This is a genomic window from Arthrobacter sp. 05T423 (genome assembly GCF_056396245.1).
Map to the genome: position 1 here is coordinate 57,672 of NZ_JBFTLC010000010.1, position 57,671 is coordinate 115,342.

Consider the following 57,671-nt stretch of genomic DNA (forward strand, 5'->3'; position numbering starts at 1 on the left):
GCACTTGGGCGCCAGCGGGGGCGAACCAAGGCAGGATATCGACCCTTACCGCCAGATTGAGGACTACAGAGCGGCCATCAGCTACGTGCGTACACGCCAGGAAGTTGATGGTGAACGCATCGGCGTCTGGGGCAGCAGCTACAGCGGAGGCCATGCTCTCGTTACTGCTGCCATTGACCGACGCGTCCGATGCGTTGTGGCCCAGGTTCCAACTATCAGCGGCTGGCGTGCGGCACAGCAGAGGGTGTCCGCAGGAGACCTTGCATCGCAACAAGAATGGTTCATCAGGGACAGGGAGGCCCGGTTCGCTGGAGCCAACGGGCAGACACTCACCATGATTAGTGCCGATCCGTCTGAGAAAGTCGCATACCCTGGCGAGGAGTCATACGACTACATGTCAGCCCAAGGCAAGATCTGCCCGAACTGGCGCAACGAGGTTACAGTCCGTTCTCTCGAGCTTGCCAGGACATACGAACCCGGAGCTTATATTCAGCGGATTGCTCCCACTCCCCTGCTCATGATCATTGCCGACGCGGACACCACAACGCCCACGGCCTTGCAGCAGGATGCGTATCAGCGCGCCCATCACCCGAAGCGCCTTCTTATGGTCCCCGGGGGACACTACTCGGTGTACACGGAGCATTTTGAAGAGACCAGTAAGGCCGCCGCGGAGTGGTTCGGCCGTCATCTGGAAAAAGCTCCAAAGAAGCATTGGAGTGACGAAGAGGCATCGCTGGTTGCCGGCTAAAGCAACACCGGGTTGGGCACCTCTCCGTCAATTCCGACAGACCAACTGGGCCCCGACATCGCAGATTTACAGCAAGTAGCCAAATGGAGGAGAAATGAAGCGGCGAGATGCTCTCGCAAGAAACGCAGTCTGAGGAGAATACCCCGATGACTGGGCATTACTGCCCGGAAAATCAACGTGAGCTGGACGAGGACGGCGTCTCCGGACCTTGTCTGCTGGGCATGATCAGTTTGTCAGGGTTACTGTAGCGACCCAGCCGTGCCGGGAACACGAACTGTCTAGGTCGCACTGGATGAACTGAACCCGGTATCTCTCCACGACGGAACCGTCTACTGCAAGGGTGGACCCGAGGAGCGAATGACGAGTGGCAGTTATGGCCACTCCCTCCATCGCTCTTCAGCATTGCCACCGCCATCTCCGAGGTCCAGTGCAGAGGCGCAAACCTCCCCCCATCGTGGTCTCACGGCGGCCCTTTACGACCGAAGGGCGAGGGACTCCGTGACTAATAGCCTCGTCCGGACCGAGATGGGTTTGATTCGAACGGCCTTTCAGGCGGGAATCTGTCCTGCGTGAGAGCCACATTGACCACCAGATTGAAAGGCTTTCCCATGACGGAAAACGTACTTGAAGCAACGACCCAGGCCATTGGCCCCGACCGGATTCTTGATGGTAAATCCACCGCCGGCGTCATCAAGGCAGAACTGCGCCGTCGCGTTGCCAAGCTGAAGGCGAAAGGGGCCACTGTCGGGCTCGGGACGGTCCTCGTTGGCGATGATCCTGCAAGCCGCTCCTATGTGGCCGGGAAACACCGGGACTGTGCGGAGGTTGGAATTGAGTCAATCCGCCGGGATCTTCCAGCAACTGTTTCCCAAGCGGAATTAGAGGCTGTATTGGAAGAGCTCAATGAGGACCCGAAAACAACAGGCTACATAGTCCAGCTTCCGCTGCCTGCCCACATAGACCAGAACGCCGTTCTCGAAAAAATTTCTCCCAACAAGGACGCCGACGGGCTCCATCCGACGAACTTGGGGCGCTTGGTGTTGAACGTAGGGAGTGCTCTCTCCTCTCCCCTGCCCTGTACGCCCAATGGCATCGTGGAACTCCTGACTCGGCACGGCATCGGCCTCAACGGCCTCGAGGTGCTTGTTATAGGGCGCGGCGTAACGGTGGGTCGTCCGCTAGGGCTCCTCCTAACGCGACGGGCCATCAATGCAACCGTTACTCTGGCTCACACAGGTTCAACCGACCTTCCGAAGCTGATAGGACGGGCAGACGTTGTAGTGGCCGCTGTTGGCGTGCCAGGGATAGTCCAGGCAAGTCAGCTGAAGCCAGGAGCCATCGTCTTAGACGTAGGAGTCTCGCGGACCGTTGATGAAGTAACCGGCAAGGCTACACTCAAGGGGGACGTGGGCCCTGAAGCAGGGACCGTAGCCAGCTGGATTTCACCCAACCCCGGTGGTGTGGGGCCAATGACGCGGGCAATGCTCCTGGTCAACGTCGTTGAGACCGCAGAGCGCAAGTCAGGCCCAGAGGAGTGATCCAGGGCGAATAAAAGCGCCCTTCAACGGCCCCAACACGGGAGCGCCGACTTAGGCCTATTACCAAAGGTTGAATGCACAGGCAGCCAGAACATTGCGGACACAAGGCCCTCATCGCCAACCGTGATTTAGGAACTCCAGTCATGCCCACTGACACGCTTGTCGCAGAATTTCAAGCCAGCACTCCGAACGAGCGGGACCGTTTACTCGACAGCGCCTTAGCAGTAGTTGATTCCGTAACATCCATAGACCAATGACTCGGCGTCCTCGTAACCCGCCATGACTTTCGCCGATTTTCCGTATGGCTCACAGCCGACGTTACACACGGAACGATCGAGGAACGCGACTACGCACGTCGTCGCTAACTTTCCCGAAACTCGTTCACATTAGTCGGACCATCCCTGGGCAACTTCAACAGCTGAAGAAATGATGATCGATATAATCAGGGGCGTTCAGGTGTACCAACCCAACGGCTGTCGAGGGTTGCCCCGGCCTAGGGGAGAAACGTTAGATCCTGTGCCAGGGTAGAGAGGTGAACGTCCATAAGATCTGCCATCTGCCATTGACCTAGGACGGTCTCCGCCGGCCAACTCCACAGCACCCACAGCTGAGATGGGGATTCATGTAGGCACGCTGTCAACGGCGCTGTCAGACTGAACCACACCCCAACCTGACACTGCTGCCATGAGCCTTGCCGTGGCGGCGCATAGGTCTGGAGATCACCGGTCAGTACGTGAAGTCAGATGCGGAATGGGGTGATCCCTGCCCTGCCCGGGGCTGCTGACGCACGGGAAGAGCATCGATTTTGACCAAGGCGCGGTACACCGCGACGAGAATCATGATGTACCCGGCCACGGTGAGGAGTAAACCAACGGCAGCGATGATCAAGCCGATTACCAATCCCCCGCGATTTGCGTTCCCGGTATAGAGGACAGCGACGTTTGGGGCGGCCATGACTGCTCCAAGTGCAGCGAGGACTGGGCCACCAATGGCCATCAGAACCCCTGCCTTAAAGATCCCTGCCGAACGCTCGAACCGCATCATTCCCCCATTAGATATTCGTGACTAGGGATAGACAACAGTTGGCGTTCACTCGGTCTTGAAACGCTTGGTGTGAACAAGTCCCACTTCGTGCGAACTGACACGATGTACGCCGGGTGTGGATCCAAAACCACACAGGCTCACTTCAGCTGACGAAATCACCATTATCGGCGTTCCAAAACGGCCGGGGGAGTGCCGGCGAAAGGGGCTGTTTTCTGCCTGGATTTCGCGGCCTTTTCTCTCTCGAGGCTGTGGGAGTCAGAACTATTCAGGCAGCGTCCGGTTCACGGCGGGGATGTCCAGGGAGACAGGGTCAAAAGGCGCATCGGACCCGGTCATGCCGGCCACCCAAGCGGCATGGTCGGATGTGACGGGTCAGCCAACGCGTCCATAATCTCCTCGTAGCGGGGAGATCCTCCGGAATCTTCCAGTGGGCCACGCCTAGCCCACCAGGCGACCTGCGGCGAGGACGACATCAGTGGTCCCGTCGCGAATTCCCGACAAGGGTCCTCCCAAGTCGGGGCTCCAGCCTCATCTACTTCTCGTTTCGCGGCCTGTCCTGTTCCATCAAATCGCCCACCCACGGCAGGTAGCCTCGGTGGAAAGCCATTCCTGCAGGTAATCCTTGGATGGACACATCCGACCCGGAAATGTCGATGGTGATCGGACCAGCGCCCATCGGCGCGTTGGTGATGTGCAGGTCGCCATAGGAATCTGGAAGCACAGGATCAATCCATACTCCCCCTTGGGAAACGTCCGGGTCGTAGCGCATCAGAGTTGTCACCAGCATGATGGGTGTTGTTGCTGCCCAGGCCTGCGGCGAGCATGCTGTGGGGTACGGCACGGGGGTGGCAAACTGCTCCCGGCTGAAGCCACAGAACAGTTCGGGCAGCCGTCCCGCCGAAAACTCTGCGGCCTCCAACAAGGCGGTGGAGACTCGCTGCGCTTCCGCGACAAATCCATAGCGCATGAGGCCAACCTGGATGATCGCGTTGTCGTGAGGCCAAACAGAACCGTTGTGATAGCTGGCAGGATTGTAGGCGTCCATATCGGAAGCCAGTGTGCGTATGCCCCAACCGCTGAACATTTCCGGTGACATCAACCGCTCCACCACCACCGGTGCCTTGTCGGCGTCAATAATGCCGGTCGTCAGGCAATGGCCCATATTGGAAGCGCAGGCATCCACGGGCCGTTTGTCTTTGTCCAGTGCTACGGCATAGTAGCCTTTGTTCGGCAACCAGAACTGTTCGTTGAACTGCCGCTTCAGGCGGGCCGCCTGCTCCCGCAACTCGGCCGCCTTAGCCGAGTCGCCAGCTTCATGGGCCATCCACGCTGAGGCCAGAAGAGCGCCATATACGTATCCCTGTACCTCGCAGAGCGCAATGGGCGGCTCGGCAAGGGTTCCATTAGCGAAGTTAATCCCGTCCCAAGAGTCCTTCCAACCCTGATTGATCAGCCCTCGATCGTTCAGGCGTGCATACTCGACGAAGCCGTCTCCGTCTTTGTCGCCGTAGTCCTGAATCCAGGACCTGGCCCGCTCAGCATGAGGCTGGAGCGCGGCGATGCTCTCCTTGGCAAACCCCCAGCGGCTCACTTCGCCCAGCACCACGAGGAATAACGGCGTGGCATCCACGCTGCCGTAGTAAACCGATTTCCCGCCCAAGGCTAATCCGCTGGATACGTCTAGCCTGACCTCATGCAGGATCTTGCCCGGTTCCTCCTCGGTCATCGGGTCTACCACCGTACCCTGCCGCTGTGCCAAGGTTTGCAATGTGCCAAGGGCCAAGGAGGGATCTACCGGGAGTGCCATTGTCGATGCCCACAGCGAGTCCCGTCCGAACAGGGTCATGAACCAAGGCGCCCCGGCAGCCACCACCACCCGGTCAGGATGTTGCGGATCCTCGATCCGCAAAGCCCCGAGGTCGTCGTAGCTGCGTCGAAGAGTCCGCTCGATTGAGCGATTTCCCATTTGCAGCACTGGTATTTTGGCCACCCACTCCAGCCGACGGCGATCGCGCGGGGACAACTCGCCCTCGTCCCGATGCTCAAAGAGCGAGACACTGCCCGCACTGTCCGTTCCCGGGACCACGCTCACCTGCGTCGTCCAGTGGCCGTGCCGTGGGATGCTCACTCTAAAAGTTAAGGCTTCAGCCTCGACTATGGCTTCGTCAGCGTGAATGACTACAGCCTTAACGACGTCCTGCCACGCTGCATGGATAATCAACGAGTGCCCGTCCAATTCGCGGCTTTCAGCCCAGCGACGTTGCACCCTCGCCTCTTTGACTTCGAAGAGATCCGCAAAATCAGATTCGACGATCAGTGTGACCACGCACTCGGCGGATTGTCCCGAGTGGTTCCGAATGGTGATCTGCTCCAAGATGCCGGTGCCGACTTCCCGCAGTCGTTCTACGATCAGCGGGCTCTCCGCCTGCCCGTGAATGCGCGGGACGCGGCCCGCGAAAAGCGCCCGGTAGGGCTCCTTCGTTTCTGCCGCCAACGGCTCCAGCGACTGCCCGTTCACCTTAAGATTCCAGCGCGAGAGGATGCGCATGTCCTCATAGAAAACACCGTGCGGGTATTCGGGGAGGATGTCTCCGTTGGTTGAGGAAATGCAGAAGTTGGATCCTTCGACCAGCGTGACTGTCGCGCCTAGTGGCCCGGCTGCTGTATCAGCGTTCCATCCTGCCATCGCAGGCTCCTTCGTGTTTACACCGACGGTTCGCCCAGCAAATCTAAAGTTTCGAGCCGATCTCCATCGGTTGCAACGAAGCTACTCCTGTCAGTCCCCAGGTGCCAGACCGCGCATTGACTATCTGAAGAGAGGTCTTCCACTCCACGGCCACCGTGCCCTTCTAAGGCTTCAGCGGACGCTACTTACTCTCTCGTTCTGCATCCCCTGCATCGCCACCACCAATCGGACGAAAAAGATACAAAGCATGAGGCCGGGCCGGAGGTCGGAACTGCTGCCTTTTGCGGCAGCGGCTGAGCATTTCTGCATTTGAAAGTGCCAAGATTTGTCCGGCCTCGCCCTCGCGTCGGCGCCCGGGAGCCCGCTAGCCTCGGGCGCCGTCATCAACGCCGATTAGAATCAGTCGACTTTCTGTCGGCCAAGCCGCGCGTAGATGTCGGGGCGCTTGGAACGAAGGAAGAACGCGTAAACAATGCCGCCAAAGAACAATGCAAAAGTAAAAGTCATAAAGACTACGGTCATGACCGCTGAGCCGCCAATGAGTTCGGGGTAGTTGGTAATCGCCAAGTAGGTAATCGCACCCAGGAAGATCACGCTGATGAGAGGTGCAACGATTGTCTTCCAGACCGACTCCGGCGCGAAGCTGCGCCGCCGCAGGAAGTACACGAGCACCGCGAAGCTGGTAATGAACATCAGAAGCAGCACAGCGAAAGTCCCGCTTCCACTCGCGATGGGATAAAGAGTGTCCGGAGAAACACCCAGAACGGTAAAGATCACTGTTGCCACTGCCCAGATCAGGCCTACGGCAAGGGCAGACACGTAGGGGGACTTATGCCGTGGGTGTACGCTTCCCAGGATTGACGGAAGCGCATGGTCGGTGGCAAGCGAAAAACTGTACCGGGCCGCGATGTTCTGAACGGACAGCATGCACGCCAAGACGGAGGTAATAAGCAGGAGTACGGCCACATCGGCGAAGATTTTCCCGACCAGGGAGGCGACGGCGTCATTGAAAAGATTCACGGTATTGGCCTCTGCCGCCGCTTGCACCTTATCCGGGCCCAGAAACGCAATGAAAGCCCAGGCCGCAACAGCGTAGAAGAGACCAATTCCGACGACGGCCAGATACGTCGCACGCGAGATTGTCTTATCAGGATCTTTCACCTCGTCGCGAAAAATGACGGTGGCCTCGAACCCGAAAAAGTTACCGACAGCGAACAGCAGAGCCAGGCCCACGGTTGCATCCGACACCGACGGGAGGGCGAAACCCGCTTCCTGCACTGCATGCAGTCCGTTTGTTGAGAACGACACAACGTCAAAGACGACGATGACGGCCACTTCCAGAAGCATCACGACCGTCAGTAGTTTTGCCGAGAGATCGATGCGGTTGTAAGCAAGAAAGGTCGTGGCGGCGGTGATGGCAAGCGCGTACCAGTACCACGGGATGTCCGGACCGTTCAGGGTCTTGAGGACGAAGCCCTGCAGGGTCACGCCGAAAAACGAAGGTGCGAAGAATCCGATGAAGATGTAACCGAAGAGTGCAAGAAAAGCACCTCCTAGACCGGCCGGCTTACCCAAGCCGGCGGTGACAAATGAGTAGAAGCCGCCAGGACCCTGGACACTTCGGCTCATCTTCACGAAACCAACGGAAAAGATCAACAGCATCAGGGTGACCAGAACGTAGATGGCTGGAGCCGTCTGACCGCTGAACATGAGCAGCACGGGCAGGGTGCCGGCGACCGTCGCCAACGGCGATGAGAAAGCGAGGACGTTCATCACGAGCTCCACCACCCCCATGTTGCCGCTGAGGCGATCCGCTTCGGTAGGACGCGCCGTCTTCGGGGCGTCGATGATGATGTTAGTCATATGTTCCTCGTCACTAAATTGTGAGTGCTGAATCACATTAGCGACGGCCGGCACCATAGCGGTGTGCCAACTTGGGACAGCGGACGTAGGGAGCACGGTGCCCCTCGGGTCGGTGACAAACGGTCACATCCGATTGCTTGCCCGCCCCGTCACCGACGGGGCGGGCAAGCAAGCTGGAATGGCTTACGCCGCGGTATAGGCCCCGTCCACTACCAATTCGCTACTACTCATGTATGACGATTCGTCTGAGGCGAGGAACAGCATTGAGGAGGCAATCTCCTCCGGACGTGCCCACCTGCCGGAGGGGAAGCTCTCCGGCGGCAAGAACGTGCCGGGTTCGGTGCCGTTAAGGTGCGTCCGTGTGCTCATGCGCTCATAACTCATCGATGAGAGACAGACAGGTTCTATCAGGGACAGTTGTTGCTGGTGAACCGAAGATTGTTTTTCTCTCTTGAGCCCCACAGCGCCGTTCCCGACGTTCCCGACTTCGATCTGCTTGAGTATGGCGCTCAGGCCGGAGTAGGCAGCTCAGCTGTTGAGCACCTCGCCATCGCCGCTTCCAGGGCCAGTCGACTACGTCGCGCCCTTGTCATTGGTTAACGGAATCTCCATTATCGACGTTCGATCTGGGCGCTCACTAGGCTAGAGCATCCCGCATCTGGTTACCACTCCGCCGGTTCGGGCAAGCCGGCTCTTGGTGCCGGGAGGAGATCCTGACGACATCTGCCGTCTTCCCCTGACCCGTCGATGGCGTCACGCTAGCTTGACTTCATGGACGCGCCGGGTCGGTCGGGTAAGCCCTCAGTAGCGGTGATCTTCACGAGTTGCTCAAAGTGTGGGAAGACTTCAACCGCGGCAAGACTTGGCGCGAAGTCTCTGCCACTGGCAGTGACCAGGCGCCGGGCAGCGGCAGTACAGTTCCTTGCCGAGGTATCGGAAGTCGCAGCGCTGGAGGCGCTGGGTGCGAACGTGAAGGTCGTCGAACTCCTCACGGCCAGGCGCTGAGACGTCTTCAAATCCCTAGTGAGACCGGCGCAACGTGGGCCCAGGCCGACGAAGCACTGGGAAGCACGAACCAAGTCCCCATGACTTCTACCGCCGCAAGATCGAAGAACATGCGGCGAAAGCTCTTGACGTGTGAGGGCAATCACTGCATGATTTATCGGTATTCGCATTATACGAAGGGTGTTCGCATATGTCAAACAACACGTCGAGAACGTCCAGCACGGTGGCTACCGCACTCCGTGTACTCAGGATCCTCAGCGAGCACCCCGAAGGGATTGGCGTTAGCGAGATGTCACGCAAACTTGGCGTAGGACGAAGCACCGCGCACATGCTCCTGTCTACTCTTCTGCAGCAGGAATTCGCCTTTCAGGATGAGGACAGCTTGTATTTCCTTGGCCTAGGAGCCTTCGAAGTTGGCGCCGCGGTGCCTGATGCGGCTCGCTTTGGAGGGGCCCTCCTTGGACCCATGAGGTCGTTGGCAGATTTGAGCGGTGAAGCTGTCTCGCTGGCCATACCCCGCAACCGGGACGCAATCATCGTTCAGCGCTTCGAAACAAAGCATGTCTTGAGGATGGACATTCGCGTAGGCACCAGGATGCCCTTGATCAGCTGCGCGTCCGGAAAGGTGCTGCTGGCTTCGATGTCTGAGGTAGAGGTCGACAATCTCTACCCGGAAGAGGAGCTCCCGGCGGTGACCAGCCTCAGCGTCCGTTCAAAGACCGTTCTTAAGTCCAGGGTTCTACCGGAGGTTCGTCGGCAAGGTTTCGCGGTCACCGAAGGCGAATATGCCGAAGGTATCGATGGTGTTGCTGCCGGGATCGCTGACTCAAGTGGCGTTCTCGTTGCCGCACTCAGCGTCGCCGGACCCAGTAGCCGCTTCGTCATCGACCAGTGGGTAGAGCCTGTCCTCCAGGCCGCGGATGCTATGTCGCAACTGCTGTCCAGGGAGAGCGCATAACAAGCACGAGTTCAAACATAGTTAGGGAAGAACCACATGGAAGTCATCGCAGGAATCGACGTCGGCGGCACGTTCACAGATGTTGTGTTGCATGATGCTAAAGAGAACCGCCTACGCATTGCCAAGGTATTTTCGACTACGGGACAGCAGGCGGAAGGGCTTGTCGCAGGGCTGCACCAGCTTCCTGTACCTGTGGCTGAGATGGACGCGGTCGTGCACGGCACGACCGTGGCTACCAACGCCGTTCTTGAAAGGAAGGGAGATCGCTGCGCCCTGATTACGACAAGGGGATTCCGCGACGTTCTCGAACTGCGCCGACGGGACCGCCCAACTACCTACGGGCTGACCACAGGCTACACACCGATTATTCCCCGAAGCCGATCCATCGAGGTCGATGAGCGGATTGACTCCCACGGCCGCATCCTGACACCGCTGACCGATGCAGCAATCGGGGAAATCGCGGAGAAGCTCAGGGGCTTGGACGTTGAAAGTGTCGCCGTTTGTTTACTTAACAGCTATGCAAACCCGGCCCATGAGCGGCAACTCATCGACAGGCTCAGCACGCTGCTGCCCGGCGTCAGTTTCAGCGCCTCCCATGAGCTCTGCCCCGAAGCCGGAGAGTTCGAGCGGGCAAACACAACAGCAGTCAATGCCTTCGTCAGCGCCACCATGAGCCGGTACCTGCACAGCGTCCAGGACAGGCTCGAAACCGAAGGTTTCCGGCACGAAGTCCAGGTCATGCAGTCCAACGGCGGCCTCATCCCGGCCCGACGCGCCGGCCGTCTCGGCGCCCGGACGCTCTTGTCTGGGCCAGCTGCCGGAACAGTGGCTGCAGCTGACTTCGGCGCGGCGGCCGGCCTCACCGACGTCATTTCCTGCGATATGGGCGGCACCAGCTTTGACGTCGCTCTCATTCCCGGTGGCGATCCCTCCATCACCTCCGAGAAGAACATCGACTACGGCATGCCTATCAAACTGCCAATGATCGACATCACCACCATCGCCGCCGGGGGCGGCTCTCTGGCCTCCTTGGACCGGGCCGGAATTCTCCAAGTGGGGCCCGAAAGCGCCGGATCAACACCCGGTCCGGCCTGCTACGGCCGAGGCGGCACGAAACCCACCGTCACGGATGCCAACGCAGTGCTCGGCCGAATAGCTCCAGACCAGCAACTGGGAACCGAAGACGGGTTCACCATCGACCTGGCGGCGGCACGAACAGCCATCCAAACTGAAATTGCTGATCCCCTTGGCCTGAGCACCGAAGCTGCGGCGTTGGCGATCATCCGTATCGCCAACGAAAAGATGGCCAGCGCCATTCGAAGCGTCAGTGTCGACAAGGGCCACGATCCCCGGAAGTTTGCATTGGTTGGTTACGGCGGGGCGGGTCCCATGCACATTGTTGAACTTGCGAAAACCGTCGGAGCCACCACTGTGCTCATCCCACCCTACCCAGGGGCCCTCAGCGCATACGGATGCCTCATCGCCGATGCCAAATACGACTATGTCACTGCCCTCAACGCGACGGTTGAAGGGACGAACCTGGACGAAACGGTCCAGGGTATCCTCAGCCAGCACGCCTCTGACGGCAAAGGCCTGCTGGCCTCCGACGGCTTTGCTCCTGAAGCCATCGCAGTAGAACATTTCGCCGACATGAGCTTCAGCAAACAGCGCTACACGCTCCGCATCCCGCTCGGGGACCGGCAGCACGATTGGACCGCGAACGAGCTCACCGATGCTTTCCTGAGCGAGCACGCCAAGACCTACGGAGGCCGGCACCCCTCACGCAATATCAAGCTCGTCAACCTCCGCACTGTCGCCACGGGACAACGTGCCCTGCCATCGCTGGCGCCGGCGCAGGCCAAACAGATGCATCAGCCCACCAAGCGGAGCATCAACTTCACCGGCGAACCACAGATGGTCGACGTTCTGTCGCGGGACTCCCTCGTTGCCGGTCAATCCCTGGAAGGACCACTCGTGATCGAACAAACCGATACCACCATCATTCTGCCGCCAGGAACAGTGTCCACTGTCCATGACAGCGGCTCGATCATCGTGGAGGTAGCACGATGAACATCACCGAAGTTGATCCGCTGTCCCTGGCCGTGATTCGCGGACGGTTGGAGCAGATCGCCGACGAGATGGACACAGTCTTCGAACGCATGGCCTTCTCCCCCGTTATTTCCGATGCCTGGGACCGCGCTGACGGAATTTACTCCGCCACGGACGGCTCCATGATCGTCCAGGGCATCAGGGGTCTGCCCATCTTTGTGGGCACCATGCAATACACGGTCGCCAGCGTCCTGAACATCGTGAAGGAACCACGGCCGGGCGACATCTATCTCGTCAATGACCCCTTCGCCGGGGGAACCCACATCATGGACACCAAACTCGTCAGGCCCTACTTCTACAGGGGCAAATTGTTCGCCATGCTTGCGAACACGGGACACTGGACTGATCTCGGCGGCCGCGTCCCGGGTGGCTTCGCCGCTCAGGCCAGCGATTGCTACCAGGAAGGACTGCGGATTCCGCCCGTTCGTCTCTTCGCCGACGAAACTTTGAATACCGACATCCTCGCCATACTGCAAACCAACTCACGGCTGCCCGATGACATCATGGGCGATGTCGAAGCGCAGGCCACCGCACTGCGGGTCGGAGATGAACGGCTCACCGAACTGCTCGACGAATACGGCCCGGAACTCGTCTCCAACGTCATTGACCTGCTCCGGGAGCGCTCTGCCCGTCAAATGCGCAGCTACATCAGTGACATACCGGACGGCACCTTCGGCTTCACCGAGCGCATGGACAATGACGGCATAAACGACACTATGCTAGATGTGTCGGTCCGCCTCATCGTCAGCGGCGATGAAATGACCATCGACTTCAGCGAATCCTCAGCGCCTTGCGAAGGGCCGATGAACTCGGTCTACGCGGCAACCGTATCCAGCGCCATCGTGGCCATCAAGCACGTCTTCCCGGACATCCCCATCAACTCGGGGATCTTCGAACCCCTGAAGTTCGTTATCCCCGAAACAGTATTCCTCAACGCCAAACCTCCCCGCCCGGTCGCTGGCTGTGCAGCTGAAACCAGCCAACGCATCATCACAGCGGTCATGGGAGCCCTTGCCGGAGCGATGCCGGACCGCGTACCGGCGGGATCCTCAGCCACCTCCAACAACCTCTCCATCGGCGGTGTGGACGAAGACGGCGAGCAGTTTGTCATGTACACCTTCCTTGGAGGAGGATATGGCGGCCACAAGTCCGGCGACGGACTGTCCAACGGCTGCTCCCTGATGAGCATCGGGTTGATCCAGTCGGTTGAGACCCTGGAACAGCGCTACCCCATCCTGGTACGCCAATACTCCCTCAGGGACGGATCCGCCGGCGCGGGAACTTTCAGGGGTGGTCTCGGCGTCCACTTCGAATTTGAGTACCGCGGCAAGCACGGCAGGGCGAGCCTGCTCGGCGATCAAGCCAAGACGGCACCCGTCGGTCGTGAGGGCGGCCAGCCTGGGGCGGCATCCGCCCCATGGTTCCGGCTGCAAGGACGGACCGTCACCCTTCCCATGGTCAGTAAAGGCGAGAACGTGCGGATCTCCCAAGGCGACACCATCTGCATGCTGACCCCTGGCGGAGGCGGCTATGGGGACCCATTGCAGCGCTCCAAGCAGGCTGTCGACGAAGACATTGCCAACGGCTACACGATCTCCATCTAGCGCTTCAACCCAGCAACACAACAACCTTTTGCACTTTCGGATCCACTACTGGAGGCACCATGCCTAGCACCGAGCAACACAACCTGGGGGAAACAAAAGCACTTCGACGGGCCATCACAGGAAGCCTTGTGGGCACGTCACTTGAATGGTACGACTTCTTTCTATACGGCACCGCCGCAGCACTGGTCTTCGGGGAGGTATTCTTTCCGTCCTATGAGCGGCTGACCGGCACCCTCTTATCCTTCATCACCTTTGCCGTGGGTTTCGCTGCACGCCCCGTCGGCGCTGCAATTGCAGGACACTTCGGGGACAGAATCGGCAGAAAAAAGGTTCTGCTGGCAACCATCATGTTGATGGGAACATCCACGATTGCCATCGGCCTGCTTCCCAGCTACGCCACCGCCGGCATTATCGCTCCCATCCTTCTGGTCATCATCCGGCTCATCCAAGGACTTGCCCTCGGCGGAGAATGGGCCGGTGGTGCGCTCATGATCGCAGAACGCGCACCAGCAGCCCGTCGGGGCTTCCTGACAAGTTTCGTTCAGGTCGGCGCATCAATCGGCAACCTTCTCAGCACGGGCGTACTGCTTCTGATGTCAGCACTGCTCACCCGTGAAGAGTTCGTCGCGTGGGGCTGGCGCGTGCCGTTCCTGCTCTCGGCGATCGTTGTTGTCGTCGGCATCTATATCCGCCTGAAAGTCACCGAAACGCCGACCTTCAACGCACTCCAGCAAATGGGGGAAGTCAGCCGCTCCCCCGTTCTGGAACTGTTTCGCAATCAACCCCTTGATATTCTGCGGGTCATCGGCATCCGCGCCGGCGCCGACATCATGTTCTACCTTCTGATCACGTTCCTGCTCACCTACCTGACGCAGACACTGGGTCTGCCCAGCAGCATCGGGCTCACCGCAGCGATGCTCGGGGCGGGCATGCAACTGATCACCTACCCCTTGTCGGCAGCGCTGAGCGATCGGTTCGGCCGCAAACCTATCACCTTAGTCGGCGCCGTCGGGGCGATCATCTGGATGCTGTTTTTCTTCTTCCCACTGGTAGATACCAAATCAGTGGCACTCATCATCGCAGCGGTTCTGGTAGGCCTGGTATTCCATTCAGCCATGTACGGCGTCCAGGCCGTATGGATCTGCGAGCTCTTCGACGCCAAACACCGTTACAGCGGAGCATCATTGGGTTACCAGCTCGCCGGCATCGTCGGCGGCAGCCTCGCCCCCACAATCGCCATAGCGCTGCTCCAGCTCTTCGGGTCAAACATCGCGATCACCGCCTACGTATCTATAGCCCTGGCGATCGTAGCGATCACCGCAGCATTCACCCGCGAAACCCGCGGAATCAAAATGAACGAACCCGACGCCGACCACGAAACCGCCACCGTACATACGTAAAGACGCTCGGGTGGCTCCAAAGGAGGCCCCCGACTCACAAAGGAAAAAACATGAGCACCAGCCACCTCGACGCGCTCGAAGTCCAATGGCTCGAAATCTATAACCAACGCAACGCCCGCTCCTATCAAGCCAACCAGTCCGCACAAGAATTCATCGCCAAAGGCCAGCGAAACCGCTTTAACTCAGGGATGCCCTACCCCGTGTACATACAGTCGGGAAGCGGATCCCGATTTACGGACCTGGACGGAAACACCGTCCTCGACTGCAACGCCGGATGGAACGCAAGCTTCATGGGCAGGGCTCACCCCGCAGTAACGGCAGCCGTTACCAAGGCAATGCGCGACATTGGTGCTCCGGGTGGGGCCATGCACCCATCACCAGTCCGTGACGAATTCGCTGAACTGCTCTGCGCCCGCATCCCCGGAGCGGAAAGAGTCGTCTTCGCACCATCAGGGTCAGAAGCCAACACCTATGCCTTGCGACTGGCACGGGCCTTCACCGGACAACAGACAGTAATCCGTGTCGCAGGCGGATTCCACGGCCAGCACGACGCGTTGCTCGGCGAGCAATCCTCGAAAGCCGGAATTTCTCCAACTGCCCATAACAACATCATCACAGTGCCCTTCAATGACATCCCGGCAGTTCAGGAGGAAATGCGGCGCCACCAGGGAAACGTTGCCGCAGTGATCGCAGAACCCATGATGACGATCCCCGGGGCAATACACCAGCGGCACGGATACCTTCAGGGCCTACGGGATGAAACACAGAAACACGGCGTCCTGCTTATCCTCGACGAAGTCATCACAGGATGCCGCTTCGCGGTTGGCGGTGCAACAGAGTACTACGGTCTCGCCTCCCCACCGGACCTTATCGTCATGGGCAAGATGCTTGGAGGAGGACTCCCAGTCGCCGTCGTCGCCGGCCGCGCGGACGTCGTTGAGCAGCCCATCAGCGCTTCCAACACCCACGCGCAAAACCCGGTCGCCCTGGCAGCAGCAGTTGCAACGCTGCAAACCACCACCACTGCCGTCTTCGCGGAAGCGGCCGCCAAAGGCGAAATGCTGCGCCACAGTCTTCGAGAACTTGCCGAGAACCTCGGAATTTCCCTTGCCGTCACCGGCGATGGACCATGCGCCGGGCTGCACTTCTCCAATGAGGAGATCGTCGACTACGCAACCGCCGAGCGGGCCGATCACAGGCTCTGGCGCCTTATGTGCCTCGGCCTGGCAAACCAGGGGCTGGGCTTAACCAGCCGGACCTTCGGTCCCACCGCCGCCTGGAGCGACGCAGACCTCGACACCGCACTTGACGCCTTTGAGTCAACCCTGACAGCCATATCAAAAGCGCACAAACACGACCTCCAGGCGGTACGGGTATGACAACCACTGCAACCAGAACAGAGGTAACCAGCACGGCGGTCCCGGCCCCCCGGGGTCACTTCTCACACGCCGTCACGGCAGGAGATTTCGTCTACGTCTCCGGGCTTCTGGCCTTGGACGAGAGCGGTCTCATCCCAGACCCGGGAGACATTGAGGCGCAGACCATCAGGATTCTCGAATCTCTGGAATCAATCCTCCACGCAGCAGGGTCCGCCCCAGCCGCACTCATCAAGCTGACTGTGTATGTCACTGACATAGCACAACGTTCCACGGTGAGCGCGCTCAGGGCCCACCGATGGCCGGATACGAAACCCGCCAGCACTCTGGTTGAAGTGAGCGGCCTGGCGGCTGACGGTGCAGTTATTGAAATAGACGCAGTAGCCATCCGCTAATGCGGTGTTCCTGACCGACATCGTMGGTCAGGAACACCGCCCCAGCCCTAAACACCGAATATGAAGTGACTAAGTAGATGCCAATAATCACCAAGGAAAAATCCAACCTCATCGCCCGCGCAAAGAAGGTCATGCCCGGGGGCAACACCAGGTCGACGGTATATGTACCTCCGCATCCCCCTTATGCAGTCTCGGGAAGCGGTGCTGTAGTAGTCGATGAAACAGGAAAATCCGTTATCGACTGCAACAATAACTACACGTCATTAATACACGGGCACGCTAAGGAAGAGGTGCTCGACGCCGCCCTCAGCGCTGCCAAGCGGGGAACGGCGTTCGGTTTGCCCACGAAATACGAAGTGAGTATGGCGGAATGCCTAGCTGAACGCACCGGGATTCAGCAGTGGCGGTTCTGCAACTCCGGCACCGAGGCAGTTCTTATGATGTTGCGCGCTGCCAGAGCGTACACGGGAAGGGATGTCATCATCCGTTTCGAGGGCAGCTACCACGGGACTGGAGATGAAGTCACTAATGGGGGCACGCCCGGGCTGCCGACGTCGATTCAAAATTCGGTAATTGTTCTCCCTCAAGGAGACGTTCAAGCGCTGACAGACACGCTGCACCGACATGGAGATAACATTGCGGCCGTTCTTATCGACCTGATGCCCAACAGAGCAGGTCTGCGTCCAGCCAGCCCTGAGTTTGTAAAGGAACTCCGCCATCTAACGTACCGGTACGGGGCACTCCTGGCGATCGATGAGGTTATCAGTCTCCGGCTTCATTCGGGCGGATTCCACAAGCACTATGGAGTGGAACCGGACCTTATCTCAGCCGGCAAGATCATCGGCGGCGGATTTCCCGCCGGTGCCCTCGGCGGAAGCCGGAAAGTCCTCAAAACGTTCAGGCCGGATAAGAACAGCAGTGTCGTGTGGGGTGGCACCTTTACAGCCAACCCTGTGACCATGGCTGCGGGTCTGGCCGCCATGCAGTTGTACGATGCGGCAGCCGTGACGGCGTTGAACTCCGCTGGAGACCGTCTCCGCACCCAGCTGCAATCCGCAGGGGTAGCTGTAAATGGGTTTGGTTCTCTCATGCGCCTGCAGATCCAGGACACCAAGTCTCTCTGGTGGAACCTTTACAACAACGGCGTATTGGCAGGGACCAACGGGCTGCTGGCGCTTTCAACTGCCATGACAGAGGCCGAACTTCAGCATATCGGCGAGGCCGCTATGTCCTGCATGAATCAGTGATATCGCGATGGCAAGCAGGGAAAACGAGCTCTGGCCGCAGCCAACGCAGTCTCCAAAAAAGGGAGGTTGGCACTGGCGGCCACCGCTTCCTTGTGGTCGCAAGAGCCGAGGGTTCGACTGATCTCGATGAAAACCAAGGCTGCTCCGACCGCCTCCGCCGCCGACCGTGTATTCTCATCCCACATGAGCACTCTCCCCTCAGCTAGGAAGTCGTGCGCGACAATCTGACCATTGCCGATCTTGTCGCTATGCCGCAGCTCGGACTGCAGCTGATTGCGGGAAGCGAAGCCGCCATGAAGCCAGTACTCTGGACGCACGTCTCCGAGCTCTCCGATCCGGGCCCTTGGCTGGAGGGCGGAGAGCTGCTCATCGTTAATGGCTTGGGCATCCCCCGGGATCCCGAAGGGCAAGTAGCGTACGTCGCTCGTCTCGCGCATCACCGCCTCGCTGGTTTGGTTGTCAGCATCAAGGCCCCAGCGCTCAGCCAAGAGTGCCTCGATGAGGCGGAAAGGCTCTCCTTCCCGGTTCTCCGACTGCCGCATCAAGTTCCGTTCATCGAACTCTCCCACCTCGTCGCAAACGCGAGTGAGCGGTCGGCACGGGGGCGCCTGACCCAGCACCTACGGATCTTCGAGACCTTGCGTCTGAGAAACAGCGTCGAGAGTAATGTCTTCGAGATTTACTCACGGCTCGAGCAGGTCTCCGGCTACCGCCTGGCGCTTGTGTCTCCCGCGGGACGACCACTGCTAAGAGACTGGCGATGGGTCCCCGACGATCTCCAGCCAAGACATCTTGACGGGTCCGCAAATCTGAAGGTGATCCCCGGCGGTTATGTGCTGCCCCTCTTCGTTGGCAACCGGGTAACGGCCTACCTAGTCGGGAAGGAGGATCGAAATGTGACTCCGGGAGGGCTTGCCGCCCTGCAGCACGTCAGCTCACTCGCCGCGCTTGACGCAATCGATGATCAACGACGCCGTGAGGCGGCGCACCGTCAGGGCAGCGCCTTGCTGTCCAGCGCGCTGAACGAGAATGCTAAAAGCGAGGGACTGAAAGCCCGTTTCATGGAAGCCGGCCTGGATCCCAGCAAGGGGATGCGATTTCTCGCGCTCGAAGAGAGCCTAAGGGAAGGGCCCGAAACGGAGACCGGGGTGCGAGACTGGCTCGCGGACCGAGATATCCCACATCTGCTGCTGAAGCGGGATTCGCCGCTTGCGGTCGTCAGCTGTGGTGAGGACGAAATTAGGGGCCTAGCTGCAGACCTCGGTCTTGCCATCGGCGTCAGCCCGCAGTCGCATGAGCTCGGGGAACTGCCGAGGATGCAGCGGCAGGCTCTATGGTCCCTCGGTCTCGCGGAGGAATCGCCGGAGGGGCGTGTGGTACTCGCCGAACAGCAGCTCGGGCTGGCGCGCTGGCTTAATCCGGATGTCGAAACGATGACGCATCTTGCTGATGGTGCTCTACGACCCATCGTGCAGCATGATGACGACCACGGCACCGAACTGCTACACACACTGTCGGAGTACTTTCGTAATCAGGGGCGGCTGCGAACTACAGCAGCTCGACTCTTCGTCCATGAACACACTCTGAGCTACCGGCTCAAGCGGATCGAGCAGCTTACCGACCGCAGTCTTAAGAGCTATCCTGACGCATTCGAACTCTGGCTCGCGCTTGAGGCGAGCTCGCTCATTGAGGATCCGTAGAGCAACCGGGGAAGGGTGATGGACCGGCCGCATGGATCGAATGCCAAGACGCACACCAGGCGCCTAGAGCCGGCACCACAGAGAAGTGAATACCTTTGCAAATCCTGGGAAAGAGGCAGCCCGCAGCCTGACGGCGTGGCTCCATCCTGAATCAACCGTTCTCGCAGCACGCATGGTTGCTTTGCACCAAGTCCTGGCCCTGCCGGCCTTCTGGCAAGGACTCCTGATGAGGCCAGACTCCTTGGCCGCCGTGGCCGCAGACCCAGACGCGCCACGGCCGCCAAGACGTCGTCCATTGGATCTGAGCATGGGACGGCCGAAGACCCCTACGGCATGATCCAGCGTGGGGATGCTGCTAAAGGCATTTATTTCCTTTACGGAGGAGCTCTCGATTAATGCCGATTCCATGAGCGTTACAACTCCTGTTTCAGGAGCGTAGCAATGACCCCTAGAACTCCTCGCGCACAGTTCTGCTGGGCACCACTGGGCAATACCGCTGAATTCGTTTTGGTTCAATGGTCTTTGCCAAGCACCCACTTCTGGACTTCGACAACAGCAGCGGGCCCAGACTGTATATAAGTCCAATATCTCCCTGCGTTGGACGATGATACGTTTTCAGTCAATCTCGCTTCTGGGACCACCAAGAACAAGGCAGGTGGACGCTAACTGTGCCTGAACAATTCTCGCCGTAAAGAAGCCCTAGACCCTGATAAAGAAAGTTGCTGATGAAGAAGGTTGTTGTTACTGATCACGAGTTCGATCACTATGACGAAGCGAGAGCCGTCGCGGAGCGTTACGGGGCGCAGTACATCGAGGCGGACACTCTGCAAGAGTGTGAAGTTTTGGAGATTACCAAGGGGGCGGATGTTGTTGTAGCGGGATTCGCTCCCATAACGGCTGAAGTGCTCGGCAATCTAGCTTCTAAAGCAAGTGTGATCCGGTACGGCGTTGGCTACGAGACCGTCGATGTGGAGGCAGCAACCCGTTTAGGTGTTCGAGTCTGCAACGTCCCAGACTACGGGTCGGAAACCGTAGCGGACCATACCGTCGCTCTGGCACTTACCCTGCTGAGAAGAATCCCGCAATATCACGAGATGCTCTCCACCGCTGGGCACGGATGGATGCTTGCGCGTGAGATGGGGCCGGTTCCCGCGCTGAGCGACATTACGTATGGGCTTATAGGGACTGGACAGATTGGAAGCCTTGTAGCAGAGCGCATGAAAGCGTTTGGATCGAGAATCCTTGCCTGCGATCCCTCTGCTGATCCGATGAAGCTTGCAGAGAGGAACATTGAATCCAAGGAGTTGAATCGGCTTCTTTCTGAAGCCGACGTTATCTCGCTCCACTGCCCCTTGAACTCTCGGACACATCACATGCTGGATGAACCAGCAATGAGACTAACTAAGCCTGGCGCCATCGTGATCAATACTTCGCGCGGCGGTCTTATCGATACGCATGCGGCTGCCCGCTTAGTTAATGACGGTCGTTTGGGAGGTCTGGGATTGGACGTTTTCGAATCTGAGCCCCTCGAACCAGATCATCCTCTACGGGCCGCGAAGAATACGGTCCTGACTCCGCATGCGGCTTTCTACTCGACGCGTTCATTGATGAACATGAAGAGGCTGTCCGCAGAGGAGATCGCCCGTGCGTTGAGCGGCCGACCATTCCGTCATCAGCTCAACCCAGAAGTCTTGTAAGTGACCCGGCCTTCTCTGCGGCGCCCGCATTAGGTGGGAGACCATGCGGTTCTATGGCGACCTCGTCACCGGCCGATGTCCTGATCAATCGGGTCGGCGCGAGGTCGCACGACGATCGCTGACTTCCAGCAGTAGCCCTTCTGCCGCTTTTTACGGGGCGAAAGACGCTTCCCGCCGCGGATCCGGTTGAGGCAAAGTTGGGCCAAGTGTCAGCGTCAGGGCAAGAAGCACGAGGCAAAGACGCTGACGCTCCCACATCCGTTGAGACCGATGCGATTTCCTCTGTATACCGACCGCGCAATGATGCGCACAAACTTTAGGACTGAAATGACCACACAAACACAACAATCGAAAACGGAAGCAACAGCCTCATTCAAGAGGATAGTTGTCTCCAGTACACTCGGGGCGGTCCTCGAGTGGTTCGACTTCTTCATCTTTGCGTCTTTGTCGGGACTTATTCTTGGCAAACTCTTCTTTGACTCAAGCGATCCGATCTCGGAAATTCTGCTGGGCTTCAGCGCGCTTGCAGTGGGATACATAGCCCGGCCCTTGGGCGGGATCATCTTCGGGCACTACGGTGACCGGCTAGGACGAAAGAAGATGCTTGTCGTTACCATCTGGCTGATGGGAGCGAGCACCGTCCTGCTGGCGTTCCTGCCCACATACAGTCAACTCGGATCCTGGTCGACCAGTCTCCTCGTTCTGCTTCGATTTGTGCAGGGCATAGCCGTAGGCGGGGAATATGCTGGGGCCGCGCTGCTGGTCATCGAACACGCCGCAAAGTCAAACCGAAGGGCATTTTACTCCTCCTTTGCCAACGCTGGGGCGTCATTCGGATTCCTGTTGTCCTCCGCACTCCTCGCGGTCATCACAGGTTCGCTCACCCAGGAGCAGTTCGAAGCATGGGGTTGGCGTGTTCCGTTCCTTATCAGTGCATTACTGCTCATCGTAGGGGCCTATATTCGAACTCGCATTGCCGATACACCCGCATTCATGGAGATGCGTGCAAAGGCCAAGGAGGACGATGACCCGTCGATTCAGAAGATGCCCATCGCGACACTCTTCCGGACGCATACGATCCAGATATTCAGTGCGTTCGGGGTGGCTCTGTGCAGCCTTGTGTACTACCAGCTCGGCCTCGTCTTCGTTACGCCGTATGCCACGAAAATCCTTGGTCTGAACGCTTCACTCATTCTGTGGGCGATTACAGCTGCACAAGTTGTTTATATCGCTGCCTCGATCTCCTGGGCACATGTGTCAGATCGGATTGGGCGCAGGCCGGTCATTGCACTCGGGGCAGTCGGATGTCTAGCTTGGGAATTCGTCTACTTCAGCCTCTTAAAGCCGGATGCATCATTCTCCACACTTGTGCTCGCGGTTGCAGGACTTCTCATTTTTGTAGGCGCCACTTATGGACCGCTGGCAGCGTACCTCGCCGAGCTCTTCAGCTCGAATGTCAGATACACCGGCATATCAGTTGGGTTCCAGGGTGCAAGCGCACTTGCAGGCCTGACACCGATTGTGTCGTTTGCACTTGTGGGGGCCTCGGGATCTTCTTGGCTTCCGCTCATGTTTGTTGGTGGCATTGCCAGCGTTCTTGGGCTCGTCGCCGTTTTCATTGCGCGAGAATCAGCGCATGACGATCTCGCAGGCTGACTATCCAAGCATGGCGCCCTGCTTTCTTGCCCGCCGTCAGAGAGGCGGCGGGCAAGAAAGCAGGGGGAGGACTTATGCCGCGGTGTACGCCCCGTCCACTACCAATTCGCTGCCGCTCATGTACGACGATTCGTCTGAGGCGAGGAAGAGCACTGCGGAAGCAATCTCCTCCGGACGTGCCCACCTGCCGAAGGGGAAGCTCTCCGGCGGCAAGGACGTGCCGGGTTCGGTGCTGCTAAGCAGCATCGGCGTCTCGGTCTCCCCTGGGCAAACAGCGTTCACCCGGATACCATCGGCAGCCAACTCAAGTGCCGCCGCTTTTGTCATCCCCCGAACCGCCCATTTCGACGCCACGTAGGCAAAGTTGTCCTCGAAGGCGACGAGGCCGGCAGTAGAACAGATGTTGATGATGGAGCCGCCGCCGGCGTACCTCATTGCAGCGATGACGCTTTGCATGCCCAGGAACGGACCAATCTGGTTCACATCGATGACGAAACGATAAGTTTGCTCGGTGGCGCTTTCGGCCCGCGTCGATCGAAAAATGCCGGCGTTATTGACGAGGACCGTCGGCGCCCCGAAAGTGGTCTCGCAGTGGCTTACCACTTCGGCCCAGTCTGGTGCTGAAGCGACGCTATGGTTAGGAAGGAACTGAAAGCGGTTGCCGCCCAATTCGTCAACGAGCTTGGGCCCCTCCCCTTCCGTGATATCAAAACCCACCACTCTTGCTCCCTCGCGCACCAAGGCGCGGACGTGTTCTACGCCCATGCCGCTTCCGGCACCGCTGACGATCGCGATCTTGCCTCTGACTCGATCCATGGTTTTCTCCCTTCTGTTCGTTGGGGTGCTACTGCGCGGTGTAGGCACCGTCAATGACAAGTTCGCTGCCGCTCATGTAGGACGATTCGTCCGAGGCGAGGAATACGACGGCGGCACTGATCTCCTCGGGCTGCGCCCACCGTTTGAAGGGCAGGTCGTCGGCAGGCGGGAGGGCTCCGGAGGGAGTATCGGCAATCGCGCGAATCATCGGCGTGTCCGTGTCTCCGGGGCACACCGCGTTGACCCGGATGCCATCCCGTGCCAGTTCGAGGGCTGCGGCCTTCGTCATCCCCCGCACGGCCCATTTCGAGGCGACGTAGGGAAACAAATCGGCAAACGCCACCAGCGCTGCGGTCGAGGCGATGTTGATGATGGAGCCGCCAGCTTCTCGCAGGGAGGGAACAAGTGCCCGCATTCCAAGGAAGGTGCCAACCTGATTGATGTCGATCACCCGTCGGTAGTCTTCCTCAGACACCTTTTCCAGGGTTTGCAAGGGAGAGATCCCGGCGTTGTTAACCAGCACGTTTGGAGTGCCGAAATGCTGCCGGCCGGCAGCTATCACCCGGTCCCAGTCCGCGGCTTCCCGGACGTCTCCGCGGAGGAAGAGCAAGTTGTCTTCGCCCAATTCCTCCACAAGCTGCGGGCCGCACCCCTCGTTAAGGTCGAAGGAGATCACCCGCGCCCCTTCTTGAATCATCCGGCGGGTGTGGCTGACGCCCATGCCGCTGGCTCCGCCGCTGATGACAGCGATCTTGCCGGAGAGGCGTTGTGTCATGTTGATGTCCATTTCAGTAGTCATGTAATAGGTCGCGACAAATGCGCTTACTGGCGGCCGATTTTTTCGTAAACGTCCGGCTTCGCCTTCTTCAACCAGCGGGCGTAAACGATGCCGCCCACCCAGACCAAGGGGATGAAGAGGGTGAAGGACAGGGAGGCGATGGGACCTGCGCCGATGAGTGCGTCAACGTTCAGAAAGCTGAGCACGAGCACCAGGGTCAGGCTGCCCAAAGCCAGCACCGGGGCTGCCGTTGTCTTCCATACACCGCGGCCCGGCACTTTGTGCTGCCTGAAGTAGATGAGCACCGCTATCGAAACGAGAACCAGCAGCGCGACGACGACGATCGCTCCAAGTCCGTTCAGGCGGATGTAAACCGTAAAAGCGTCCGTGCCCGCAGCGTCGAAGGCCGTGCCCGCCGCAATGGCAATGATTGCTGCGACTTCGAGGGCGCTGACAATGAGGGACGCAACAAACGGGGAATGGTGCCGGGCGTGTGCAACTCCAAGGATGGGCGGCAAGACGCCATCCTTACCAAGTGAGTAGGCGTAGCGGGCCACGGCGTTGTGCTGGGCAAGCAGGCATGCGAACGTCGAGGAGATCACGAGAACATTGATGATGCCCGGCACGACATTGCCGACATAGGAGGCGGCGAGGTCGCCGAACATGGAGGCCACGGCGCCGCCTGCGCGGGCGTCAGCGACGCCCTGCTTACCCAGTGCAGTCAGCATTGCCCATGCTGCCACCAGGTAGAACAGCCCAATCAGGATAACGGCAACGTAGGTTGCCCTGGGGATCGTCTTGTTGGGGTCTTTCGCTTCCTCTCGGTAGATGGCCGAGGACTCGAACCCGCCGAAGCACAGCATCGCGAACAACAGCACAAGCCCAAAGTTGCCGGTACTTGCGCCTTCCCATGTCAGGGCGTTCAGGGGCGGACCGTCAGCGCCGCCGTCGAAGAAGACCCTGAGGTTGAACACGAGGACGAGTGCGACTTCCAGGATCAGGGCAACGCCGAGCGTCTTCGCCGAGAATTCGATCTTCCGGTAGGCAGCTACTCCGGCAAGGACGGCGCCCAGGAGGCCGTAGAGATACCACGGCAAGTCCGGGCCGTGAAGCGTGTCGACGATGAGTTGGCGCCCGTACACGCCAAACGCTGCCCACGTGGAGAGCAGGAGCACGAGGTATCCGGACATGGCGAGGAACGCGCCGCCGAGCCCTACGTTTTTTCCTAGTCCTGCGGTTATGTACGCGTAGAAGGCGCCGGGCCGGTCAACGTATCTGGTGATGGCCGTGTAGCCAACGGAGAACAAGAGCAGAATGACCGTGGAGACTGCGAGGGCGGCGATGATGCCGGTGCCACCGAACGCAATCATCGAGGGCATGAGGCCCACAACTACAAGTAGCGGCGCGGCCCATGCGACAACGGAGAAGAGAATACTCCCTACCCCGAGTTGACCGCGGAGTTCGCTTGATATGGCTGGGCTGGTGGAGGGGGCCGACTCATCGCGTTCGGCACTGGTGTGTTGACTCATTGGGTTCCCTATCGAATTACTTCGGGTAATTGAGTAGGTCGAGATTTCCTGCAGGCACATCAACGGACCTGGTGCCGACTGTAGGCTAACTTCCGTTAGTTAGGCAATAGGTTGCCTGGATTTAGCCATTGATGACTTTTGGTGGCACCGCGCCCGGGCACGCCAAAATTACGCCCTGGCATCAGAGCGTGGTTTGAGAAGATTGGGGTCAGACTGGGGAGTGGTTGGCGCTGCTGACTTGGAGGATGGAGCGACTCAGTGCGACGGTGTTGTCCAGCAGCGCGGGAAGGTCTGCATCGCTGCCGCTCCAGTCAGCCCAGCGCCCTGCACCGTCAAGGAGCGTGAAAATCACACGGGTGGTTTGGGGAGAAAGTTGATAACCCATTTCTTCGGCTGCCGCGGCATACATGTCCTCATGCAGACTCGACCAGAATCCGACTTCGTTGCGAATGTCGTCGCTGAGAAAACGTCCCACTCTGTCGGTGGCAACCAAGAGGTCCCAAAGGTCGGCCTCCGGCCGCTGGAGTTGCTGGGCAAGGTGGAAGCGAACGAGTGCCGCCCAGTAGTCCTCCGGGGAGTTGGCTTCTTCGGCTGCAGCGAGGAGGTCCCGGGCGAAGCTGTGGGTAAACCATCGAAGCGACTCGGCAACGATTTCGTCCTTGCCTTGAGGGAAGCTCGAGTAGAGGCTGGGAGCCTTCATGTTCAGCTCCCGGCCCAAGGTCCTCATCGTCACTGATTCGAAGCCCCTTGTGGTGGCAAGCTGCAGGAATGCCGACAGGATGCGTCGCCTGGCCGGTGTCTGCGTAGACCAGTCATGGCTGGACAGGAATTCCCTGACAGCAGCGTTGGCTCGCTCGCGCGGCAACTGGTTCATCTCATCCTTCAACTGTTAGACCGGGTTTTCACTATTGTAACTAACGATCGTTAGCAGTTGGCGTCCAGCCGATCCCGATGTAGCAATACCGGCTCCCCTAACTGAATGGTGAGGGACGGGACTACGAGCCCGGCGATGGCCAAGGCGTGACGTCTTTGACGTCACGGCCTTCTGCCATGTCCGGGGGAAGGCGGTGCACGATCCTTGCGGAGCGCTTTACCTGATGGCCAGTGTGTTCTCCAAGATCTGTCTCAGTGGCTTGTGCCGACGCTCGCAGCCATTCAACGTGCCGTCCTTGTGCGAGCTTCCTGTTCATCATCGAGATCAACTCTCAAAAGTAGTGGGGCTATTGGGTCCCTTCCAGCATCCGTCCCGGGACGCCCTACCCACCGTGTCAGTTTGAGACACGCCCACGCGCCGACCGCGTGGCAGGCAGGGTCAGCGGGAGTCGATGCTCGTGACGAAGATAAATAGTCCGGCGGCGGCCACCATGACAGCTGCCGCGCCCGGTGGAATGACGTAAACGGCGCGCATTGTTGCGGTGCTCCGCATCGCCCGAGTAGGCCTGCCGGAGTGGTGGCCAAATAGGCTTAGAGCAGCTGCCACGAGAATCAGAAAGACTCCAAGGTACTCCATTCACTCCACCCCGCCGGCGCTGTCCGGATCCAGCGCCAAGGCGAGGTGCTGGCTGTAACGTTGAGCGTCGACCTGCGAAACCTGCATTGCACAACTAAACCCATCTGTGAGCACCAGGGCTTCGACGCCGCCTCGGTTAAGGGCCGGAACGATGGAGTGTTCCGCAACTTTCATCGAGATTTCGAAGTGTTCTGCTTCGAAGCCGAAGTTGCCTGCTACACCGCAGCATGAGGACGATTCCACGAGGTTGGTCACCCCCCACGCTTCCAGGACACGCTTCTGTGCACCTGAACCGAAGACGGCATGCTCATGGCAATGCGTTTGGAGCACGGCCGTTTCGGGAGGGATCGTTTTCGGCCTCCACCCGCCCTTGATGGCCTCATCGATCGCCACCGAGAAAGACCTCACCCGGGCGGCTACCCGTGCTGCGGCAGCACCGCCTACCAGCTTTGGACCTTCGTCCCGTATGGTTGCCGCACAGCTGGGCTCGAGGACGACAATCTCCCGGTCCGTACCGTCGTCGAGCTTCGCGATCAGCCGTGCAAGCCGCCGTCGGGCGCCGTCTCGTTGTCCAGTGGAAATCCAGGTCAAACCACAGCAGGCGTCCGGAGTGCAGCCCACCGTGCGACCGGAGTCCCGAAGCACGCGGGCGGCTGCCGGGATCACTTCCGGTCTGAAGGCGCGGGTAAAACTGTCTATGAAAAGAAGCACATCGGAACTGTCCTTAAATCCGGCCTCCCGTACCCGTCGCCGGATCCTGCCAGATGGGGCGAAGTCCGGAAGGCGCCGTCGCGCACTAACACCCAACAGCTCCCCCACATATCGGAAGGGACGAATCTGCGTGCCCCGATTGGCCAGAGTTGAAACCTTGGTAAGCAGCGGCAGCCAACGTGGCAGCCACCCGATCGAGTAGTGGGTAAACGGGCGGATTCGCCCCCTGTAGTGCTCATCGACGAGCTGCGATTTGGCCTCCGCGATGTCCACGCCTGTCGGGCAGTCAGTCGAACAGGCCTTGCATGAAAGGCACAGGTCCAGGGCCTCCCGAACCTCGGGATTTGACCAGCCGTTGTGACTGCTTCCCTGCGCCCGCGTAAGTTCCTGCAGAACCCTCGCCCTCCCCCGGGTCGAGTCTTTCTCGTCCTTCGTGGCCCGGTAGCTCGGGCACATGAAACCGCCCGACATCGCCCGGCAGCGACCCACTCCGATGCACGCATGGGAGTTCCCAACGAAAGGGCTCGTCACTGGGAGCAGCGCACGGTCCCCGGAGGACGGCGCGATGGCGGCGGCCGGGTCCGTGGGCTGCTCACCGTGGCTTGGTCCCGGCTTGGCAACGTCTTCAAGTGCGAGCGAAGTGAAGAACGGTTCGGGTTCCACAATGATCCCCGGGTTGAGGATTCCGGCCGGGTCCCAGACCCGTTTGAATTCTTTGAACAGCCTGATCATCTCCGCGGAGTACATCACGCCTAATAAATCGCTCCGGGCCCGGCCATCACCGTGTTCCCCGGACAGCGAGCCACCGTGGGCGACTACGAGCTTGGCGGCTTCGCGGGTGAACTTCTCGAATACCTGACGGCCAGCGTCCGTGCGCAGGTCATAGTCGAGCCGCATGTGCACGCACCCTGCCCCGAAGTGGCCGTACATGAAGGCCGTGTAGCCGTAATCGCGCACCAGCGCAAGCAATTCGGCAAGGTAATCCGCAAGCCGTTCCGGTGCGACCGCGGAATCTTCCCAGCCCGGCCACGTCTGAACCCCATCGATCCGCCGGGAAGACAGTCCGGCTCCGTCTTCCCGGACCCGCCAGAGTTTTGCCCGCTCGGACGGCTGCGTGACCACGGAATGGTCGATCACACGGCCGTCGACACGCAGCTTCTCAAGCAGCTGGTTACAGTCCCCGGCCGCCTGCTCGATGGTGTCAGCAGGGAACTCAACCATCAGGAATGCGTTGCCTCGAGGGAGGGACTCGACGCTGGCTGCACCTCTGCGGTGGCGCATGATATCGACGATAGACGCGTCCAGGCCCTCGATCGCGCTCGGTTTGGCAGCAAGGATGGTCATTACATCCCGCGCGGATTCGATGGTGTCTTCGTAGCCGAGGCAGAGCAGCGCCGTCGTGCCGGGTTTAGGCACCAGGCCGACTTTGGCCCGGACAACAATCGCGCAGGTCCCCTCACTGCCCGCTAGTGCGCCAGCCATGTCGAAGCCGTGTTCGGGGAGCAGGTGCCCGAGGTGGTAGCCCGAAACCTGGCGGGGAATGGTCTGCAGCTCGACGCGGATCGGCCCAAGATGGGTCTGAACCAGTAATTTCAGATTCTCGAGAAGCTCCTCCGCCCGGGCAACTGAGTGAGTGTCTGTTTCATCCACAGCGCGCAGGAAATCCCGGCCGGCGCAGAGATAGGCCCCGTCGGCAGTAACGAGTTCCAGCTCCTGGACATGGTGCGTCATTCGCCCATAGGCCACTGAGTGGTTTCCGCAGGCATCGTTGCCGATGGATCCCCCGACCGTTGCCCGGGTCAGGGACGACGGGTCGGGCGCGAAGGTCAGCTTGCCTGCGGTGACTTTCTCAATGTGGGAACGCAGCTCACCCAGCACAACCCCCGCATCCACCCAGACGGAGCCATGATCTGCGTCGAGCGTTCCTACCGAAGTCATCCCCCGCGAAAGATCCACAACGAGGCCATCGCCTATCGCATTGCCCGCCATCGACGTCCCCCCGCCGCGGGCGGTAATGGGGATTCCGGAAGCCGTGCATGCCCGCAGCAGGGTCCGAACGTCGTCGACATTTTGAGGGAATGCAACGGCGGTAGGACGTACGCGGTAGTTGGACGCATCGTAGGAGTATTCGGAAAGCCTTCGTGGGGTGTTGTCCACCTCGATGCCCAGTTCCCGGAGTTCGTTGAGTAACCGGGTCACTACTGTGTCGTCGCTCTTGGGCATGCTTGCGTTCTCCATTTCGTTGGTACCACGTGAGTGTAGGCAGGTGGGACGGCTGCCACAGTGTGCCAAAACAGAACGGGCACGGCGGATGATCCGCCGTGCCCGATGCCTCGAAGGCCGTTTATTTCAGGAATTCGGAAAGGTTGTCTTTGGTGATGAGCGTGAACGGCAGTGTGTAGCGGTTCTCCACGTTCCCGCCCTTGAGGAAGTCCGTGACTACCTCAACTGCTTTGACACCTTGTCCGGCTGAATCCTGGCGCACTGTGGCGCTCATCGTTCCCGCCTTGATGTCCTGGAGGGCGGGGTCGGTGCCGTCGACGCCAACCACTGCCTTGAACTCGGCCGTGCGGTGCGCGTCGGCGATGGCCGAGGCTGCACCGATGGCCATTTCGTCGTTGTTCGCCACTACCGCGTCAATCTTTCCGGACGGGAAGCGCTGAAGGGTGTCCTCCATGTTGCGCTTTGCTTCATCGCGGCTGCCCTTAGCTTGGAACTCCGCCACGATCTTGAAGTTCTTGTTGATTGTCTTGTCGAAGCCAGACTTTCGGCGGTCAGTCCAGGACGCACCATAGATACCGGCCGCGAAGACGAGGTTGCCGCCCTGGGGAAGGAGCTTGTTGAGGTACTCGGCCTGCATCTGGCCTGCCACGGTGTCGTCCACGCCGATGTAGCTCTTGTAGCCGACGTTGGCGCCTTCTGCGAACTCGGTCGACAGGATGAAGAGCGGAATGTTCGCGGCGATGACTCGTTTTGCCGCGTTCTGGCTGGCGTCGCCATCGAGGGGCTGCATGATGATTGCGTCGACGTTGCGGGTGAGCAGGTCCTCTACCTGGTTGAGTTCGCTGCCGACGTCCTTCTTGGAATCAGTAATGTTGAGCTTGACGCCCTTTTCATCGGCCGTCTTCTTCATGGCGTCCGTCATGTGGGCCAGGTCCGGGTCCTGCAGGTCAAGGACTACAACGCCGATGTTGTAGGTCTTGCCTGCGGCTGAGCCATTGGTTGCGTTGCCGCTGCCGGCACACCCGGTCAGGGTGAGGGCACCGGCGGCCAGCATGGCGATAGCCGCCGCGAGCTTACGTCGCATTCGCATGGTTGTTCCTTTCAATGTTTTGACTGTGCGTAAGGAGGTTGTGGTTTGTTGTTGGTGACGCGGGGGTCAGTCCGACTTCCAGCGGTTCAGCAGTACGGCGAGCACCAGGATGATGCCCTGGACTCCTTGCTGGAAGTATGAGGAGACGCCCATGAGGTTCATGCCGTTCATCACGACGCCTAGCAGGAGCACGCCGATGACGGTTCCCCGGATGGTGCCGACACCACCGAAGAGGCTTGTCCCGCCGATGACGACGGCGGCAATCACCTGAAGCTCGTAGCCGGTGCCAGCAACGGGTGCTGCACCATCGAGGCGGGCAGTTAGGACGAGGCCGCCGAGTGCGGCGGTGACTCCGCCGATGAGGTAGACCGTGAAAAGCACACGGCTTGTGGAGATGCCGACTTTTTTGGCGGACTCTTCGTTTCCGCCCACGGCGTAGACGTGCGAACCGAACTTTGTGCGGCTCAGTACGAACTCACACAGCAGTGCGGCCAGGAGGAAGATGATCACCGGCACAGGAATAGGGCCAATGAACCCGGAGCCGAGCCATTCAGCTGGACCACTTAGCCCGGAGACAACCTGCCCGTTCGTGATCACCAGAGCGGCTGTGCGGGCAATGGCCATCGTCGCCAGGGTTGCCAGGAATGGCAGAATAGCTCCCCACACGACCATCGCTGCGCTGAGGAAGCCCACCAGCAGGCCCACGCCGACTCCGGCTATCAGCGGCAGCCAGAAGGCGCCTCCGCTGGCGGGGGCCAGCAGCGCGAAGGTCATGCCGGCCAAGCCCACTACCGATCCCACGGAGAGGTCGATTCCCGCGGTGATCATGATGAAGGTCATTCCCAGCGCAATCAATCCGATGATCGATGACTGCCTGACCACGTTGACGACGTTGTTCAGAGTGAGGAAGTTGGGCGCGGCAGCAGCCAAGAAGACGATGATGAGGACGAAGAAAATAAGGATTCCGTAATCCCCAATGAAGCGCTTGGCTTTGGTAGCAAGGGATCCCTCCTTAAGGTCAGCCGGTCCCAGCTTCGTCTTCAGATTCTCCATTGTGAGGGTCACGAGTCGCTCCCGTTCGTAGTACCGCGTCCGGCCAGTGCATCAACGACATTCAAAGACGATGTGCTTCCGATTTTGCGCCGCTCGTCTGGAACGCCGCTCCCGTGGTCGACATAGTCCTCCAGGGTGCCGTGTGAGATGAGGTGCGCAACTTCGGCTTCAGTTACGTCTCCTACTTTGAAGCGCCCCACCACCTGGCCTTGGCGCATGACCGCGAAGCGGTCTGCCACCGCAAACGCTTCATCAAGCCGGTGAGTGATGATGATGACTGCGATGCCCAAGTCCTTGAGCCGCTGCGTCACCTCGATGAGCTTGTCCACCTTGGCCACTGAGAGGTTTGCGGTGGGTTCGTCCATGATGATCAGGCGAGCATCAAAGGCCAGTGCCCGGCCAATGGCGACTGCTTGACGTTGTCCACCTGACAGACGCTTGACCTTGAGCCGGGGGTTGATGGGGATGTCCAGCCGTTCCAGCACCCGCTTGGTTTCGGCTTCCATCTTCTTCCGGTCGATGACCTTCAGCAGTGGACCCAGGATGTTCTTCTGCGGCTCCCGTCCCAGGAAGATGTTGGTCCTGACATCAAGGTTGTCCGCCAGGGCGAAGTCCTGATAGACCATCTCAACCCCTTGGTCACGTGAGGCTGAGGGCGTGGGAAACTCAGTCCTCTTCCCGTCCAGCTCGATGGATCCGCGATCGGGCTGGTACACGCCGGTTAGTACCTTCATGAGTGTTGACTTGCCAGCGGCGTTGTCTCCCAGAAGCGCAAAAGTTTCGCCGGGGCGGACGTCGATGCTGACGCCGCGCAATGCGGAGACCGCCCCGAATGTCTTATGTATGTCTTTGAGGGCGACCAGTGGTGTGGTCGCCGGTGGTGCATCGGTCATCTCATCCTCGTTTGATAGGGCCATGCAAATGAACCGGTGAAACACCTTCGGCAAATGCCAGTCAAACTACGCTGTTTGACCCTGCAGCTTTAATGGGTGATTCCTTGGAACCATTTCCGCGTGACCTTCGCCACAGCGTTTCACTTAGTTGAACTTTGACCGATTAGCGACGGAGGACGGTGTGCCAGTTTGAAACACATGGGTGAATCGTTTCAATCCGGTTCAAGCAAGTTACCGCTGACTTCCTCCGGGGCTCCCCACAGCCGCCAGGGTGGAGATGTTATTTACGCACCACGAGACTGTAGCCATCGGCCTTATGGAAGAGACGACGCCCGCCCACCGAGACTACCCAGACGACATCCCCGCTGGATGTCTTGTCTTCTACGAACCCGTCAAGCGGCGGCCATCCAGGCTGCTCAAGTCGTACCCTGTCCCCAACCTCTGCTTTCTCCCAAAAGGCAGGCGGAGGTGTCCCTTCCGTCATCATGTCCTCACTTTGTTCCATGAACAGGTTCCATCCCTTGTCCCGACGCGTTCTTTGTATGTAACGAAGAGAAAGCCTGCTCTGGGCCGTGGATCGTTGCGAAACATCCACGGCCCAGGCAGGCAGCTTGTTGAACCTAAGAGGTTAGGTCTACGGCTACGGCTGCACCGCTGCGGGCCGATTCCTCGGCGGCGTCCGCCAGGATCAGGGCTGCGCGGCCATCCTCAAAGCCCGGGCTCCGCGAAGGCAGTCCGCGCACTGCACGCAGGAATTCGGCGACCTCAAGACGGTAAGCCTCGGCGTAGCGTTCCAGGAAGAAGTTCTGGTAGGGTCCGATCGCTTCGACTGCCCTGGCACTCCAGTGCCGGACGAGTGTGTCGTTTTTGTTTCCCACGTGCAGCAATCCGGTCGAGCCGAATGCTTCGATCCGTTGGTCGTAGCCATAGGCTGAATGACGCGAGTTTACGATCGTCACCAGCTCATCTTTGGACCCGCGCAGAGTAACCACTGCTGAATCAAAATCCCCGGCTTGGCGGACGTTCTCACTGAAGACGTTCGCGCCCTGTGCTGATACCTCCACGATGTCCGGTATGAAATAGCGCGCCATATCCAGATCGTGGATAGTCATGTCGCGGAAGATCCCACCCGATTCGCCAAGATAGGCCGCCGGCGGCTCCCCAGGGTCGCGGCTAGTGATGACCATCTGCTCCAACGCGCCAATCTCGTCAGCTGCTACACGGCGCTTAAGCTCCACAAAGTGTCTGTCGAAGCGTTTATTGAAACCCAAAGCGATGGGCACATCCGACGCCGCCGCTTTCGCGCGGAGCGCATCCACGCGCGCGATGTCCAAGTCAATTGGCTTCTCGCAAAGCACCGGCACATTGGAATCAATGGCCATCTCTACGAGGTCTAGGTGGGTGGCAGTTGGCGAGGCGACAATGACGGCATCGACTTCTCCTGAGGCAAATACTTCGTCGGGGTCGTCGCTTACACGGCCGCCAAACTCGGCCGCTGTCCGTTTGGCACCTTCGATAAAGGGGTCACATACCCAGGCAAGCGTGGCTTCGTCCAAGGTCGCCAAACTCATGGCGTGTACCTGACCGATCCGTCCGGTGCCGAACAAGCCAATTCTGATCTGTTGCGTCATTGAAATCTCCCGATAGTCGATGTGTCGTTGAAGCGGCAGGGGGGATCAGTCAGTCATTCGATCTTCTGCCGGCCCAGCCGTGCATATACCTCCGGCCGCCGGGAGCGCAGGAACAGTGCGTAGACGATACCGCCAAAGAACAGGGCAAAGGTGAAAGTCATAAAGATGGCCGTCATGACGGTCGAACCGCCGATCAGTTCAGGATAGTTGGTGATCGCCAGGAAAGTGATGAGGCCAAGGAAACCAACGCTGATGATCGGCGCGACGATGGTCTTCCACACCGACTCCGGAGCGAAGCTGCGGCGGCGGAGGAAGTACACGAGCACCGCGAAGCTGGTGATGAACATCAGAAGCAAGACTGCAAAGCTGCCGCTGCCACTGGCGATGGGATAAAGGCTATCCGGTGATACGCCAAGGATCGAGAAGATCACGGTCGCCGCGCCCCAGATCAGCCCCACAGCCAGACCCGACACATAAGGCGACTTGTGGCGGGGGTGTACCCGCCCAAGGGCCGCTGGCAGCACACCGTCGGCCGCGAGTGAAAAGCTGTACCGGGCTGCGATGTTCTGTACGGAGAGCATCGACGCCAGAATCGAGGTGATCAAAAGGATCGTGCCCACGTCTGCGAAGATCTTTCCGATCAGCGCTGTGGCGGCGTCATTAAACAGGTTGACGGTGTTGTTCTGGGCAGCGGTCTGGGCATTGTCGGCTCCTAGGAACGCTATGTAGGCCCAAGCCGCGATAGCGTAAAATATGCCGATGCCGGCTACGGCTAGGTAGGTTGCTCTCGGGATGGTCCGCTCAGGGTTTTTGACCTCGTCGCGGTAAATCACCGTGGCCTCAAATCCGAAGAAGTTTCCAACAGCGAAGAGCAAAGCCAGTCCCAGTCCGGCGTCCGTGAGCCACGGCATGGAGAAGCCGATGCCATGCTGCATGTTTCCGCCGCTGGAGGCGAAGGAGACGATATCGAAGATGACGACCACCGTGGACTCAAGGAGCATCACGGTCGTCAAGACCCTCGCGGAAAGGTCGATCCGATGGTAGGCGAGAAACGTTGTCACGGCGATGATGCCGAGGGCATACCAGTACCACGGGATGTCCGGGCCGTTCAGGGTGGTTGCGACGAAAGACTGCAACGTCACTGCGAACAGCGGGGGCGCGAAGAAGCCGATAAACATGTAGCCAAAGAGAGCAAGGAAGGCTCCCCCCAGACCGGCCGGCTTACCGAAACCTGCCGTGACGAAGGCGTAGAAACCGCCAGGGTTCTTGACGCTCTGGCTCATCTTCACGAATCCAACGGAGAAGACGAGCAGCATTACCGTCAGCAGAATGTAGATGCCGGGCGCCGTGTGGCCGCTGAACATCAGCAGCACAGGGATGAAGCCTGCGACCGTGGTCAGGGGCGAGGAGAACGCGAGCACGCTCATCACGAGCTCGCCCACTCCCATGTTGCCGCTGAGCTTATGTTCCTGGGTATGGGCCGGCGTTTTCGTCGTACCTCTTGTTTTGCTTGACATGTAATCCTCGTCACGAAGTTTTGAGTTCTGAATCACACTACCGACGCGGATGGTGGGGGGAGTGTACCAGCTTGAGACATTGATTCCCATGGAATGTGCCGCGCAGTCCTGGCACCGGCACATTCCATGGGAAGGTCTGAGTCAGGGGTTGTCCGTCACCAGAACCGGTGCGGTCATCCCAAGTTTTTTGAGATTCACGACATCGTGGAGAGGTTCGTTCGCCTTCCACCGTGTGAGGTTTCGGGCGAAGCAATCGACAACGCGTCCGCGCCAGCCGATCAGGTCGCCGGAGGCATGTGGGGATACCAGAATGTTTTTCCGGCTCCACAGCGGATTCTCGGCAGCAAGGGGTTCGTGTTCGAATACATCGAGGGCCGCGCCACCCAGGTGCCCCGTGTCGATCGCGTCAATGAGATCCTGCTCCACCACCACGGCGCCGCGGCCGACGTTGATGAGCCGTGCACCTGACCGCATCTTATCGAGTCGGGACGCGTTGAAAAGCCCGCGGGTCTCCTCAGTGAGGGGCAGGGTAAGGACCACGTCCTCGGCCTCGCCGAGTAGGCGGTCGAGATCACCGAAGCCGGCTACGGGCCCCAGCTGCGCGTCCTCCCTCGCCGACCGGCCCAGCACAGTCACGTCCATACCAGCTGCACGCAGCAGGAGGACGGTCTCGCGGCCAACCGGACCAGGACCCACAACCAGGACTTTCCGGCCCAGCAGAGACTCTGTTTCTCGGTGCTGCCATGTGCGCGCCTGCTGCAACTCAATGGTCCGGCGCAGGTCCTTGGTGAACATCAGGAGTACGCCGAGAACCCACTCCGCAATGGGCCGTTCACAGACACCACGCGAGTTGCTGACCACGATGTCGCTGTTCACGATTTCATCCGTCATGAGGCTGTCGACGCCGATGCTGGAGGTATGGATCCAGCGCAGCTCCCCCGGACCGACTTCGCGCAGCAGCTTGGTGCGGAAGTCATTAAGGAACAGGATCTCGGTCCCGGGCAGTGCGGCACGGAATTCTTCCGCTGTTCGGACTACCGTCACGTCTGCTTCTGCTTCCAAGCGCTCCACGGGAGGTCGAGGGCGGCCCTCCTGGACGATTACGATGACCTTCGGTCGTGACACGTTCTCTCCTTCCGGGCCGCCGCTGTCGGGCGGCCGCAAATCTGTTGTTGCAGGTGCCGCTGTTTACCAGCCGCCTTGCCAGCCACTCATCAGGCCGTAGGGCAGACGCTGCGGCTCCTCGTCCGGTAGGCCTTTCAGGAAGTCGAAGTCACAGCCTTCATCGGCCTGGTTCACGTGATCGATGAAAAGCCGTCCGTAGCCGCGCCGGTATTTGGGTTCCGGGAGCTTGAGTTCCGCGAGCCGGCTCTCGATCTCCTCGGCAGGGATGTCCAGATCCAGGCGCTGGTTCTCGACGTCCAGCACAATGGGATCCCCGTCCCGGACAACCGCCAGCGGCCCACCCACGGCGGCCTCTGGAGAAACGTGCAGCACGGTGGTGCCAAAGGCGGTGCCGCTCATGCGGGCATCCGAAATCCGGACGATGTCGCGGATTCCCCGGCGCAAGAGCTTCTCGGGGATGGGGAGCATGCCCCATTCGGGCATGCCGGGAGCTCCCACCGGCCCACTGTTACGCAGGACCAGCACGGAGTCTTCTGTAATGTCCAGATCGGGGTCGTCGATCCTGCGCCCGAGATCGTAGATGTCCTCGAACACCACCGCCGAGCCCTTGTGCTGCAACAGATCTTTTGAGGCTGCACTCCGCTTGATCACGGCGCCGTTTGGTGCCAGAGAGCCACGGACGACGGCGATGCCTCCGGAGGCGTCGAATGGAGCCTCGAGCGTACTGACTACAACGCCGTCAGGTTCGGGTGCCGAGCTGAAGCCCTGCTCGAGGGACTCACCGGTGACCGTGATGGCCTCCTTGTTCAGCAGGGGCGCCAGTGCTTTAAGGACTGTAGGTACACCGCCTGCTTCGAACAACTGCTTCACCAGGTATTCGCCGGACGGGCGGACGTTGACGATCCGCGGTGTCCGCTGGGAGATTTCGTGGAAGCGGTCCAGCTGCAGTTCGTAGCCAACGCGCCTCGCGAGTGCCAGGAGGTGCACCACTGCGTTGGTGGATCCGCCGACGGCCATAAGGAGCGTGATCGCGTTGTCGAAGGCCTCTTTTGTCAATATTTCGCTGGGTTTTGGCCCTTGTGAAAGCGCCATCTCCACTGCCCGGCGACCGGTAGCTTCTGCTGCTGCACCACGACGCGAATCCACCGCAGGGATGGACGCGGTGCCGGGCAGGCACATGCCGAGTGCCTCAACCAGGGACGTCATCGTGGACGCCGTGCCCATCTCGCTGCAGTGACCTGCGGACGGCTTGGCGGCAGACTCGAGCTCATCAAAGTCGCCCTGAGTCATCTTTCCTGCCCGCAGCTCGTCGGCGTACTTCCAGGTGTCCGTGCCGACTCCCAGCTGCTTGCCCCGGAAGTGTGCGGGCTCTTGGGGTCCGCCAGTCAGCATGATTGTTGGAACATCGGCGCTGGCGGCACCCATAAGCTGGGCAGGGACTGTCTTGTCACAGCCGCCAAGCAGCACGATCGCGTCCAACGGGTAGGCCCGAATGGACTCCTCCACATCCATAGCCATCAGGTTGCGAAACTGCATGGCTGACGGCTTCATCAGGCTCTCACCAAGGGAGATGGTGGGGAACTCCAGCGGTAGACCGCCCGCCATCAACACACCACGCTTCACGGCATCGGCAAGCAGCTTGAAGTGGATATTGCAGTTGACCAGCTCGGACCAGGAGTTCGCAATGCCAATCACCGGCCTGTCCTTGAGGGCAAAGCGCGAGAAACCCTCGGCCTGAATCGCCGTACGGTGCACGAATCCGGTCAGGTCGTGCGGTGCGAACCACCGGGCGCTCCGGAGGTCCTTGTAATTCGACTCTTGCATATCCTTCAAAGCTCCTTGGGCTTGTACGTGTACTTGTCTTGTCAGGTATTTGGTGAGGCATTCACGCGGCTGAAGTGCCGCCGTCAAACGCCATGCTGGTTCCAGTTGCGAAAGTCCCTTCGACCGCAAGGAAGTAGATGGCCACAGCCACTTCTCGCGGGTCGGCGAGCCTGTTCAATGGCACCGTGCCTTCCTTCTGCTGCAACGCCTGGACCGGGTCCGGTTCCGTTGCCAGTCCGGCCCTGAGCATGGGTGTATCTATGGGACCAGGGCACACGGCATTTACGCGGACATGAGGAGCCAACTCCAAGGCCAAAGCCTTGGTGAGTCCTACAACGCCGGCTTTGGCCGCGCAGTAATGGGCCAGCCCGGGAACGCCCATGACAGCGAGATCGGAAGCGACGTTCACGATTGCGCCTCCACCGGCTTTTCTCATATGCAGTCCGGCTTCCCGGGAGACGTAAAAGGTCCCCGACAGGTTCGTGGCCAGCACCTCATTCCAGCGGCGGGAATTCAGGTCCTGCAAAGCGAAATAGCCTGCAATACCCGCCGCGTTAACGGCCACATCGAGGCCGCCGAGCATATGGATCGCCCCTCGAACCCCGCTCACCACAGATTCTGCGTTGGCGACGTCGGCAACAATAGTGTGCGAACCGCCGCCGATCTCGTCGGCCACTCGCCGCAGTTCCTCCGGGCGCCGGCCCAACAGCGCCACTGTGGCACCCCTGGCCGCGAAAAGCTTCGCCGTTGCCTCTCCCACGCCCGACGTGGCACCGGTGACCAGCACCCGCAGGCTTTCCGGACGAAGCAGTTGATTCCGGTCCCTCATCGTCGGGGAACTCCTCTTGGTAGGTGTGGCCAGCTGTCACGTTCCACTAAAACAGGATCCATGAGCCGTCGGATGTCTCAGATTGAGACACAGCACACAGCATTCGCATTCGTATGCTGATCGACAGATGCCGCCCCCCTTTGCGCGGCACCACTTCACAAAAACCAGTTGCTAGACAGAGGAGTCCCCCTTGGAAGACCAGAACCGCATTGGCGTAGGCCTGATCTCGGTCGGATGGATGGGGCGCCTGCATTCACGGGCATACCTAGCCACCAAACAGTTCTTCCCGGAACTGCCTCGGCATCCCGAGCTCGTGATCGCCGCGGACCCTGACGACGCTGGCCGTCACCACGCAGAAGACGCTCTCGGATATAGGGAGACCGCCACCGACTATCGCAAGGTCCTGGAAAACCCTGACGTCGACGTCGTCTCCATCTGCTCCCCCAACTTTCTCCACCATGAAATTGCCCTGGCCACTATCGAAGCGGGCAAGCATTTTTGGATAGAGAAGCCCATGGGGCGCAGCGCCCGGGAGTCCCGTGAGATTGCGCAGGGCGCGGAAGCCGCCGGTCTGATCACATCGGTAGGTTTCAATTACCGTCATGCCCCGGCTGTCGCTGAAGCGCGCAGGCTTATCCGTTCGGGAGCACTGGGCCGCATCACCAACGTGCAGATCCGCCTCCTGACCGGATATGCATCCGACCCCAATCAGGTTTTCACGTGGCGCTACGAGCAGGCACGCGCTGGCTCAGGGGTACTGGGGGACGTCCTCAGCCACGGCTTCGATTTGGCTCAGTTCCTCGTTGGCCGCATCACCTCGCTGAACGCAGTCACGGAGACCTTCATCAAGGATCGCCCGCTCCCGTCCGGCAACTCCTCGAACTCCTTCAATATGGGCGAAGCTTCCGACGTCACGCGTGAGGTGGAGAACGAAGACTACAGCGCCATGCTTGCCCGCTTTGAAGGCGGTGCCATTGGCATGTTTGAATCCACCCGGGTGGCCATCGGCCCCCACGCCGAGTACATCATCGAGATTTACGGCACGGACGGATCGTTGCGCTGGAACTTCGAACGCATGAACCAGCTGGAGTACGCCAGTGACCGCAGCGGGTACCGCACCATCATGACCCCTCCGTCTTTCGGTGAGTTTGGACGGTTCCAGCCCGGTCCCGGCCCGGGAATTGGATTCAACGACCTGAAGACCATCGAAGCGGCGCTGTTCCTGCGGTCGGTGGCAGAAGGAAAGCAGCTCGGACCCTCCGCCGCGGACGGCTGGTCAGCGTCGGAGTTGGTGGATGCCTCCCTGCGCAGTGCCGACTCCAGTGCTTGGGTGGAGATCCCCGAAGTAACTGGCAGGACAACTTTCGACGCATAGTGATTTCCGCCCAGCAGCAGGTCGGCTGAAATGCATTAGGTGAGCCAATCACATGAGCTCTTGCAGCACAGACAAGACCCCCAGCGCGTGAGCCGGGGGTCTTGTCAGTGTTGGCGGTGATTGTTTGGCTGCGGTTACTTCCTGGCCGGTCCGGTACTGAGGTCTTTGGTGAGCTGTGCAACGGCGTCCACGCCGCCGTCGCGCACGGCCGCCACGAGCGCCGAGCCGACGATCACACCGTCGGCGTAGGCTGCGATCTCTGCGACCTGCTCGGCCGTGGAGACGCCGAGGCCTACACACACCCGTTCCGCGCCGGCAGCCTTGGCCGCGGCCACGACGCCGGTGGCCGCATCGCTCACGGCCGTGCGGGCACCGGTGACGCCCATGATGGAGACCGCGTAGACGAAGCCGCGGCTCGCCTCCACGGTCCGGCACATGCGCTCGGGCGTGGAAGAACCAGGAAGACACGGTCCAGGCCGTACTTCTCCGACGCGTCCATCCACTCGGCCGCCTCGTCCGGGATCAGGTCGGGGGTAATGAGCCCTGCTCCCCCGGCCTCGGCCAGGCGCCGCGAGAACTCGTCGACCCCCATGCGGACCACGGGGTTCCAGTACGTCATGACCAGGACGGCGGCGTCGGTCTGGCTGGTGATGCCGGCGACGACGTCAAAGACCTGCCGGACGTGGAAACCTTTGGCCAAGGCCTCGGTGGTGGCTGCCTGGATGACCGGGCCGTCCATGACCGGGTCGGAGTAGGGAATGCCGACCTCGATCAGGTCGGCGCCGTTGCGCGCCAGGGCGATGCCGGCGGCGATGGTCTCCTCGACGCTGGGGTACCCGGCGGGCAGGTAGCCGATCAGGGCCGCACGGCCTTCCGCCCGGGCCTTGTCGATGGCAATGGCCGACTTGCTGGTGGCGGATTTGCTGGTGTTGGGGGCCGTGGTCACAGCTGTTCCCCTTCCTTGCCGATGGCTGCTTCGGCCGAGTCCTGGTCCAGGAGGTCGAACCACTCCGCTGCGGTGGCAACGTCCTTGTCTCCCCTGCCGGAGAGGTTTACGATCACGATCTTGTCTGCGGCCCCGGCGGCGCCGTCTTCCGCTGCCAGCCGCTGGCCCACCTTGATGGCGCCGGCGAGGGCGTGGGAGGACTCGATCGCGGGAATGATGCCCTCGGTGCGGCACAGGAGGCGGAACGCTTCCATGGCTTCGCTGTCCGTGATCGGCTCGTAGCTGACGCGTCCGATGTCGGCCAGGTAGGAGTGTTCGGGTCCGACACCCGGATAGTCCAGGCCGGCCGAGATGGAATGCGACTCGATGGTCTGGCCGTCGTCGTCCTGCATCAGGTAGGACCGGGCGCCGTGCAGCACGCCGGGCCTGCCCAGCGTGATCGGGGAGGCGTGGCGGCCGGTTTCGACGCCGTCGCCGCCGGCCTCGAAGCCGTAGATCTTCACTGACGGGTCATCGAGGAAGCCGTGGAAAATGCCGATGGCGTTGGAGCCGCCGCCGATGCAGGCGCAGACGGCGTCGGGCAGGCGCCCTGCCTGCTCGAGGATCTGGGCGCGGGCCTCTTCGCCGATGACTTCGTGGAAGTACCGGACCATGGCCGGGAACGGGTGGGCGCCCGCTGCCGTGCCCAGCAGGTAATGGGTGTTGCCGACGTTGGCCACCCAGTCCCGGAGGGCTTCGTTGATGGCGTCCTTGAGTGTCTGCGAACCGTTGGTGACAGGGATGACCGTGGCGCCCAGGAGTTCCATCCGGGCCACGTTCAGCGCCTGCCGGCGGCAGTCCTCGGCACCCATGTAGACCACGCATTCCAGGCCCAGCAGTGCGGCAGCTGTGGCACTTGCCACACCGTGCTGGCCTGCGCCGGTTTCGGCGATGACGCGGGTCTTGCCCATCCGCTTGGCAAGGAGTGCCTGGCCCAGCACGTTGTTGATCTTGTGCGAACCGGTGTGGTTCAGGTCCTCGCGCTTAAGGAAGACCCGGACACCTCCCGCGTGCTCGGCAAAGCGCTTGGCCTCGGTCAGAAGTGAGGGCCGACCGGAGTAGTTCTTGTTCAGGTCCGCGATCTGGGCGATGAACCCGGGATCGGCCTTGGCCTTCTCGAACGTGTCCTCGAGCTCGTCCAGGGCCGCGATCAGTGACTCAGGCATCCAGCGGCCACCGTAGGCGCCGAAGTAGGGTCCCGGGGCGTGCCGCAGGGAAGTGCCTCCCTGCAGGAATGCATCCACCGAGCCCTGGTCAGAGCCGGCTGTTGGCGCGTCGGCCATCAGTCTCACCATCCTGTTCACTTTTTCTCATTGATCTCAGACACCGTCCGCCCGCAGGCGTAGGACAGAACGATGCAAAGGCCAAGGGGAGGTCCATCCCATGCGGACCTCCCCTTGAGCGATTCGCGGGATGCGCTACTTCGCGAAGCGGAAGAGCTTCTTGTTCGCGAACTCGAGCATCCCGGCCTTGCCCAGTTCACGTCCGTAGCCCGACTTCTTGACGCCGCCGAAAGGAACGTCAGCGGCGCTGAGGTCGTAGGCTCCTACGAACACCATGCCTACGTCGAGCTGGTTGCCGACGCGCTCTGCGCGCTCAAGGTCGTCGCAGATCACCACGGAGCCAAGGCCGTACGGCGAAGAGTTGGTGAGCTTGATCGCTTCCTCGTCGCTGGACACCTTGTAGAGCTGTGCCACCGGTCCAAAAAGTTCCTGGGTGTAGACGTCCATCGACGGGGTGATGTTGGTGATCACCGTCGGGGTGAAGACGTTGCCCTGGGGCTGGTTGTCGCCCACCAGGATTTCGGCGCCCTGGTCCAGGGCCCCCTGCACCTGCGCGGTCAGGAACCTGGTGGCCGAATCAGAAGAGAGCGGGCCGAAGTCACCGTTCTCGTAGGACTGGCCGGCAATTGCAGCCTTGAACTTCGCGGAGAATTCGTCGAAGTACTTGTCCATCACCACGATCCTCTTGGAACCGTTGCAGGACTGGCCTGTGTTGCCCATGCGGCCCATCACGGCTTTTGTCACTGCAAGATCCACGTCATCGGTGTCGAGCACCAGGAACACGTCAGCGCCGCCGAGCTCCAGCACGCACTTCTTCAGTGCGCGTCCGGCCTGCTCACCCACAATGGCACCAACCTGCTCGGAGCCTGTGAGCGAAACGCCCTGCACCCGGTCATCGGCAATGATGTCCGAGATCTGCTGGTGGGTGGCGAAGAGGTTGACGTAGGCACCCTCAGGGAAGCCTGCGTCGCGGAAAAGTTCCGCCAGCGCCAGCGCCGATTCCGGACATTGGCTGGCGTGGCGAACAATGACGGTGTTGCCCAGGATGATGTTGGGGATCGCGAAACGGGCCACCTGGTAGTAGGGGTAGTTCCACGGCATGATGCCCAGGATCACCCCGAGGCCCTGGTACCGGAAGAAGCTCCTGAGTCCATCAGCAACCTCAAGCTCCTCGTCTGCAAGCCATTCCTCTGCGTGCTCGGCAAAAGCCGCTGCGATGGAGCCGGAGAATTCAGCTTCCCCTACCGCTTGTTCGAGCGGTTTGCCCATCTCCCGGTTGATGATGGCTGCCAGTTTGTCCTTGCGTTCAACAAACAAGTCAGCAAGGCGCTTGGCCAGTGCTGCACGTTCAGCCACGGTGGTGGTGCGTGACCATTCCTGATAGGTCTTCTGCGCTGCGCTGAGTCCTGCCTCCACTTCTGCGTCGGTGGCAGCGGGGTACTCTGCGTGGGTGGTTCCCGTGGCCGGATCAGTAACGGCAAATGCGCTCATGGTGAATGCTCCTTTGTCCAAAGAATCGAAAGAAACGGGTTTCCCCGTAAAACGCCGGGCGGGACCGCTGGAGGCAGCGGTCCCGCCCGGTGCGTTTAGCGCGTTTCAGGTACGGTCGTGGGTGCGTAGAAACGCTGGCGGGCACGGCCTTCCAGGTGCTTTGCCGTTCCTTCCTGGCTGCCCGGGCGCTGCGAGGTCATCGGAACTCCGACGTCCCAGAAGGCGCCGTTGCCGGACAGGTAGCGCCACTGTTCCACCCGTGCGACGATCACGGCCGGTCCTTCGACCGCCCGCGCTTCGGTGAGCGCGGCTTCGAACTCCTCGATCGTGGTGGTGGACCAGGCCGCGCAGCCCATGCTGGCAGCGTTGGCGGCGATGTCGAAGTCGAGAATCTCGCCGTCGAGCCGACCGGACTTGTTGCTGCGTTCCCGGTACTGGGTGCCAAACTCGCGGCCGGGGCCGCCCTTCGCCACCTGGAGTGGCCAGATGCACTGGTGGCCGCGGTTGTCGATCACGATCGTGATGATCTTCTTGCGTTCCTGCACGGCAGTGACAAGCTCGGTCGGCTGCATGAAGTAGGTGCCGTCACCGATTAGTACATAGACCTCCCCTGGTTCATCCGCGCGGGCCAGGCGGTAACCGAGGCCGGCCGGAATTTCGTGGCCCATGCAGGAGTTCGCGTACTCGAAGTGGATCGCGGTGCCGTTCGACGGGTCCCAGGCTTTGTGGATGCCTTCGACTACGCCACCGGAGCCCAGGACCAGCGCGTCGTCGCTGGTGGTGGTCCGGTTCAGGACGTCTATGACCTGCGCCTGGCTCATGTTCTCGCCGGGGAATGCCTGGAGGTCGTGCTTGCGCACTTCGAGTGTGGCCTTCCGGGCGTCAGCTATGTCGCTGCGGAAGTCCTCCGACGTCGCGTAGCCGGCGCCAGTGAGGCGTTCCCGCAGGGCGGCCAGGTTCAGCTTGGCATCACCGATGACGGGGAAGGAGCCCATCTTGTGCGCATCGAATGAGCCGACGTTGAGGTTTACGAACTTCACGTTCGGGTTCTGGAACAGCGAGTGTGAAGCGGTGATGAAGTCCTGCAGGCGGGAACCTACAGTGATCACGACATCCGCACGATCGGCGATCTCGTTGGCGCCCACGGTGCCGGTCACGCCCAGGGCACCCAGGTTGAGTTCGCTGATGGGGCCACTTCCCTTTCCCGCGTAGGTCTCGGACACCGGGATACCGAACTCGGCACTGAATCGTGCCAGTTCCTCCTGTGCCTTGGAGTAGCGGACGCCGCCGCCAGCGATCAGCAGGGGACGCTTGGCGTTTCGGATGATTTCGGCAGCATCGCGGATTTCGTCTTCCACTGCGGGACGACGGCGGATGTGCCAGACGCGCGGGGTGAAGAAGGACTCCGGGAAGTCGAATTCCGTGCCCTGGACGTCCTGCGGCAGACAAACCACCACGGCACCGGTTTCCACAGGGTCGGTGAGGACGCGCATGGCCTCCGGGAGCGTGGACAGCAGCTGCGCCGGGTGCGTGATCCGGTCAAAGTAGCGGCTGACCGGACGGAAGCAGTCGTTGGCGGACACGTCGCGCTCAACCGGGTGTTCGATCTGCTGCAGCACCGGGTCACCGAAGCGGTTGTTGATGATGTCCGCGGGGAACAGGAGCACCGGGAGGCGGTTGGTGGTGGCCGTGGCGGCACCGGTAACCATGTTGGTGGATCCCGGACCGGCGGAGGCCGTGCAGGCAAGGGTGGCGGCCCGGTTGGAAGCCTTCGCGAAGCCGATGGCTGCGTGGACCGCCGACTGTTCGTTCTTGCCCTGGTAGTACGGGAAGTCCACACCGTATTCGTCGATGCCCTGCGCCAGGCCAACGGAGTTGCCGTGTCCGAAGATGCCGTACATGCCGGGAACCAGGCGCCTCCTTTCGCCGTCCAGTTCGCTGTACTGGACCTGAAGGTATTCAACGATCGCTTGCGCGACAGTGCGGCGTCGGACGTTCTTGATGCCGACGTCGGTGCCGATATCAGCAGCAGCTGTGCTAGTCATGCGTTCTCCTAAATTCGTAGGTGCGTCGGCGTTTGCAATCCGATTCGCCCGAACTTCAGGTTTTCACCTTGGAGACGCTTCGTTGTGTCCCAGTTTGATACGCAGGCAACCTCTCTACGGGACAACAGAAAACAGCAGCCGACGCCGGCACTTTCGTACCGTCGTCGGCTGCTGTTGGTTTTCGGGTGTTAATCGAACCGGTAGGGCTCCTGCGGGCCTACTGAGGGCAGCGGCCGTGGCCGCTCGCAGGTGCTTTCGATATTAATATGCTGGCCCTGCTTGGAAGAGGCTTCAAAGGCGAGCAACACCTCCAGCACGTGGTAAGCGAAGGCGCCTCCTGTTCGTGGTTCCAGGCCCTTCCGGATGGCAAAGCCGAACTCGGCCAGGCCTATGCCGCGGTAGGCGTCGTCGCGGTGGGTAATCGGGGTCTCACGCCAGTCACCACCACCTGGAGGTGTCATGTCCAAGGCGAGGTCGCGGGGCTCACCGCGTCGAAGCACGGGTGCTCCGGAGAAGTGGTCCGGGTTGGGTGCAGCCAAGGATCCACCCGTTCCATAGATCTCCAGGTGGGGCAGGTTGTGGTTCCACACGTCCCAGCTGACGATCACTGTGGCCGCGGCGCCGGACTCAAAGTCTATGGTGCCGGTGACGTGGGTCGGGGTCTGGATGTGGATCACTTCCCCTTCCTTGCCGGGGCGCGGACGCGTCTCCGACGAGCGCGGCGCCGTAGCGGAAACCCGCTTCACAGGTCCAAAGAAGTTCACCAGGTTGGTGATGAGGTAGGGCCCGATGTCCAGCATCGGCCCGGCGCCGGGGCTGTAGAAGGGATCGACGTTCGGATGCCAGTGCTCGTAACCGCGGCAAGCGAACGATGCGAAGGCGGCTACGGGCTTGCCGATCCAGCCATCATCGATGAGCTTGCGGCTGGTCTGCATGCCGGAACCAAGGAAGGTGGTGGGCGCGGAGCCCACTTTGACGCCGGCTTCCCGCGCTGCGTCGAGGATTTCCTTGGCTTCCTCAAGGGACGTGGCAAAAGGTTTCTCGGAGAGGACGTGCTTGCCCGCGGCGATGGCCTGGAGTGTTACCGGTGCATGGAGCTTGGGCGGAGTGAGATTGAGGACCAACTCAACTTCTTCGTCGGCCAGCAGTTCATCCGGCGTAAGGGCCTTGGGAACTGAGTATTCTGCAGCGCGCGCTTTCACGGCTTCCGGGTTAACGTCCGCAAGCGCCACGATCTCTACATCTGGGTGGACGGCTATCTTGTCCAAATATTGGTTGAGAACGTTTCCGACGCCGATGATGCCGACTCGAATGGGTTCCATGTCTGTCTCCGTCATTGATTGTTGGAACATCCCGGGGCGAGGACTATACCTCGCCCCGGGATTAGTTTGGGATGGCTGGTGCTTCTAGCTGGCCAGACGCTCTTGGCGGGCCTTGGCGGTGGCTTCTTCGTCCACTGCACCGTCGGTGATGACAACGCCATAATCGGTCGCTGCTGCTTCGAGGGTCACCCTGGATTCGCGGTAGTCGTCGAGCACGGCAAGCACGTCTCGTTCCAGCGGGTCACCGTATCCGCCCCCGCCGGGGGTGATGGACACTACCTTCTCGCCGGACTGCAGGTCGTAGCGGCCCACTACGGGAATTTCACGGCGTTCACCGGTTTTGAGGTCTTCCACCCAGGTCGACGGCACGGTCCCGTCGTGTCCGCCGCGGACGCCCTTTGGCGGGTTGAGCTTACCCTCGATGCCGTATGTGAGGGTGACGCTTTCCCCGCGGGGTTCCATGGTGACGCGGGTTGCGAGTCCGCCGCGCTGCCGACCTGCTCCGCCGGAGTCGGCTACCAAAGTGCGTTCGTGGATCAGGATCGGATAACGCTGCTCATCCACCTCCACGCTGTCGTGGTAGAGAAGAGCGCCGCAGACAGGACGCTGATATGTCGGCCATCCATCAACGTAAGGGGTGGCGGGGCCACCGACGCCGCCCACCAGGATCTGGTTGACGTAGGCATTGCCGTTGCGCTCGTCGATACCGGAAATGACCGACTTGGCTGGCGCTTGCCCGGCTGCTCCTTCAGCGGTGCCGTAGCCGTCGTCGATTTGGGAGAAGGCGGCCTGGACGATGTTGACCACCCGGTCGGCGAGGTTGGTGGTTCCGGACGAGCAGGAGTAGGGGTGCTTCGGGACACCGACGGCGCAGCCGTCACGAAGCAGCACCTCCACCCTCCGGAAAGTTCCGGCGTTGCTCGGCAGGTTCTCCGGGATACCGGAGAGGATGCCTGCCAGTGCTGCACCCGTTGCCGTTGCCCTGGTGAGGTTCAGGCCGTTGGGGAGGTTGTCCGGGTTGTCTCGAAGGTCAATAACGATCTTGCCCTGCTTGGGTTTCACCTCGATGGTGGCCTGCAGGTGCACACCGTCTGGGCCGGTGCCGGGGAAGGGATCGTGGGACGAGGTGCCGTGGAGGACGTACTCGGGCAGTGTTTCGATGGCGCTGCCGGTGAGGCGTTCCGAGTAGTCGAACCAGGCGTCCACGAAGTCCACCAGGTCATCGACGCCGAATTTTTCGGCGAGCTCGTGGATGCGGCGCTCGGCGATGCGCGATGCGCCCACCGAGGCGAGGTAGTCGCCGTACCACTGGTCAGGAACGCGGATGCGGGAGCGGCACATGCGGATTATGTCGTCGATGTCCGTGTAATCGCGCTGGATCCTCACACAGGGGAAGATCAGGGCGCCTTCCTCGTACACGTCCCGTGCGGTGGCGAAGAACGTGGTGGGCAGCGAGTTGCCGCAGTCGGCCTGGTGGGCCTTGGTCACGGCGGTGAAGAGGTGGCGTCCCTGGATGAAGATGGGCACCAGGATGACGTGGTCGGCGGCGTGGGAGTTTCCCATGTAGGGGTCGTTGTGGAGGAACGCGTCGCCTTCACGGATGTCGTCATGGAGTTCCACCATGTCCTCGCCGAGGGGGCCGGCGCCGAAGACGTGGACGGGGACGCCTTCCGCTGCTGCGAGGAGCTGGTTGTCTGCGGTCAGCACGGCGCAGGAGAAGTCCCGGGCCGTGTTGATGACGGACGAACGGGCCGAGCGGAGCAGGCCGCTGGTCATCTCGCGGACGATGCCGTCGAATGCATTGGCAAGTACCGAAAGCTTTACAGGATCAAATTCGCGCGTCACGGTTATGCCTCCTTACGGGTGAGGTAGATGTTGGATCGTTCGTCGAGCGTGGCGTTCCACTCCGGCGGCACGACGATTGTGGTGGTGGGCTGGTCAATGACCGCGGGCCCCACGATCTTGTCCCTCGGTGCCAGGGTGACGCCGCGGTACCGCTGGGTGCTGAAGGCCTCGCCACCAAAGACGATGTCATCGGTGCGGTGGACCTCGCTGGTTCGGGGGGTGCTGGCCTCGTCCTTCGGGTGCTCGGGCCGCGGGATTTCCACACGGACGCCCCAGGTGATGATCTCGACGCGGCTGTCCGGATCGTGTGTGCCGTTGCGGCGGTCGTGTTCTTCGTGGAAGGCACGCTCAATGATTCCGGCGGCATCGCCGGAGGTGTCGGGGGCGGCATCCAGGTAGACACGCAGATCCCAGGCCTGGCCCGGGTAGCGGGCGTCGACGAAGTAGGTGACGTTGGGTGCCTCGCCCACGCCATTGAAGCGCTTCGTGAAGAGTTCGGCCTTGGCCGTTAGGTCCTCCACAGCGCGGGAGGCCGAACCGGCGTCGAAACTGCGGGTGTCGTTGTGCAGCGGCGAGAGGAACTCCGTGGCGATGGGTGCACGGTGGGCGCCGTAGGCCGCCAACACGCCTGCGGTGGCCGGAATGAGGATGGTGTCAGTTTCGAGGAGGACGCCGATCGCGGCGGCAACCATGGCACCGGCGCCACCGCCTGCAACAATGAGCGCACCCCGGGGGTCTACGCCCTGCTCCAAGGCGGCCTGCCGGATGGCCGTGGCCATGTGGTTTGCGGAGACGTCCAGGATGGCTTGTGCAGCCTGCAGGGTGTCCATGTTCAACGGCCCGGCGATGCGGGTATCGATGGCCCGCACGGCGGCCTCGCGGTCCAAGGTGAACCCACCTTCGAAGCCCTCGGTATCGAGGTAGCCAAGTGCCACACATGCATCCGTAACCGTTGGCTCTTCGCCGCCGCGGCCATAGGCTGCCGGGCCCGGGGTGCTGCGCGCACTTTGGGGTCCTACGCGGAGCAAGCCGCCGCCGTCGATCCATGCGATGCTGCCGCCACCGGCACCGATGCTGGAGACGGCAACGGAGGACAAACCGGTAAGGTGTCCCACGAAGGGCTCACCCAGCCAGGCCTCCCGCGTGTGGCGGACCACGCCTTCTTCAACCAGGGACACGTCGAAGGTGGTGCCGCCCATGTCGCAGACAACAACAGTGTCGCGGTCCGGAGCAGCTGCTGCGCCGACAAGCGGTGCCATGGACGGGCCGGAGTTCAGCAGCAGAACGGGACGGTCCAGGACGTCGGCGACGTCGAGAACGGCACCTTCCGAGGTCACCACCAGGAGGTCGCCGGCGAAGCCGTACTTCTGGAGGTCAGAGCGGAGCTTGCCCAGGTGGTCGGCCATCAAGGGCTTCAGGGAAGCGTCGATCGAGGCTGCAGAGGAACGGCGGTATTCCCGGATGGTGGGGTTGGCCTCGTTGGAGAGGGTGAAGGGAACGCCGGGGAGGATTTCCTTGATCAGTTCGGCAACCCGCTTCTCGTGGACGTCGTTGATGATCGACCAGAGAAAGGAGACGGCAACGGCTTCAATCCCCTGTTCCTTGAAGGAACCCAGGGCTTCCCGGACCTGCTCTTCGTCCAGCGGCACCAGGACATCGCCTTCGGCGGAGATGCGTTCAGTGATCTCGAAGGTCAGCTGGCGCGGAATGTAGGGCGGCGGGTAGGCGGCTTTGGAGTCGAAAGCGTCCCGCCGGCCGCCTTCGCGGAGCAGCAGGGTGTCGGCGAACCCGTCCGTGGTCAGCAGTGCGGTTTTGGCGACCTTGCCGGTCAGCACTGCGTTGGTGGCGTGGGTGGTGCCGTAGACGATGACGTCGGCGTTGCGGAGCACCTCGTCACCGCTCCAGCCGACCGACTCCGCCGCACGGCGGACAGAGGCTTCGAAGCCGGTGAATACGCGGTCGTAGGTGGTCAGTGCCTTGCCGACCGCCATGTCGCCGCTGTTGGAATCGACCACGACGTCGGTGAACGTACCGCCGGTGTCGACGGCGATGCGGTACCTTGCCTCGCCTGGTTGTGTTTGTACTTCACTCATGGGTCTTCATTACTTTCGTAGAGCTTGCAGGAATTAGAGCTGGGGTTTGCCGACGGTGTTGCGAAGCAGGCCGACCTTTTCGATCTCGATCTCCACGGTGTCTCCGGGCTCAAGCCAGACAGGCGGGTTCCGCTTGGCACCGATGCCTTGCGGGGTGCCGGTGGCGATGACGTCACCCGGTTCCAGGGTGAGGAAGCTCGAGAGGTAGGAGACGATCCGGGCGATGGGGAAGATCTGGTAGCTCGTGTTGGAGCGCTGGACCTCATTGCCGTTCACGCGGGTTGCCAGTTCCAGGCTTTGCGGATCGCCCACTTCATCCAGGGTGACCAGTGCAGGGCCCCAGGGGGTTGAGCCGTCGACCGCCTTGCCGGCCAGCCATTGGGTGCCGCGGTATTGCAGGTCGCGTGCCGTGACGTCGTTCAGCGGAGCGAGCCCGGCGACGTACTCCAGTGCGTCCTCTTCGGATACTTCACTGGCACGTCGTCCGATGACCACTGCCAGTTCACCCTCGAAATCAAGGTTGTTACTGACCCGGGCACCGCCGATCTCGTCTTCAGGCCCAACCATGGTGGAGGCGAACTTCGCGAAAACGTCAGGGTACTCGGGGAAGGCACGTCCGGTTTCGGCGACGTGGTCCTTGTAGTTCAGTCCGATGCAAAGGACTTTGGAGGGATCCGTCACGGGTGTGGTGAGGCGGATCTCCGCCCGCGCACCAACGCGGGCAACGGAGTCCTGGCCGGCCAACGTATTGATTTCCGCAGAAATGGCCTCAAGCCGGTCACCGTACAGCTCCAGGAACTCACGGACGGAGATTGTGGCTCCGTGAACTGCTTGCTTGGAACCCTGCAGGAGGAGCTCCAGGTCGTAGACGGCATCTTCAATCAGGACACCGCCACGAACTCCAGATTTGTGCTCGTAGGAAACGATCTTCACGGTTATTTGCCACCTTCCGTTGCGGGAGTTTTTGCGGCAACTGCCAGCACGGCATCTGCCAGACGGTCAGCGATGTCGCTGACCACCTTCTCGTCCATGGGTGTGGACAGGGACAGCAGGTTGGCTGGGGAACCGAGCAGTCCCCGTTCGTAGGAGGCCCACCACAGCTGGTGCTGGGTCTGTTCGTCCACTTTCTCGGCGCCGGCAGGGACTGCGCGGAGCAGTGAGCCACGGCCGCGGATTTCCCAGCCTGCATCGGCGACCCGGGAGTTCACTGTGTCCCGTGCGGAATCGCCCAGGTGGTTCAGCCGCTTGACTTCCTCTTGTGTGTAGAGGCGCAACGCCACGGCCCCTGCGGCCATGCTGACCGGGTTGCCCGAGAATGTGCCGCCGTGCGGCAGGCTGCCCGGGCGGGTCGGGTCCACCTCGGCCATGAGTTCTGCCTTGCCGCAGACGGCGCCAACGGGGAAACCTCCGCCGATGAGCTTGCCCGTGGTGAGCAAGTCGGGGGAAACACCGTATTCGCCGCTGAAACCGTTGAATCCGAGGCGCAGGCTGATGACCTCGTCGATGATCAGCACGATGCCGTACTGGGTCGCAAGCTCCCGGGCGGTGTGGACGAATTCCTCAGAAATGTGCAGCAGGCCGGCGCGGTTCGGCAGCAGGTCGAGGATGATTGCGGCGTACTGGTCGGGGGCGGCCTCAATCGCCTGGCGCAGGAATTCGGCATCGTTGAGCGGCACTGCCGTGACGTCGTCGATCACGCCGCGGGTCACCCCACGCTGGTAGGAGGGACCGCCGGGGACCAGGGCCACCTCGGAGGTTCCGTGGTAGCCGCCCTTGGTGACGATGACGCGTTCACGGCCGGTGCTCGCCCGGGCGATGCGGATTGCGGACATGACAGCTTCTGTGCCGGAATTCGCGAAGCGAACCTGGTCAAGGTCGGGCAGGCGGGACAGCAGGAGGTCGGCAAGTTCCCATTCGTAGAGGTTCGGGATGCCCCAGCTGGCTCCAGCAGTGAGGGCCTTGGTCGCAGCCTCCGTGATTTCCGGGTGGGCGTTGCCGTGGATCAAGGACGTGAAGTTGTTATTCGCGTCGATCAGTTCCCGGCCGCGGTCATCCCATACACGGTAGCCTTCGCCTTTGATGGCGTAGGGGCTCGGAGCGCCTGTGTAATAAGTTGAGCGCCCGTAGCCGCCGGGCAGCAGCGGAAAACCGCGCGGTCCACGGCGCAGGTGCGGATCTTCCGTGGGATTGGGCTCCGCGGCGTTGTCCAGGTGGTTTGTTGTTCCCAATTTCGAGTCTCCAGTCTTTCAGTTCACAAGGTCGATCAACGGCTGCCCGGTCAATGCAAGACGGACCCGCTCCACGGCGCCGTCCTGCAGCGCACCTGTGGACCGGTTGGAGCGCCAGGCGATGTGGGGGGTGAGGATGGTGTTGGGGGCGGAACGCAACGGGTGTTCGGCACCGAGCGGCTCCTGGGCGAAAGTGTCGATGCCGGCGCCGGCGATGTGTCCAGAGGTCAATGCCTCGGCAAGTGCAGCTTCATCGATAAGGCCGCCACGGGACACGTTGACGACCACTGCGCCCTTGCGCATGCGCGCCAGGACATCGACTGAGATGAGGTTTGCCGTGTCCTGGTTCAGCGGCAGGTGCAGCGAGACGACGTCGGAATTCTCAAGGATGTCTTCCAAGGCGGCCAGCTCCACGAAACTGTCTGTGACAAAGGGGTCGTAAGCCCGGACGCGGGCTCCGACAGCCGAGTACATCCGGGCCACGTGCTGGCCGATGCGTCCCATTCCAAGCACTCCGACCTCAAGCTCGGAGAGTACCGGTGTGTCGTAGCCGATGGTTCCGGCCCAGCCCAGGTCGCGGATTGAGGCGCTACCGGCAGGCAGGCGACGGGCCAGGGCCAGGCCCATGGCAAATGCGTGAGAGGCGACTTCCTCGGATGCTGTTCCTGGAACGATTGATACCGGGATGCCGGCTTCCGTGGCTGCGGCAACGTCGATGTTGTCGTAGCCGATACCGTACCTGATGACCGCACGGCATTTGGACATGACCGGGAAATCGTCGGCAGTGAGTTTGGCGTAGGGGGTAATCATCACAATGTCGGCTTCAGGAAGTCCGTCGCGGAAGGCATCGGTGTCTGCCGCTGGGTTGAGTGTGTAACCGAACTCTTCCGCGAGTGCGTGCTCGCGGTCCAGATTCGGGAAATGGTGAGGGGCCACAAGAATGGTTCCCTGGGCATCGCGGGTCATAGTCTGTCGTCCTGTTCGTGTCGTACCCTCGTTCGCTGCCGGACACTCCTTGGGACGGGTGCCGGTGTCGGGTGATTTCAAGTACAACCCGATAGCGGCACGCCCATCCGTGCCAGATCGGGACACCCCAGTGGGACACTGTGCCAGCCAGCAACCGATCGGCCTGCGGGCAGCACAAAGGGCCGACCGTCCAGGACGGCCGGCCCTTCTGGCGGACACCGCGGGCTTAGAGTTCGAACCCCCGGCTTCGGAAGTAGTCCATCCGCCGATAAAGCGTCGATCGGCCGATCTGCAATGTTTCCGCAGCCAGGCTGCGGTTGCCGTTCGCTTCCTGGAGGGCGCTACGGAGTTCGCTGAGCTCCGCGTCCTCCAGCCGTGAGAGGCGGCCTCTGGTCAAAACCCTGTGGAAGCCCTGCGGAAGGTCGTCTACCGTGACTTCGGCCCCTTCCGCCCGCTCAACCGCGTTGGATACCACCGCCCGCAGCTGATCAATGTTCCGTGGCCACTCAGCATCCGTAAGCGTCGTGATCAGCCTGCGCGACAGTCTGCGCTCCCCCAGCTCCTCTGCGATGGCGTTCGCGAGCTGGGGAATGTCTTCCCTCCTGTTTCGCAGCGGCGCGACGGCAATCTCAAGAACATCGAACGCCTCGGAAAGCAGCAATGTCGCATCGGTAGGGCGCGTAATGGTGAAAATCAGCTTGGTGGATGAGTTGCCGCGCAGGTTCTTGGCGAGCTCGCCGGCTTCGTTCTGCGAAAGTTCGTCAGCGTGTTCAATGATCAGTGTTGATGGCAGTTCCGTGGCAACGCGGTGTAGCACGTCCCTAAGCTGAGGGGACTTGAGCGCGCCGCTCCTGGTATCGACCACCATTTGGCTGCCGCGCAATGACGCGATGGCACCGGCAATCCGCCGCTTTCCGCTTCCGAGCTCGCCAATCATCACTACGGACCGATCGTGGTCCACGGCCTTCCGAGCCAGATTCAGGGTGCGCTTGAACTCTGTGCTTGTTCCATCGAGATACCCCATCAACCGGTCAGGCGTCCCCTGAACCGAGATTTCCGGCGTCAACGGCAAGCTCTGAATCTCAGCCCCGCGGACCTTGACCGGCGAGTGTGGCCGCACAACAACTATCGCGCCGACATTCGCGGCTGAGAGGGTGACCGGCGAGACGTCCAAAGTCGAGAGGCCCGGCCCCTGCAGCATCACTTCACAGTTCATGTCCCGCCCGGATGCCATCACGGCCTTGGCATAGCCGGAGACAACGGAGAAGTCACTGTCCTCCAGTGAGGCGGTCGCCGAGGCGTTCAGGAGTGAGTTCTTGCCGTCCAAGGCAATGACCGCGTGATTGCCCCTCCGGCGGGAGATTCTCAGATACTCATTGAGCAGGGCACGCTCCCGGGAGGAAGTCCGGACCTCGATGTCGCGTTCGATTCGGGAGGCTACGCCCTCAAGCATCAGCAACGTTGAGGATGGTTCAAGGGTCGA

The 57,671-nt window shown here is 60.9% G+C and carries 39 protein-coding genes and 1 pseudogene (2 of these 40 cut by a window edge); 13 read left to right on the forward strand and 27 right to left on the reverse strand.

The annotated features are described in order from the left end of the window. A protein-coding gene (locus AC1DFE_RS10055; protein WP_476905750.1) for an alpha/beta hydrolase crosses the window boundary here: on the forward strand, positions 1–748 show its 3' portion. It extends 203 nt beyond the left edge of the window; the window shows 748 of its 951 coding nt (coding positions 204–951); its start codon lies beyond the left edge, outside the window; its stop codon occupies positions 746–748. 608 nt (positions 749–1,356) lie between these two features. Continuing rightward, positions 1,357–2,286 (forward strand): bifunctional methylenetetrahydrofolate dehydrogenase/methenyltetrahydrofolate cyclohydrolase, encoded by a 930-nt coding sequence (locus AC1DFE_RS10060; protein ID WP_476905751.1) that lies wholly within the window; start codon positions 1,357–1,359, stop codon positions 2,284–2,286. Positions 2,287–3,862: 1,576 nt separating this feature from the next. On the opposite strand, the gene AC1DFE_RS10065 is transcribed toward AC1DFE_RS10060, so the two are convergent. From AC1DFE_RS10065 to AC1DFE_RS10075, 3 genes are all read right to left on the reverse strand, one after another. Continuing rightward, positions 3,863–6,016, reverse strand: coding sequence for an amylo-alpha-1,6-glucosidase (locus AC1DFE_RS10065; RefSeq protein ID WP_476905752.1), 2,154 nt, complete (start codon positions 6,014–6,016; stop codon positions 3,863–3,865). 399 nt (positions 6,017–6,415) lie between these two features. Beyond that, on the reverse strand, positions 6,416–7,879 hold the full coding sequence (locus tag AC1DFE_RS10070) for an APC family permease (protein WP_476905753.1): 1,464 nt from the start codon (positions 7,877–7,879) through the stop codon (positions 6,416–6,418). 183 nt (positions 7,880–8,062) lie between these two features. Then, positions 8,063–8,248, reverse strand: a complete 186-nt coding sequence (locus AC1DFE_RS10075; RefSeq protein ID WP_476905754.1) for an SDR family oxidoreductase — start codon at positions 8,246–8,248, stop codon at positions 8,063–8,065. A gap of 826 nt (positions 8,249–9,074) precedes the next feature. Between AC1DFE_RS10075 and AC1DFE_RS10080 the strand changes: the two genes are divergently transcribed. From AC1DFE_RS10080 to AC1DFE_RS10125, 10 genes are all read left to right on the forward strand, one after another. Continuing rightward, positions 9,075–9,842 carry an IclR family transcriptional regulator gene (locus AC1DFE_RS10080; RefSeq protein WP_476905755.1) on the forward strand — a complete coding sequence of 256 codons (768 nt, stop codon included), beginning with the start codon at positions 9,075–9,077 and terminating at the stop codon, positions 9,840–9,842. Between the two features lie 36 nt (positions 9,843–9,878). Next, positions 9,879–11,912 carry a hydantoinase/oxoprolinase family protein gene (locus AC1DFE_RS10085; RefSeq protein WP_476905756.1) on the forward strand — a complete coding sequence of 678 codons (2,034 nt, stop codon included), beginning with the start codon at positions 9,879–9,881 and terminating at the stop codon, positions 11,910–11,912. After that, complete coding sequence (locus AC1DFE_RS10090; protein ID WP_476905757.1) at positions 11,909–13,555, forward strand: hydantoinase B/oxoprolinase family protein; 1,647 nt, start codon at positions 11,909–11,911, stop codon at positions 13,553–13,555. Before AC1DFE_RS10085 ends, AC1DFE_RS10090 begins: the two co-directional genes overlap by 4 nt. 59 nt (positions 13,556–13,614) lie before the next feature. Next, the gene (locus tag AC1DFE_RS10095) at positions 13,615–14,955 is read left to right on the forward strand and encodes an MFS transporter (RefSeq protein ID WP_476905758.1); all 1,341 of its coding nucleotides are present in this window, start codon (positions 13,615–13,617) and stop codon (positions 14,953–14,955) included. A 50-nt stretch (positions 14,956–15,005) separates the two neighbouring features. Beyond that, entirely contained in the window at positions 15,006–16,334 is a 1,329-nt protein-coding gene (locus AC1DFE_RS10100) for an aspartate aminotransferase family protein (protein ID WP_476905759.1), read from the forward strand. Beyond that, positions 16,331–16,726 carry a RidA family protein gene (locus AC1DFE_RS10105; RefSeq protein WP_476905760.1) on the forward strand — a complete coding sequence of 132 codons (396 nt, stop codon included), beginning with the start codon at positions 16,331–16,333 and terminating at the stop codon, positions 16,724–16,726. The genes AC1DFE_RS10100 and AC1DFE_RS10105 overlap by 4 nt, the downstream gene beginning before the upstream one ends. Before the next feature lie 77 nt (positions 16,727–16,803). Then, on the forward strand, positions 16,804–17,973 hold the full coding sequence (locus tag AC1DFE_RS10110) for an aspartate aminotransferase family protein (protein ID WP_476905761.1): 1,170 nt from the start codon (positions 16,804–16,806) through the stop codon (positions 17,971–17,973). Positions 17,974–18,185: 212 nt separating this feature from the next. Beyond that, positions 18,186–19,673 carry a PucR family transcriptional regulator gene (locus AC1DFE_RS10115; RefSeq protein WP_476905762.1) on the forward strand — a complete coding sequence of 496 codons (1,488 nt, stop codon included), beginning with the start codon at positions 18,186–18,188 and terminating at the stop codon, positions 19,671–19,673. Between the two features lie 725 nt (positions 19,674–20,398). Next, positions 20,399–21,370, forward strand: coding sequence for a C-terminal binding protein (locus AC1DFE_RS10120; protein ID WP_476905763.1), 972 nt, complete (start codon positions 20,399–20,401; stop codon positions 21,368–21,370). A gap of 327 nt (positions 21,371–21,697) precedes the next feature. Next, positions 21,698–23,026, forward strand: a complete 1,329-nt coding sequence (locus tag AC1DFE_RS10125) for an MFS transporter (protein WP_476905764.1) — start codon at positions 21,698–21,700, stop codon at positions 23,024–23,026. A gap of 72 nt (positions 23,027–23,098) precedes the next feature. Here AC1DFE_RS10125 and AC1DFE_RS10130 read toward each other — a convergent pair whose 3' ends face one another. The 13 genes from AC1DFE_RS10130 to AC1DFE_RS10190 all read right to left on the reverse strand — a co-directional run bounded on the left by AC1DFE_RS10130 (position 23,099) and on the right by AC1DFE_RS10190 (position 40,555). After that, a complete protein-coding gene (locus AC1DFE_RS10130; RefSeq protein WP_476905765.1) occupies positions 23,099–23,842 on the reverse strand; it encodes an SDR family NAD(P)-dependent oxidoreductase in 744 nt (247 codons plus the stop codon). Between the two features lie 28 nt (positions 23,843–23,870). Beyond that, entirely contained in the window at positions 23,871–24,617 is a 747-nt protein-coding gene (locus AC1DFE_RS10135) for an SDR family NAD(P)-dependent oxidoreductase (protein WP_476905766.1), read from the reverse strand. A gap of 47 nt (positions 24,618–24,664) precedes the next feature. Continuing rightward, on the reverse strand, positions 24,665–26,149 hold the full coding sequence (locus tag AC1DFE_RS10140; RefSeq protein WP_476905767.1) for an APC family permease: 1,485 nt from the start codon (positions 26,147–26,149) through the stop codon (positions 24,665–24,667). 208 nt (positions 26,150–26,357) lie between these two features. Continuing rightward, positions 26,358–27,023, reverse strand: a complete 666-nt coding sequence (locus tag AC1DFE_RS10145) for a TetR/AcrR family transcriptional regulator (RefSeq protein ID WP_476905768.1) — start codon at positions 27,021–27,023, stop codon at positions 26,358–26,360. 636 nt (positions 27,024–27,659) lie between these two features. After that, complete coding sequence (locus AC1DFE_RS10150) at positions 27,660–30,608, reverse strand: FAD-binding and (Fe-S)-binding domain-containing protein (protein WP_476905769.1); 2,949 nt, start codon at positions 30,606–30,608, stop codon at positions 27,660–27,662. Between the two features lie 106 nt (positions 30,609–30,714). Beyond that, a complete protein-coding gene (locus AC1DFE_RS10155) occupies positions 30,715–31,683 on the reverse strand; it encodes a sugar ABC transporter substrate-binding protein (RefSeq protein WP_314192343.1) in 969 nt (322 codons plus the stop codon). Positions 31,684–31,749: 66 nt separating this feature from the next. Then, positions 31,750–32,748, reverse strand: a complete 999-nt coding sequence (locus AC1DFE_RS10160; protein ID WP_314192342.1) for an ABC transporter permease — start codon at positions 32,746–32,748, stop codon at positions 31,750–31,752. Further along, positions 32,745–33,629 (reverse strand): ATP-binding cassette domain-containing protein, encoded by an 885-nt coding sequence (locus tag AC1DFE_RS10165; RefSeq protein WP_476905770.1) that lies wholly within the window; start codon positions 33,627–33,629, stop codon positions 32,745–32,747. The genes AC1DFE_RS10160 and AC1DFE_RS10165 overlap by 4 nt, the downstream gene beginning before the upstream one ends. Before the next feature lie 620 nt (positions 33,630–34,249). Beyond that, complete coding sequence (iolG, locus tag AC1DFE_RS10170) at positions 34,250–35,260, reverse strand: inositol 2-dehydrogenase (RefSeq protein ID WP_476905771.1); 1,011 nt, start codon at positions 35,258–35,260, stop codon at positions 34,250–34,252. Between the two features lie 53 nt (positions 35,261–35,313). After that, on the reverse strand, positions 35,314–36,777 hold the full coding sequence (locus AC1DFE_RS10175; protein ID WP_476905797.1) for an APC family permease: 1,464 nt from the start codon (positions 36,775–36,777) through the stop codon (positions 35,314–35,316). Positions 36,778–36,918: 141 nt separating this feature from the next. Next, positions 36,919–37,902: a D-2-hydroxyacid dehydrogenase gene (locus tag AC1DFE_RS10180; protein ID WP_314192339.1), complete on the reverse strand. Its 984-nt coding sequence runs from the start codon at positions 37,900–37,902 to the stop codon at positions 36,919–36,921. Positions 37,903–37,965: 63 nt separating this feature from the next. Further along, the gene (locus AC1DFE_RS10185) at positions 37,966–39,726 is read right to left on the reverse strand and encodes an IlvD/Edd family dehydratase (protein WP_314192338.1); all 1,761 of its coding nucleotides are present in this window, start codon (positions 39,724–39,726) and stop codon (positions 37,966–37,968) included. A gap of 61 nt (positions 39,727–39,787) precedes the next feature. Beyond that, entirely contained in the window at positions 39,788–40,555 is a 768-nt protein-coding gene (locus AC1DFE_RS10190) for an SDR family NAD(P)-dependent oxidoreductase (RefSeq protein WP_476905772.1), read from the reverse strand. A 190-nt stretch (positions 40,556–40,745) separates the two neighbouring features. On the opposite strand from AC1DFE_RS10190, the gene AC1DFE_RS10195 reads away from it, so the two are divergent. After that, positions 40,746–41,930, forward strand: coding sequence for a Gfo/Idh/MocA family protein (locus AC1DFE_RS10195; protein WP_314192336.1), 1,185 nt, complete (start codon positions 40,746–40,748; stop codon positions 41,928–41,930). Between the two features lie 134 nt (positions 41,931–42,064). On the opposite strand, the pseudogene trpA reads toward AC1DFE_RS10195, so the two are convergent. From trpA to AC1DFE_RS10250, 11 genes and pseudogenes are all read right to left on the reverse strand, one after another. Continuing rightward, positions 42,065–42,876 (reverse strand): annotated as a pseudogene (trpA, locus tag AC1DFE_RS10200) (tryptophan synthase subunit alpha). Beyond that, positions 42,873–44,198, reverse strand: a complete 1,326-nt coding sequence (gene trpB / locus AC1DFE_RS10205; protein WP_476905773.1) for a tryptophan synthase subunit beta — start codon at positions 44,196–44,198, stop codon at positions 42,873–42,875. Before trpB ends, trpA begins: the two are co-directional and overlap by 4 nt. A gap of 135 nt (positions 44,199–44,333) precedes the next feature. After that, complete coding sequence (locus AC1DFE_RS10210; RefSeq protein ID WP_476905774.1) at positions 44,334–45,689, reverse strand: aldehyde dehydrogenase family protein; 1,356 nt, start codon at positions 45,687–45,689, stop codon at positions 44,334–44,336. Positions 45,690–45,784: 95 nt separating this feature from the next. Continuing rightward, positions 45,785–47,734, reverse strand: a complete 1,950-nt coding sequence (gene iolD, locus AC1DFE_RS10215) for a 3D-(3,5/4)-trihydroxycyclohexane-1,2-dione acylhydrolase (decyclizing) (protein WP_476905775.1) — start codon at positions 47,732–47,734, stop codon at positions 45,785–45,787. A 188-nt stretch (positions 47,735–47,922) separates the two neighbouring features. After that, the gene (locus AC1DFE_RS10220) at positions 47,923–49,056 is read right to left on the reverse strand and encodes a Gfo/Idh/MocA family protein (protein WP_476905776.1); all 1,134 of its coding nucleotides are present in this window, start codon (positions 49,054–49,056) and stop codon (positions 47,923–47,925) included. 84 nt (positions 49,057–49,140) lie between these two features. Then, positions 49,141–50,901, reverse strand: a complete 1,761-nt coding sequence (locus AC1DFE_RS10225; protein ID WP_314192331.1) for a hydantoinase B/oxoprolinase family protein — start codon at positions 50,899–50,901, stop codon at positions 49,141–49,143. A gap of 2 nt (positions 50,902–50,903) precedes the next feature. After that, positions 50,904–52,994 (reverse strand): hydantoinase/oxoprolinase family protein, encoded by a 2,091-nt coding sequence (locus tag AC1DFE_RS10230; protein ID WP_314192330.1) that lies wholly within the window; start codon positions 52,992–52,994, stop codon positions 50,904–50,906. 33 nt (positions 52,995–53,027) lie between these two features. After that, positions 53,028–53,927, reverse strand: coding sequence for a fumarylacetoacetate hydrolase family protein (locus AC1DFE_RS10235; RefSeq protein ID WP_476905777.1), 900 nt, complete (start codon positions 53,925–53,927; stop codon positions 53,028–53,030). Between the two features lie 2 nt (positions 53,928–53,929). Then, a complete protein-coding gene (locus AC1DFE_RS10240; RefSeq protein ID WP_476905778.1) occupies positions 53,930–55,222 on the reverse strand; it encodes an aspartate aminotransferase family protein in 1,293 nt (430 codons plus the stop codon). 18 nt (positions 55,223–55,240) lie between these two features. Then, a complete protein-coding gene (locus AC1DFE_RS10245; protein WP_314192327.1) occupies positions 55,241–56,188 on the reverse strand; it encodes a C-terminal binding protein in 948 nt (315 codons plus the stop codon). A gap of 226 nt (positions 56,189–56,414) precedes the next feature. Further along, positions 56,415–57,671 carry the 3' portion of a sigma-54-dependent Fis family transcriptional regulator gene (locus tag AC1DFE_RS10250; protein WP_476905779.1) on the reverse strand. Its footprint extends 543 nt past the window's final position, so only the last 1,257 of its 1,800 coding nucleotides appear in the window; its start codon lies off the right edge, out of view; it ends in the stop codon at positions 56,415–56,417.

Excerpts from the sequence above, each read along its gene's own strand:
- AC1DFE_RS10175 (WP_476905797.1), bottom strand. The coding sequence starts at position 36,777 with ATGTCAAGCAAAACAAGAGGTACGACGAAAACGCCGGCCCATACCCAG.
- AC1DFE_RS10245 (WP_314192327.1), bottom strand. The coding sequence starts at position 56,188 with ATGACCCGCGATGCCCAGGGAACCATTCTTGTGGCCCCTCACCATTTC.
- AC1DFE_RS10060 (WP_476905751.1), top strand. The coding sequence starts at position 1,357 with ATGACGGAAAACGTACTTGAAGCAACGACCCAGGCCATTGGCCCCGAC.
- AC1DFE_RS10165 (WP_476905770.1), bottom strand. The coding sequence starts at position 33,629 with ATGACCGATGCACCACCGGCGACCACACCACTGGTCGCCCTCAAAGAC.
- AC1DFE_RS10135 (WP_476905766.1), bottom strand. The coding sequence starts at position 24,617 with ATGACACAACGCCTCTCCGGCAAGATCGCTGTCATCAGCGGCGGAGCC.
- AC1DFE_RS10220 (WP_476905776.1), bottom strand. The coding sequence starts at position 49,056 with ATGGAACCCATTCGAGTCGGCATCATCGGCGTCGGAAACGTTCTCAAC.
- AC1DFE_RS10150 (WP_476905769.1), bottom strand. The coding sequence starts at position 30,608 with ATGGAGAACGCAAGCATGCCCAAGAGCGACGACACAGTAGTGACCCGG.
- AC1DFE_RS10130 (WP_476905765.1), bottom strand. The coding sequence starts at position 23,842 with ATGGATCGAGTCAGAGGCAAGATCGCGATCGTCAGCGGTGCCGGAAGC.
- AC1DFE_RS10120 (WP_476905763.1), top strand. The coding sequence starts at position 20,399 with ATGAAGAAGGTTGTTGTTACTGATCACGAGTTCGATCACTATGACGAA.
- AC1DFE_RS10145 (WP_476905768.1), bottom strand. The coding sequence starts at position 27,023 with ATGAACCAGTTGCCGCGCGAGCGAGCCAACGCTGCTGTCAGGGAATTC.
- AC1DFE_RS10210 (WP_476905774.1), bottom strand. The coding sequence starts at position 45,689 with ATGAGCGCATTTGCCGTTACTGATCCGGCCACGGGAACCACCCACGCA.
- iolD (WP_476905775.1), bottom strand. The coding sequence starts at position 47,734 with ATGACTAGCACAGCTGCTGCTGATATCGGCACCGACGTCGGCATCAAG.
- AC1DFE_RS10110 (WP_476905761.1), top strand. The coding sequence starts at position 16,804 with ATGCCAATAATCACCAAGGAAAAATCCAACCTCATCGCCCGCGCAAAG.
- AC1DFE_RS10105 (WP_476905760.1), top strand. The coding sequence starts at position 16,331 with ATGACAACCACTGCAACCAGAACAGAGGTAACCAGCACGGCGGTCCCG.
- AC1DFE_RS10100 (WP_476905759.1), top strand. The coding sequence starts at position 15,006 with ATGAGCACCAGCCACCTCGACGCGCTCGAAGTCCAATGGCTCGAAATC.
- AC1DFE_RS10070 (WP_476905753.1), bottom strand. The coding sequence starts at position 7,879 with ATGACTAACATCATCATCGACGCCCCGAAGACGGCGCGTCCTACCGAA.
- AC1DFE_RS10085 (WP_476905756.1), top strand. The coding sequence starts at position 9,879 with ATGGAAGTCATCGCAGGAATCGACGTCGGCGGCACGTTCACAGATGTT.
- AC1DFE_RS10190 (WP_476905772.1), bottom strand. The coding sequence starts at position 40,555 with ATGAGGGACCGGAATCAACTGCTTCGTCCGGAAAGCCTGCGGGTGCTG.
- AC1DFE_RS10230 (WP_314192330.1), bottom strand. The coding sequence starts at position 52,994 with ATGAGTGAAGTACAAACACAACCAGGCGAGGCAAGGTACCGCATCGCC.
- AC1DFE_RS10065 (WP_476905752.1), bottom strand. The coding sequence starts at position 6,016 with ATGGCAGGATGGAACGCTGATACAGCAGCCGGGCCACTAGGCGCGACA.
- AC1DFE_RS10155 (WP_314192343.1), bottom strand. The coding sequence starts at position 31,683 with ATGCGAATGCGACGTAAGCTCGCGGCGGCTATCGCCATGCTGGCCGCC.
- AC1DFE_RS10080 (WP_476905755.1), top strand. The coding sequence starts at position 9,075 with ATGTCAAACAACACGTCGAGAACGTCCAGCACGGTGGCTACCGCACTC.
- AC1DFE_RS10090 (WP_476905757.1), top strand. The coding sequence starts at position 11,909 with ATGAACATCACCGAAGTTGATCCGCTGTCCCTGGCCGTGATTCGCGGA.
- AC1DFE_RS10140 (WP_476905767.1), bottom strand. The coding sequence starts at position 26,149 with ATGAGTCAACACACCAGTGCCGAACGCGATGAGTCGGCCCCCTCCACC.
- AC1DFE_RS10125 (WP_476905764.1), top strand. The coding sequence starts at position 21,698 with ATGACCACACAAACACAACAATCGAAAACGGAAGCAACAGCCTCATTC.
- trpB (WP_476905773.1), bottom strand. The coding sequence starts at position 44,198 with ATGGCCGACGCGCCAACAGCCGGCTCTGACCAGGGCTCGGTGGATGCA.
- iolG (WP_476905771.1), bottom strand. The coding sequence starts at position 35,260 with ATGACGCAACAGATCAGAATTGGCTTGTTCGGCACCGGACGGATCGGT.
- AC1DFE_RS10095 (WP_476905758.1), top strand. The coding sequence starts at position 13,615 with ATGCCTAGCACCGAGCAACACAACCTGGGGGAAACAAAAGCACTTCGA.
- AC1DFE_RS10185 (WP_314192338.1), bottom strand. The coding sequence starts at position 39,726 with ATGCAAGAGTCGAATTACAAGGACCTCCGGAGCGCCCGGTGGTTCGCA.
- AC1DFE_RS10075 (WP_476905754.1), bottom strand. The coding sequence starts at position 8,248 with ATGAGCACACGGACGCACCTTAACGGCACCGAACCCGGCACGTTCTTG.